At 71.8% G+C, this 56728-nt stretch carries 52 protein-coding genes and 1 pseudogene (2 of these 53 only partly in view); 24 read left to right on the forward strand and 29 right to left on the reverse strand.

What is annotated here, in order from left to right; genetic code table 11:
* Positions 1-50, reverse strand: the 5' portion of a protein-coding gene (cmtR, locus tag BLQ91_RS32000; RefSeq protein WP_090102931.1) for a Cd(II)/Pb(II)-sensing metalloregulatory transcriptional regulator CmtR. The gene continues 268 nt to the left of window position 1, outside the view; the window shows 50 of its 318 coding nt (coding positions 1-50); it begins with the start codon at positions 48-50; the stop codon falls past the left edge of the window.
* A 229-nt stretch (positions 51-279) separates the two neighbouring features.
* On the opposite strand from cmtR, the gene BLQ91_RS32005 reads away from it, so the two are divergent.
* Together BLQ91_RS32005 and BLQ91_RS32010 are read left to right on the forward strand one after the other, a co-directional pair.
* The gene (locus BLQ91_RS32005; RefSeq protein WP_090102933.1) at positions 280-864 is read left to right on the forward strand and encodes a class I SAM-dependent methyltransferase; all 585 of its coding nucleotides are present in this window, start codon (positions 280-282) and stop codon (positions 862-864) included.
* A 170-nt stretch (positions 865-1034) separates the two neighbouring features.
* Positions 1035-2399 carry an alpha-amylase gene (locus BLQ91_RS32010; RefSeq protein ID WP_090102936.1) on the forward strand — a complete coding sequence of 455 codons (1365 nt, stop codon included), beginning with the start codon at positions 1035-1037 and terminating at the stop codon, positions 2397-2399.
* A gap of 60 nt (positions 2400-2459) precedes the next feature.
* Here the strand turns inward: BLQ91_RS32010 and BLQ91_RS32015 are convergent, their stop codons facing one another.
* The 4 genes from BLQ91_RS32015 to BLQ91_RS32030 form a co-directional block, all read right to left on the reverse strand.
* Positions 2460-3593: a S1 family peptidase gene (locus BLQ91_RS32015; RefSeq protein WP_090103097.1), complete on the reverse strand. Its 1134-nt coding sequence runs from the start codon at positions 3591-3593 to the stop codon at positions 2460-2462.
* A 159-nt stretch (positions 3594-3752) separates the two neighbouring features.
* A complete protein-coding gene (locus BLQ91_RS32020) occupies positions 3753-4853 on the reverse strand; it encodes a zinc-binding dehydrogenase (protein WP_090102938.1) in 1101 nt (366 codons plus the stop codon).
* Positions 4850-5263 (reverse strand): acyl-CoA thioesterase, encoded by a 414-nt coding sequence (locus BLQ91_RS32025; protein WP_090102940.1) that lies wholly within the window; start codon positions 5261-5263, stop codon positions 4850-4852. Before BLQ91_RS32025 ends, BLQ91_RS32020 begins: the two co-directional genes overlap by 4 nt.
* A gap of 13 nt (positions 5264-5276) precedes the next feature.
* Positions 5277-7565 carry a LuxR family transcriptional regulator gene (locus tag BLQ91_RS32030; protein ID WP_090102942.1) on the reverse strand — a complete coding sequence of 763 codons (2289 nt, stop codon included), beginning with the start codon at positions 7563-7565 and terminating at the stop codon, positions 5277-5279.
* A gap of 271 nt (positions 7566-7836) precedes the next feature.
* On the opposite strand from BLQ91_RS32030, the gene bdeA reads away from it, so the two are divergent.
* Positions 7837-8688, forward strand: a complete 852-nt coding sequence (gene bdeA, locus BLQ91_RS32035; protein WP_218130479.1) for a bis(hydroxyethyl) terephthalate hydrolase — start codon at positions 7837-7839, stop codon at positions 8686-8688.
* A gap of 289 nt (positions 8689-8977) precedes the next feature.
* Here bdeA and BLQ91_RS32040 read toward each other — a convergent pair whose 3' ends face one another.
* The gene (locus tag BLQ91_RS32040; RefSeq protein WP_090103102.1) at positions 8978-10231 is read right to left on the reverse strand and encodes an FAD-dependent monooxygenase; all 1254 of its coding nucleotides are present in this window, start codon (positions 10229-10231) and stop codon (positions 8978-8980) included.
* Between the two features lie 55 nt (positions 10232-10286).
* Here BLQ91_RS32040 and BLQ91_RS32045 point away from each other — a divergent pair, with 55 nt between their 5' ends.
* The gene (locus BLQ91_RS32045; protein ID WP_090102944.1) at positions 10287-10853 is read left to right on the forward strand and encodes a TetR/AcrR family transcriptional regulator C-terminal domain-containing protein; all 567 of its coding nucleotides are present in this window, start codon (positions 10287-10289) and stop codon (positions 10851-10853) included.
* Between the two features lie 23 nt (positions 10854-10876).
* Here the strand turns inward: BLQ91_RS32045 and BLQ91_RS43030 are convergent, their stop codons facing one another.
* The 3 genes and pseudogenes from BLQ91_RS43030 to BLQ91_RS32055 all read right to left on the reverse strand — a co-directional run bounded on the left by BLQ91_RS43030 (position 10877) and on the right by BLQ91_RS32055 (position 13102).
* The gene (locus tag BLQ91_RS43030) at positions 10877-11086 is read right to left on the reverse strand and encodes a hypothetical protein (RefSeq protein ID WP_245733965.1); all 210 of its coding nucleotides are present in this window, start codon (positions 11084-11086) and stop codon (positions 10877-10879) included.
* Positions 11087-11100: 14 nt separating this feature from the next.
* A pseudogene (locus BLQ91_RS32050) lies at positions 11101-12111 on the reverse strand (MFS transporter); the annotation flags it as partial.
* A gap of 22 nt (positions 12112-12133) precedes the next feature.
* Positions 12134-13102, reverse strand: coding sequence for a helix-turn-helix transcriptional regulator (locus tag BLQ91_RS32055; protein ID WP_090102946.1), 969 nt, complete (start codon positions 13100-13102; stop codon positions 12134-12136).
* A gap of 98 nt (positions 13103-13200) precedes the next feature.
* Between BLQ91_RS32055 and BLQ91_RS32060 the strand changes: the two genes are divergently transcribed.
* From BLQ91_RS32060 to BLQ91_RS32075, 4 genes are all read left to right on the forward strand, one after another.
* Positions 13201-13596 carry a RidA family protein gene (locus tag BLQ91_RS32060; protein WP_090102948.1) on the forward strand — a complete coding sequence of 132 codons (396 nt, stop codon included), beginning with the start codon at positions 13201-13203 and terminating at the stop codon, positions 13594-13596.
* Between the two features lie 213 nt (positions 13597-13809).
* Positions 13810-15390 carry a hypothetical protein gene (locus BLQ91_RS32065; RefSeq protein ID WP_090102951.1) on the forward strand — a complete coding sequence of 527 codons (1581 nt, stop codon included), beginning with the start codon at positions 13810-13812 and terminating at the stop codon, positions 15388-15390.
* 118 nt (positions 15391-15508) lie between these two features.
* A complete protein-coding gene (locus BLQ91_RS32070; protein WP_090102952.1) occupies positions 15509-15772 on the forward strand; it encodes a GlsB/YeaQ/YmgE family stress response membrane protein in 264 nt (87 codons plus the stop codon).
* A gap of 479 nt (positions 15773-16251) precedes the next feature.
* Complete coding sequence (locus BLQ91_RS32075; protein ID WP_218130480.1) at positions 16252-18507, forward strand: NHL repeat-containing protein; 2256 nt, start codon at positions 16252-16254, stop codon at positions 18505-18507.
* Between the two features lie 227 nt (positions 18508-18734).
* On the opposite strand, the gene BLQ91_RS32080 is transcribed toward BLQ91_RS32075, so the two are convergent.
* Positions 18735-20876, reverse strand: coding sequence for a DEAD/DEAH box helicase (locus BLQ91_RS32080; protein WP_090102954.1), 2142 nt, complete (start codon positions 20874-20876; stop codon positions 18735-18737).
* Positions 20877-21061: 185 nt separating this feature from the next.
* Here BLQ91_RS32080 and BLQ91_RS32085 point away from each other — a divergent pair, with 185 nt between their 5' ends.
* On the forward strand, positions 21062-22246 hold the full coding sequence (locus BLQ91_RS32085) for a hypothetical protein (RefSeq protein WP_090102956.1): 1185 nt from the start codon (positions 21062-21064) through the stop codon (positions 22244-22246).
* A gap of 8 nt (positions 22247-22254) precedes the next feature.
* Here BLQ91_RS32085 and BLQ91_RS32090 read toward each other — a convergent pair whose 3' ends face one another.
* On the reverse strand, positions 22255-22821 hold the full coding sequence (locus BLQ91_RS32090; protein ID WP_090102958.1) for a TetR/AcrR family transcriptional regulator: 567 nt from the start codon (positions 22819-22821) through the stop codon (positions 22255-22257).
* Between the two features lie 89 nt (positions 22822-22910).
* Here BLQ91_RS32090 and BLQ91_RS32095 point away from each other — a divergent pair, with 89 nt between their 5' ends.
* Positions 22911-23861 (forward strand): ketopantoate reductase family protein, encoded by a 951-nt coding sequence (locus tag BLQ91_RS32095; protein ID WP_090102960.1) that lies wholly within the window; start codon positions 22911-22913, stop codon positions 23859-23861.
* Between the two features lie 112 nt (positions 23862-23973).
* Here BLQ91_RS32095 and BLQ91_RS32100 read toward each other — a convergent pair whose 3' ends face one another.
* Positions 23974-24771: a PaaX family transcriptional regulator gene (locus tag BLQ91_RS32100; RefSeq protein ID WP_245733967.1), complete on the reverse strand. Its 798-nt coding sequence runs from the start codon at positions 24769-24771 to the stop codon at positions 23974-23976.
* 91 nt (positions 24772-24862) lie between these two features.
* Here BLQ91_RS32100 and BLQ91_RS32105 point away from each other — a divergent pair, with 91 nt between their 5' ends.
* The 5 genes from BLQ91_RS32105 to BLQ91_RS32125 are packed head-to-tail and all read left to right on the forward strand — an operon-like array spanning position 24863 to position 29787.
* On the forward strand, positions 24863-25741 hold the full coding sequence (locus tag BLQ91_RS32105) for an SDR family NAD(P)-dependent oxidoreductase (protein WP_090102963.1): 879 nt from the start codon (positions 24863-24865) through the stop codon (positions 25739-25741).
* A gap of 11 nt (positions 25742-25752) precedes the next feature.
* Positions 25753-26628, forward strand: coding sequence for an amidohydrolase family protein (locus BLQ91_RS32110; RefSeq protein WP_090102965.1), 876 nt, complete (start codon positions 25753-25755; stop codon positions 26626-26628).
* Positions 26625-27086, forward strand: a complete 462-nt coding sequence (locus tag BLQ91_RS32115) for a MaoC family dehydratase (protein WP_090102967.1) — start codon at positions 26625-26627, stop codon at positions 27084-27086. The genes BLQ91_RS32110 and BLQ91_RS32115 overlap by 4 nt, the downstream gene beginning before the upstream one ends.
* A gap of 9 nt (positions 27087-27095) precedes the next feature.
* Positions 27096-28412 (forward strand): MFS transporter, encoded by a 1317-nt coding sequence (locus BLQ91_RS32120; RefSeq protein WP_090102969.1) that lies wholly within the window; start codon positions 27096-27098, stop codon positions 28410-28412.
* The gene (locus tag BLQ91_RS32125) at positions 28351-29787 is read left to right on the forward strand and encodes an acyl-CoA synthetase (protein WP_090102971.1); all 1437 of its coding nucleotides are present in this window, start codon (positions 28351-28353) and stop codon (positions 29785-29787) included. The genes BLQ91_RS32120 and BLQ91_RS32125 overlap by 62 nt, the downstream gene beginning before the upstream one ends.
* Here BLQ91_RS32125 and BLQ91_RS32130 read toward each other — a convergent pair.
* The gene (locus BLQ91_RS32130) at positions 29756-30403 is read right to left on the reverse strand and encodes a TetR/AcrR family transcriptional regulator (RefSeq protein WP_090102973.1); all 648 of its coding nucleotides are present in this window, start codon (positions 30401-30403) and stop codon (positions 29756-29758) included. The genes BLQ91_RS32125 and BLQ91_RS32130 overlap by 32 nt on opposite strands.
* Before the next feature lie 96 nt (positions 30404-30499).
* On the opposite strand from BLQ91_RS32130, the gene BLQ91_RS32135 reads away from it, so the two are divergent.
* On the forward strand, positions 30500-31270 hold the full coding sequence (locus BLQ91_RS32135; protein WP_090103104.1) for an SDR family NAD(P)-dependent oxidoreductase: 771 nt from the start codon (positions 30500-30502) through the stop codon (positions 31268-31270).
* Here BLQ91_RS32135 and BLQ91_RS43480 read toward each other — a convergent pair.
* Positions 31259-34096, reverse strand: a complete 2838-nt coding sequence (locus BLQ91_RS43480; RefSeq protein WP_281199708.1) for an ATP-binding protein — start codon at positions 34094-34096, stop codon at positions 31259-31261. The two genes, BLQ91_RS32135 and BLQ91_RS43480, sit on opposite strands and share 12 nt — an antisense overlap.
* A gap of 53 nt (positions 34097-34149) precedes the next feature.
* Between BLQ91_RS43480 and BLQ91_RS32145 the strand changes: the two genes are divergently transcribed.
* Positions 34150-35013, forward strand: coding sequence for an alpha/beta fold hydrolase (locus tag BLQ91_RS32145; RefSeq protein WP_090103105.1), 864 nt, complete (start codon positions 34150-34152; stop codon positions 35011-35013).
* A gap of 155 nt (positions 35014-35168) precedes the next feature.
* Here the strand turns inward: BLQ91_RS32145 and BLQ91_RS32155 are convergent, their stop codons facing one another.
* The 6 genes from BLQ91_RS32155 to BLQ91_RS32180 all read right to left on the reverse strand — a co-directional run bounded on the left by BLQ91_RS32155 (position 35169) and on the right by BLQ91_RS32180 (position 39956).
* Positions 35169-35534 (reverse strand): sunset domain-containing protein, encoded by a 366-nt coding sequence (locus BLQ91_RS32155; protein WP_090102977.1) that lies wholly within the window; start codon positions 35532-35534, stop codon positions 35169-35171.
* A gap of 9 nt (positions 35535-35543) precedes the next feature.
* Positions 35544-36509 carry a hypothetical protein gene (locus tag BLQ91_RS32160; RefSeq protein WP_143022910.1) on the reverse strand — a complete coding sequence of 322 codons (966 nt, stop codon included), beginning with the start codon at positions 36507-36509 and terminating at the stop codon, positions 35544-35546.
* A gap of 109 nt (positions 36510-36618) precedes the next feature.
* Complete coding sequence (locus BLQ91_RS32165; RefSeq protein WP_090102981.1) at positions 36619-37137, reverse strand: hypothetical protein; 519 nt, start codon at positions 37135-37137, stop codon at positions 36619-36621.
* Entirely contained in the window at positions 37130-38221 is a 1092-nt protein-coding gene (locus tag BLQ91_RS32170; RefSeq protein WP_090102983.1) for a hypothetical protein, read from the reverse strand. The genes BLQ91_RS32165 and BLQ91_RS32170 overlap by 8 nt, the downstream gene beginning before the upstream one ends.
* Before the next feature lie 17 nt (positions 38222-38238).
* The gene (locus BLQ91_RS32175) at positions 38239-38625 is read right to left on the reverse strand and encodes a FixH family protein (RefSeq protein ID WP_176960062.1); all 387 of its coding nucleotides are present in this window, start codon (positions 38623-38625) and stop codon (positions 38239-38241) included.
* Positions 38622-39956: a hypothetical protein gene (locus BLQ91_RS32180; RefSeq protein ID WP_245733968.1), complete on the reverse strand. Its 1335-nt coding sequence runs from the start codon at positions 39954-39956 to the stop codon at positions 38622-38624. The genes BLQ91_RS32175 and BLQ91_RS32180 overlap by 4 nt, the downstream gene beginning before the upstream one ends.
* Positions 39957-40091: 135 nt before the next feature.
* Here BLQ91_RS32180 and BLQ91_RS32185 point away from each other — a divergent pair, with 135 nt between their 5' ends.
* Together BLQ91_RS32185 and BLQ91_RS32190 are read left to right on the forward strand one after the other, a co-directional pair.
* Positions 40092-41231, forward strand: coding sequence for a sensor histidine kinase (locus BLQ91_RS32185; RefSeq protein WP_090102987.1), 1140 nt, complete (start codon positions 40092-40094; stop codon positions 41229-41231).
* Positions 41222-41881, forward strand: a complete 660-nt coding sequence (locus BLQ91_RS32190) for a response regulator (protein ID WP_090102988.1) — start codon at positions 41222-41224, stop codon at positions 41879-41881. The genes BLQ91_RS32185 and BLQ91_RS32190 overlap by 10 nt, the downstream gene beginning before the upstream one ends.
* 8 nt (positions 41882-41889) lie before the next feature.
* Here the strand turns inward: BLQ91_RS32190 and BLQ91_RS32195 are convergent, their stop codons facing one another.
* The 4 genes from BLQ91_RS32195 to BLQ91_RS32210 all read right to left on the reverse strand — a co-directional run bounded on the left by BLQ91_RS32195 (position 41890) and on the right by BLQ91_RS32210 (position 45341).
* Positions 41890-42525, reverse strand: a complete 636-nt coding sequence (locus tag BLQ91_RS32195) for a hypothetical protein (RefSeq protein WP_090102990.1) — start codon at positions 42523-42525, stop codon at positions 41890-41892.
* Between the two features lie 92 nt (positions 42526-42617).
* On the reverse strand, positions 42618-43262 hold the full coding sequence (locus BLQ91_RS32200) for a response regulator transcription factor (protein ID WP_090102993.1): 645 nt from the start codon (positions 43260-43262) through the stop codon (positions 42618-42620).
* Complete coding sequence (locus BLQ91_RS32205; protein ID WP_090102995.1) at positions 43247-44320, reverse strand: hypothetical protein; 1074 nt, start codon at positions 44318-44320, stop codon at positions 43247-43249. Before BLQ91_RS32205 ends, BLQ91_RS32200 begins: the two co-directional genes overlap by 16 nt.
* Positions 44313-45341, reverse strand: coding sequence for a sensor histidine kinase (locus BLQ91_RS32210; protein WP_245733971.1), 1029 nt, complete (start codon positions 45339-45341; stop codon positions 44313-44315). Before BLQ91_RS32210 ends, BLQ91_RS32205 begins: the two co-directional genes overlap by 8 nt.
* A 153-nt stretch (positions 45342-45494) precedes the next feature.
* On the opposite strand from BLQ91_RS32210, the gene BLQ91_RS32215 reads away from it, so the two are divergent.
* From BLQ91_RS32215 to BLQ91_RS32225, 3 genes are read left to right on the forward strand one after another with little or no spacing between them, the layout of a single operon-like run.
* Complete coding sequence (locus BLQ91_RS32215) at positions 45495-46094, forward strand: VanZ family protein (RefSeq protein WP_245733972.1); 600 nt, start codon at positions 45495-45497, stop codon at positions 46092-46094.
* Between the two features lie 9 nt (positions 46095-46103).
* Positions 46104-46763: a response regulator transcription factor gene (locus BLQ91_RS32220; protein ID WP_090102999.1), complete on the forward strand. Its 660-nt coding sequence runs from the start codon at positions 46104-46106 to the stop codon at positions 46761-46763.
* On the forward strand, positions 46756-47829 hold the full coding sequence (locus tag BLQ91_RS32225; RefSeq protein ID WP_090103001.1) for a sensor histidine kinase: 1074 nt from the start codon (positions 46756-46758) through the stop codon (positions 47827-47829). The genes BLQ91_RS32220 and BLQ91_RS32225 overlap by 8 nt, the downstream gene beginning before the upstream one ends.
* Here the strand turns inward: BLQ91_RS32225 and BLQ91_RS32230 are convergent.
* The 5 genes from BLQ91_RS32230 to BLQ91_RS32250 are packed head-to-tail and all read right to left on the reverse strand — an operon-like array spanning position 47807 to position 54365.
* Positions 47807-48406: a GrpB family protein gene (locus BLQ91_RS32230; protein ID WP_090103003.1), complete on the reverse strand. Its 600-nt coding sequence runs from the start codon at positions 48404-48406 to the stop codon at positions 47807-47809. The two genes, BLQ91_RS32225 and BLQ91_RS32230, sit on opposite strands and share 23 nt — an antisense overlap.
* 4 nt (positions 48407-48410) lie before the next feature.
* Positions 48411-50858: a non-ribosomal peptide synthetase gene (locus tag BLQ91_RS32235; protein WP_090103006.1), complete on the reverse strand. Its 2448-nt coding sequence runs from the start codon at positions 50856-50858 to the stop codon at positions 48411-48413.
* The gene (locus BLQ91_RS32240; protein ID WP_090103007.1) at positions 50855-51856 is read right to left on the reverse strand and encodes an ABC transporter ATP-binding protein; all 1002 of its coding nucleotides are present in this window, start codon (positions 51854-51856) and stop codon (positions 50855-50857) included. The genes BLQ91_RS32235 and BLQ91_RS32240 overlap by 4 nt, the downstream gene beginning before the upstream one ends.
* Entirely contained in the window at positions 51853-53298 is a 1446-nt protein-coding gene (locus tag BLQ91_RS32245) for an ABC transporter permease (protein ID WP_245733974.1), read from the reverse strand. Before BLQ91_RS32245 ends, BLQ91_RS32240 begins: the two co-directional genes overlap by 4 nt.
* 56 nt (positions 53299-53354) lie before the next feature.
* The gene (locus BLQ91_RS32250) at positions 53355-54365 is read right to left on the reverse strand and encodes an iron ABC transporter substrate-binding protein (protein ID WP_245733976.1); all 1011 of its coding nucleotides are present in this window, start codon (positions 54363-54365) and stop codon (positions 53355-53357) included.
* A 612-nt stretch (positions 54366-54977) separates the two neighbouring features.
* Here BLQ91_RS32250 and BLQ91_RS32255 point away from each other — a divergent pair.
* Positions 54978-56186 (forward strand): PP2C family protein-serine/threonine phosphatase, encoded by a 1209-nt coding sequence (locus BLQ91_RS32255; RefSeq protein WP_090103012.1) that lies wholly within the window; start codon positions 54978-54980, stop codon positions 56184-56186.
* A gap of 229 nt (positions 56187-56415) precedes the next feature.
* On the forward strand, positions 56416-56728 hold the 5' portion of the coding sequence (locus BLQ91_RS40620; RefSeq protein ID WP_176960063.1) for an ATP-binding protein. It continues 80 nt past the right edge of the window; 313 of the gene's 393 nt are visible here — the first part of the coding sequence; it begins with the start codon at positions 56416-56418; the stop codon falls past the right edge of the window.

Consider the following 56728-nt stretch of genomic DNA (forward strand, 5'->3'; position numbering starts at 1 on the left):
GCCCGCCCCAGCCGGGCGAGCGCCGCTTCTCGCGTCTCACAGGTCAGCACACATCAGACTGTACAGCGAAGGCTGAACAGTTCAGCGCGTGCGGTCCGTCGCGCAGCCGACCAGGAGTGTCAGCAGGACGGCTGCGAGCACGTGGTCACCGCTGAGCGCGCACACGCACGCCAGTGTGAACCAGATCACAAGCCTCATGAACCGAGGTTAGGGACCGTACGACGGACTCCGCATCTCATTTGGGCAAGTCTTGAGGTCCGCTTAGGCAAATGTGGAGGCATGACGATCCGGGAGTTCTGGGACCGGCACGCCGCGGCGTTCGACGACGAGCCGGACCACGGGCTGCGGGACCCGCGGGTGCGCGACGCCTGGGCCCGGCTGCTCCTGCCGCTGGTCCCCCCGTCCTCCCGCGTCGCGGACCTCGGGTGCGGCACCGGGAGCCTGTCCGTCCTGCTCGCCGAGGCCGGCCACGAGGTGCACGGCCTCGACCTGTCCGAGCGGATGCTGGACGTCGCGAGGGCCAAGGCGTCGAGCGCGGGCGTCACGATCGGCTTCGTCGCGGGCGACGCGGCACACCCACCGCACGCCCGGGGATCGTTCGGCGTCGTGCTCGCGCGGCACGTGCTGTGGGCGGTGCCGGACCCGGCCGCGGCACTGGCCGAGTGGGTGGCCCTGCTCGAGCCGGGCGGCGCGCTCGTGCTGGTCGAGGGACGGTGGTCGACCGGTGCCGGGCTGACCGCCGCCGAGGTCCGCGAACTGGTCGGCGGTGTGCGCGACGAGGCCGTGGTCACCCCGCTGACCGGTGAGGACCTGTGGGGCGGGCCGATCACGGACGAGCGCTACCTGCTCGTCAGCGCGCGGTAGGCGAGGCACGGCGCAGCGGCGTCGCCTTCACGCCGACGCGTCCGGCGTCGGCGGCGCAGGCCCGGCGCGTGCAGTAGGCCGAATTGCTCCGGAAAGTTCTTGCAACGCTTTGCGGAGTGTGCGCCGGGGTGCTACCACGATCAGAGAACCCCCTGCATCAAGGAGACAACGTGGTTTCCTCGGCTTCGCGCACCCTCCTGGCGGTGCTGCTGATCGTCGGACTGTCCACACCGGTGCAAAGTCTTGCGGCGCCACCGGGCGCCAAGGACGTCACCGTCACCCTGTTCCAATGGCCGTTCGCCCGAGTGGCGTCGGAGTGCACCAACGTCCTCGGGCCCAAGGGCTACGGCTACGTGGAGGTCTCGCCCGCCACCGAGCACGTCCAGGGTCCGCAGTGGTGGACCACCTACCAGCCCGTCAGCTACCGGATCGCCGGGCGCCTCGGCGACGAGACCGCCTTCCGGAACATGGTCACGGCCTGCCACAACGCGGGCGTCAAGGTCATCGCCGACGCGGTGATCAACCACATGAGCGCGGGCTCCGGCACCGGGACGGGCGGTACGGGCTACTCGAAGTACAACTACCCCGGCCTCTACAGCGACTGGGACTTCCACTCCTGCCGGTCGCCCATCACCAACTACCAGGACCGCTACAACGTCCAGAACTGCGAGCTCGTCGGTCTGTCCGACCTGGACACCGGCAGCGAGTACGTGCGCGGCGCGATCGCCGGGTACCTCAACCGGTTGATCGGCATGGGCGTCGACGGCTTCCGCGTCGACGCCGCCAAGCACATGCCGGCGGGCGACCTAGCCGCGATCAAGGGCAAGCTCAGCAACCCGGGCGTCTTCTGGGTCCACGAGGTCATCTACGGCGCGGGCGAGGCGGTGCAGCCCGGCGAGTACACCGGCTCCGGTGATGTCGACGAGTTCCGCTACGCCTACGACGTGAAACGGATCTTCACCAACGAGAACCTGGCGTACCTGCGGACGTTCGGGCAGTCGTGGGGCTTCCTGCCCAGCGGCCAGGCGCGGCCGTTCGTGGACAACTGGGACACCGAGCGCAACGGTTCCACGCTGACCTACAAGGACGGTTCCACCTACACGCTGGCGAACGTGTTCATGCTGGCGTGGAACTACGGCGCACCGCAGGTGTACTCGGGCTACGAGTTCAGCGACAAGGACGCCGGTCCGCCCGGCAACTCCGTCTGCTACAGCGGCTGGAAGTGCCAGCACGCCTGGACGCAGATCGCGAACATGGTCGCGTTCCGCAACACCGTCGCGGGCACCGACGTGAACAACTGGCAGGACAACGGGTACGACCTGATCGCGTTCGGCCGCGGCACCAAGGGTTTCGCCGCGATCAACCGCGAGACGTTCTCCGTGACGCGCACGTTCCAGACGGCCCTGCCGGCGGGGACGTACTGCAACGTCCAGGAGAACGGCTGCGTCCGCGTGACCGTCGACTCCTCCGGCCGGTTCACCACCACGCTCGGCGCCGGCACCGCGCTCGCGTTGCACGTCAACGCACGCGGCTGACCACCACCCGGGAACACCGGCTGTCCACCACCTCGCGTGGTGGACAGCCGGGCGTTCTCGTCAGGCCGTGTGCAGCCTCAGGCCGTACACGTTGAGGATCTCGTTGATCGGCTGGAACCACGTGCGGCCACCGCTGGAGCAGTTGCCGTAGCCGCCGGACGTGACGCCCTGGGCCTGGTCACCGGTGATGAACGAGCCACCGGAGTCGCCACCCTCGGCGCAGACGCTCGTGCCCGCCATCTGGTGCACGTCGCCCTGCGCGTAGCGGATCGTCTCGTTGCGGCTCTGGACCACGCCGCAGTGCCAGCGCGTCGTCGAGCCGGAGCGGCACACGGAGGTGCCGATCGGCGCCTCCCACGAACCGCGCACCAGCGCGTCGCTCACGGTGCCCCAGCCGAGCACGACCGGAACGGTCCACCAGCCGCCGCCGATGCGCACCCACGCGTAGTCGTTGCCGGGGAAGGAGGATCCGGCGAAGTTGCCCTGGTAGGAGCGGTCCCAGCCGTAGACGGCCTGACCGTTGCCACCGCAGTGGCCCGCGGTGACGTAGCCGCCGTGCACCGAGAAGCCGATGGAGCAGCGGACGTTGCCGGTGTAGTACGGGTCGCCGCCGACCGTGCCGGCCGCGAACGGCTGGGGCTGCTGCACGCCCTCGGTGCGCACGGTGATCGCGCCGAACTGGCGTGCCTTGTCCAGGAAGGACGCGACCTCGGCGGTCTGCTTGCCCGCCTCCACGTTCACGACGACGGTGCCGGTGCGCGGGTCCGGGTGCCAGCTCGCGACCGCGGCGGGCACGGAACCCGTCGCGGACAGCGCGTCGAGGCGGTTCTTGTGCGCCGCCATCGAGTTCGCCGACCGGCTGACGACGACCGAGTCCGCACCGGTGGCCTCGACCTTGTGCGCGGCGGCCTTGTCGGTGACGGCCACGACGAGGCGGCTCGTCTTCTCGTCGAACCAGCTGCCGGCCAGTGCGGCGCCGGCCTCGCTCTCGGCGCGCGAGGCGATGACCGACGCGCGCTGCTCCTTCTCCAGGCGCAGCCGCGCCTGGGCTTCGGTCAGCCCGAACGCCGAGCTCATCGCGGTGAGCAGGCCGGGTGACATCTCCTTCTCCGCCGCCTGGGCCGGAGCGGTGAACGTGGACCCGACCAGCACGAGGGCCAGCGCGGGCACGATTCTGGGCACGGTGAATCGCATGCTCTTCTCCTTGTCCGTGCAGGGATCGCTTCTCGCCCCGTTGCGGGAAGCGGCGAACATGAGAGCGCTCTCACCGTGGCGCAACCAAACCCGCCCGGTCAACACCTCGTCCCGGAACTTGTCCTGCCCGATTCGTGCCCGAACGGGTCGAACCGGGCACTACTGCATCACGACGACCTGCCGCACGGCGTCGCCGGACGCGAGCTTCGCGAACCCGTCGTTGATCTCGTCGAGCCGCAGCCTTCCCGAGAGCAGGCCGTCGACGGGCAGCCGTCCGGCGCGGTACAGGTCGACGAACCGGGGCACGTCCCGGCGCGGCACGCACGAGCCGAGGTAGCTGCCCTTGAGGGTGCGTTCCTCGGCGACGAGGTTGAGCGCGGGCAGGCTGACGGTGCGGTCGGGGTGCGGCAGGCCGACGGTGACCGTCGTGCCGCCGACGGCCGTGGCGGCGTAGGCCTGTTCGAGCACGGCCGCGACGCCGGTCGTGTCGATCACCTTGTCCGCTCCGCCGCCGGTCAGGTCCCGCACGTGGGTGACGGCGTCCGGACCGCCCGCCGCCTCGTGGGTGGCGCCGAGCGTCAGGGCGAGCTTGCGCTTGTGCTCGACGACGTCCACCGCGACGACCTGCGTGGCACCCGCCGTGACGGCCGCGAGGACCGCCGCCAGGCCGACGCCGCCGAGGCCGAACACGGCGACCCTGTCCCCCGGTTCCACGTCGGCGCTGTAGAACGCCGCCCCGGCTCCCGTCAGCACCGCGCAGCCGAACAGCGCGGCGATGTCGAGCGGCAGGTCCTCCGGCACGAGCGTGGCCGACCTGTCGGAGATCACGGTGTACTCGGCGAACCCGGACACGCCGAGGTGGTGGTTCGGGCGCGTTCCGTCCGGAAGGGTCCACCGCCGGCCGCCGCCGAGCAGCGTCCCGTCCCGGTTGGCGACGGCTCCGGGCTCGCACAACGCCTGCCGGCCCGAGGCGCAGCGGCGGCACGCCCCGCACGCGGGCACGAACGACAGCACCACGTGGTCGCCCGGCGCGAACTCGGCGCCGGGACCCGCCTCGACGACCTCGCCCGCCGCCTCGTGGCCGAGCACCATCGGCAACGGCCGGATCCGCGAGCCGTCGATCACCGACAGGTCGGAGTGGCACAGACCCGTGGCGTGCACGCGCACCAGCAGTTCACCGGGGCCGGGCGGGTCGAGCTCCAGGTCGACGACCTCCAGGGGCCCGCCGACCCCCGTCAGCACCGCGCCTCGCGTCTTCACGCCACCACCAGACCTTCCATCGCCGTGCGCAGCCGGTCGGGGATCTCCACCGGCTTGCGGGTCGTCCTGTCCACGAACACGTGCACGAAGTGGCCTTCCGCCACGACGTTCTCGCGGTCCTCGAAGAAGAAACCGACCTCGTAGCGCACGCTGGACCGGCCGAGGTGACCGACGCGCAGACCCGCGTCGAGCGCCTCCGGGAACGACACCGAGGCGCGGTAGTTGCAGTGCGACTCCACGCACAGGCCGATCTGCTGCCCCGCCTGGATGTCCAGCCCGGCGCCGATCAGCCACGTGTTGATCACGGTGTCCATGAAGGCGTAGTGGACGACGTTGTTCACGTGGCCGTAGACGTCGTTGTCCGCCCAGCGGGTCGGAATCCGCTGCCAGTGCCGGTAGTTCTCTCGCACACACCCTCCATCGTCAGTCGAGCCTCCTGGTGAGCTCGACCCTCGACCGCACGCCGAGCCGCGCGAAGATGTTGCGCAGGTGGTGCTCGACGGTGCGGTGGCTCAGGAACAGCCGCGCGGCGATCTCGCGGTTCGTGGCGCCCTCGGCGACCAGCCGGGCGATCTGCGCCTGCTGCGGCGTCAGGCCGGGGTGGTCCTTCGGTTCGCCGGTGGAGTCACCGGCGGCGCGCAGCTCGGCGCGGGCGCGTTCGACCCAGTGATCGGCTTGGTAGGACTGGAAGATGCGCACGGCGTCGCGCAGGTGTTCGCGCGCCGCCTTGGGCTTGCGGCTCCTGCGCAGCCGGTTGCCGTACAGCAGCTCGGTCTTGGCCAGCTCCATCGCGGTGCCGCTGGCGCGGTGCAGCCTGATCGCTTCCTCGAAGTGCTCGTCGGCCGTCCCGGCTTCCAGCAGCCCGCGGCAGCGGTGTGAGAGCGCGAGCCGGGCCGTGCTGCCGGTGACCCCAGCCCACCTCTCGAACGGCTGCAGCGCCTTGTCCCCCGTGGACTGCCTGCCGCACGCCACAGCGGCCTCGACGACGTGCGGCGCGGCCATGACCTTGATGCCCGCGTGGCCGGGGTGCAGCCGGAGCCGGTCCAGCGCGTCGGCGGGCCGGTCGCGGACGAGGTCGACGCACGCGAACGCCCAGGCGCCGAACGTGCCGGGTCTGGCGAGGCCTCGTTGCGTGATGTGCTCTGCGGCGGTGTCCATGCGGTGCAGCGCCGTGTCCGCGTCACCCCGCAACGCCGCGAGCAGCGCGAGGATCGTCAGATGGTCGACGACGGCGTTGTGCTGCCCGATGGCCGTCGCCGCGTGCACGCCCTCGGTCGCCGCGGTGAGCGCCGCCGCGTGCTGGTCCAGCAGCAACGCCGACAACGCCCGGTACACCAGCGCCCACGGCACCATCGCCGTGAACCCGCTCTCCCGCGCCGCCGTCACCGCGCTGGTCGCCATCTCGTTCGACCTCGTGGCGTCTCCCAGCACGTAGGCGGCCTGGCTGGCCCAGATCCGCGCCTGCGGTCCCGGCACCCGGTCGGCCAGCTCGATCACGCTGCGCAGCGCGGGCAACGCCTCGTCGTGGCGGCCGTCGAAGGTCGCGGACATGCCGACGAGGTGGTCGAGCGTCAGTCTCGTCGCCGGGGGTTCGTCGCCGCGCCGGATCTCCCGCGCGAAGTCCGCGATGGCCGTGTACCGGCGGTGGTCCCCGGCGATGCTGGCCGCCTCGCCCGCGAACCCCAGCGCCGCCACGGCGAGCAGCCGCCGCGAGCTCACCAGTGCCCTCGCGGCCCGGACCAGCCGGTCGGCGGCGACGTCCGGGAGGCTTTCGCCGAGGTCGATGCCGCCGACGACGAGGTCCATCAGCGCCCGCAGCTCCGGGGTGTGGGTGAGCCGGACCGCGGTGCGCAGGACGGCGCGCGAGCGGTGCGGCGCGCCGTGCGCCCAGTGGTCGGCGGCGGCTTTGAGCAGGTTGTGCGCCTTCTCCTCGGGGTCGGTGGTGAGCCGTGCGGCGCGGTCGTGGTCACGGGCGGCCGTCGCGAAGTCGCCGCACAGCCGTGCGTGCTCGGCGTGCGCGGTGAGGGCGTGCGCGAGTTGCGTGTCCTGGTTGGTGACGGCCTGGTGCCACGTGCGCCGCGGCCCCGGTGGCAGGGTCTCCGCCAGCTCGGCGTGCGCCGCGCGTTGCAACCGCAGCGGCACGTCCGCCCGCAGCGCCGTCCTGACCAGGCGGCGCGAGTCGAACAGCGGTCCCGCCTCGAGCACCGCGTCGAGGTCGAGCGTCGCGGCGTCGACCTCCTCGTCCACCGCGACCAGCGCGACGACGTGCTGGGCGCCGGCGGACAGCGCGTCGAACCGCGACCGCCACCTCAGCCGCAGCGAACTGTTCTCCGGCAGCACGGCCGGCGCCGGTTCGATGCCTCCGAGCTGCGCGGAGGTGAGCGAGCCCGCCAGCTCGACCAGCGCCAGGAGGTTGCCTCCCGCCAGGTCGGCGAGGTCTGCGGCCAGCGTGCTGGGCAGGCCGGGCACGAGGTCGTGCAGGACGCGCAGGCTCGTCTCGGTGTCCAGCGGGTCCAGCGTGACGCTCGGCAACCCCCGTGGCGGACCCTCTGTCGCGATGAGCAGCGCGGCCCTTGTACCTACTACGTCCTCGGCGAGCTGCATGAGGTCGTCATCGATCTCGTTGACGTCTATGCACAGCATCGCGTCGTAGGTGCTCTTCACCGCGTTGAGCAACGTTGTTTTGCCCGAACCGGCTTCACCGCGCAGCACAAGCACTCCGCCGCGTCCAACGCGCGCACGTTCCACCAACGCGTCTACTGCGACGCGTTGCCGCTCTCGACCACGCAGCACCGACCCAGTCTTACGGCGGTAACAGCTCCACCGGAAGGGGTAAGGGCCAAATTCACCTACCACCGTTAGTTTTGCCACTGAAGTTTTTTGCCGACACCGGTGGTTGCACCGATGCGCTGGGCCGGTCGGCGGCTGCAGGGTCGAGGTCGTTCCTCCTCTGTTCCCCCTGCCGAATGAGGTGTACATCGCCGTGCAACTCCGCACCCTGATCCCGATCGCACTGTCCCTGGTGCTCGTCACCGGCACCGCCGCCCAGGCCGCCGACAACCCGTACGAGCGCGGCCCGGCTCCCACCAACGCGAGCATCGAGGCGACGCGCGGCTCCTTCGCCGTGTCGGAGACCTCGGTGTCATCGCTGGTCAGCGGCTTCGGCGGCGGCACCATCTACTACCCGACCAGCACCGCCGCCGGCACGTTCGGCGCGGTGGTCATCTCCCCCGGCTACACCGGCACCCAGTCGAGCATCTCCTGGCTGGGGCCGCGCATCGCCTCACAGGGGTTCGTCGTCTTCACCATCGACACGAACTCGATCTACGACCAGCCCGACAGCCGGGCCTCCCAGCTCCTGGCCGCGCTCGACTACCTCACCCAGCAGAGCTCCGTCCGCACCCGCATCGACGCCACGCGCCTCGGCGTGATGGGCCACTCGATGGGCGGCGGCGGCACCCTGCGGGCGGCGAGCCAGCGCCCGGCCCTCCAGGCGGCGATCCCGCTGACCGGCTGGCACACCCAGAAGAGCTGGTCGACCGTGCGAGTCCCCACTCTCGTCATCGGCGCCGAGGACGACAGCATCGCCCCGGTCTCCTCGCACTCCGAACCCTTCTACACCTCGCTGCCGTCCACCTTGGACAAGGCGTACCTGGAGCTCAACAACGCCTCGCACTTCGCCCCGAACTCGTCCAACACCACGATCGCGAAGTACAGCATCTCGTGGCTCAAGCGGTTCATCGACAACGACACCCGGTACGAGCAGTTCCTGTGCCCGGCGCCGGGACGGAGCACGCTGATCGAGGAGTACCGGGACACGTGCCCGCACTCCTGATCCTGTGATCGCGGGTCGCGGCGTTGACCGAGCGCGGGGCGCCGCGACCCGACCCCGCATCACATTTCAAACGCGTTGAGCGATGCGCAGTTCCGCGAGAGAAGCGCACAACTCACGCGCACGTGACGTGTAGACGTCGTCGGTGCCGGCCAGTTTCCCGAGAACGCCGAGCGCCGACGACGTCAGCGCGCGCCGCCTGTCCTCGCTGCCGGTGCGGCGGCATCCACAGCGACCACGGCTTCGTCTTGAAGGTCCTCCTGCCGCGGAATCGCCTTCTCGCGACGCGCGGCTACCCGGCGAGATGCCCGTCCGGCCGCACGAGCCCCGCCGTGGTCTCCACGTGGCCACCGCCGCGCAGTCGTGAGAAGAGCGTGTCACCGCCGGGCAGCACCTGGTCGGGGACGCGGCGGCCCGTCGAGTACGCGACGTCGAGGCCGGACAACCGCTCAGCGAGCACCAGGGACATGTCCGGAGCGGACGCGATCAGCTCGCTCACCACGGCGCGCAGCGCCTGGCCCTCCGGCGTGTAGCCGGTCATCAGAGCGGTCTGCGCCCTGGTGTGCCGCAGGAGGTCGGCGCCGACCGGGTGGCGTTCCCCGTGGTAGGTGTCGAGCAGCGCGTCGTCCGCCCGACCGGTGGCGACGGCCGCGAGCTTCCAGCCGAGGTTGTGGGCGTCCTGGATGCCGACGTTCATGCCGACACCGCCGGTCGGGAAGTGCATGTGCGCGGCGTCGCCGGCCAGCAGGACGGTGCCGGCGCGGTAGGTGGCGGCCTGGCGGGTCGCGTTGCCGAAGCGCGACAGCCACCTCGGGTCGCGCAGGCCGAAGTCGGTGCCCGCGATCCGGGTCACGGTGGCGCGCAGCTCTTCGAGGGTGAGGTCGCCGGGCCACTCGGCGCGGTTCGTCACCGGGTCTCCCCCGACGATGCGGTGCAGGCCGCCGGGCAGCGCCACGACCATCAGACCGCCGTCGACGCCAGTCACGCCGGCGAAGCCGCGCTCGGGCGGGGCGTCGAGCACCACGTCGCCGAGCCAGCCCCACGTCGTGGCGTCGGTGCCGGGGAAGTCGATGCCCGCGGCCGCCCGCACGGTGCTGCGCGTCCCGTCGCACCCGACGACGTACCGTGCGGCGACGACCGAGCCGTCGGACAGTTCCACGCCGTTCCCGGTCAGGCCCACCACCTCGCAGCCCCGCCTCAGCACGACGCCCATCCGCAGAGCGCGGTCCTCGAGCAGCTCCTCGGTGCGGGCCTGCGGCAACGCGAGGGTGAACGGGAACGGCGTGTCCAGCGCCGAGAAGTCCATGCGGTCCGGCAAGCCGCCGAAGTGCCCGTTCGGGATGCGGATCCCCTCGGCGAGGAACGGTTCCGCGACACCGCGGCAGTCGAAGACCTCGATGGTGCGCGGGTGGATCGTGAGCGCCTTGGAGTTCGAGTCGCGCTCCTCGCGGGCCTCCAGGACCGTGACCGACGCACCGCCCAGCCGCAGTTCCCCCGCCAGCCACAACCCGGTCGGACCGGCACCCACCACGACGACGTCCTGCATCGAACCCACTCCCTTGGTCACTGACCAATACCGACGGGTCGAGTAGACTAGGTCAGTGACCAAGAGTCAAGCGGACGTCGTGCGGGCTGCGCTGGAGATCCTCGACGAGCGCGGCGCCGAGGCGGTGTCGATTCGGGCCATCGCGCAGAAGCTCGACGTGCGGATGAACACGGTGCTCTGGCACGTGAAGACCAAGGCACGGCTGGAAGAGCTGATGGCCGACGCGATCGTCGCCGGCGTCTCGCTCGACGGCCTGCCCGAGCACTGGCGCGACCGGGCGGCCGAGATCGCGCGCCGCTACCGGCAGGCCCTGCTCGCGCACCGCGACGGCGCGGCGGTCGTGGCGGGCACCTACGCGGCCGAACCGTCCACGTTGGACACGGCCGAGGCTCTCGTCGCCGCGTTGCTGGAGGGCGGGCTGTCCGCGCGTGACGCCGCGTGGACCTGTTGGAGCACCATCTACTTCGTCCTCGGACTCGCCCAGGAGGAGCAGGCGTTGCCGGCCGGGCAGGGCGACCTCGCGGTGGGCGAACGGCCCGCGCTGCGACGGGTTCTGCCGTTCCTCGCCGAGCAGTCGTTCGACGAGCGCTTCGAGTTCGGCGTCGCCAAGCTCCTGAGCTGATCACACCCTGGCGGCGGTGCTCCTCACGACGTGCGCGCCCTCCGCAGCACCGGCGACACCCAGGCCGCCGCGACCCCCAGCAGCAGCACGGCGAGGCAGACACCGAGTCCGGTGCGCGGGTCACCGGTCGCGACCGACACCCCGCCCGCGACCGCCGCGCCGAAGGGTTGCCCGAGTCCCAGGCCACCATCCTGGCGGTCGTGTTGACGCGCGACTGCAGCTCCTCCGGGCACACCTGCTGCCGGTAGGTGATGCCGTTGATCACCACGATCGCACCGGTGACACCCCAGTACACCGCCGCCGCGCACGTCAGCAGCCAGTGGCCGCCGACGAGCACCAGCACGCCGCCGAGCAGGGAGAGCGGCAACGCGGTCAGCGCGACCCGTGCGTTGCCCCAGCGCGCCGTGACCCGCGGCAGCAGCCTGGAGGCGATGATCGCGCCGAGGCCCCAGCAGCTGAACAGGGCGGCGAGCCGCGCGTCCCCTTCCGGCGCGACGCCGAGGACCTGGTCCGCGAACGGCACCAGCAACGCCACCCACGCGCCGCTCGCCACCGAGTGCGTGGCGCCGACGAGGGTCAGGACCCGGATGACCGGCTCGTGCCACAGGAACCGCAGGCCCTCGCGGACGTCCGCGGCGATCTGACCCGCGCCCCGGACCGGACGTGGCGTCGCCATGCTGCTCGTGATCGCACGCAACAACAACGCCGAGCCCACCGCCGTCAGCGCGTTCACCGCGAGCAACGCGGCCGGGGCGACGACCGCGATCAGCAGCCCCGTCAGCCCCGGCACCACGAGCTCGACGACCGTCGTGCGCCCGAAGAGCTTCGAGTAGGCGGCGGTGAGCCTCTCCCTGCCCACCAGCGCGGGCAGCGCGCCGAAGTTGGCGGCGTCGAAGAACACGAACGCGGTCTGCGTCGCGAACGCCACCACGACGACGTGCGGCGCAGTCAGCCCTCCTGCCAGCCACGCCAGCGGCACGCTCAGCAGCACGGCGGCGACCGCGAAGTCCATCGCGACCATCATCGCCCGCCGGTCGAGCCGGTCCGCGAGCGCGCCCGCCAGCAGCCCGAACACCAGGTACGGCAACGCTTCCGCCGCCGTGACGGCCGCCGTCCAGCCCGCGGACCCGGTCACCTGGTAGACGAGGACGGGCAGTGCGACCGCCGAGACCACGGCGCCGAGCACGGACAGCACCCGTGCCGACAGATACCGGCTGAAGTCGCGTTCGGACGCTTCCACCGTGTTCGTTTCCCCCACGACGACAGCCTAGGTCGCCCTCTCAGTCGCGGTACCGGCCGGCGAGCGCGGCGGCCCGCTCGTGCAGCTTCACGCGCAACCACTGCGGTTCCAGGGCTTCCGCGCCGGCCGAGAGCTGCCACAGCGCCCATTCGGCGTGCCGGGCGTCCTGGAACGAGACCTCCACGCACGACCAGCCGTCCGGCTCGACTTCCTCGGCCACGACGGCCACCGCGGTCGCCACCAGCTCGTCGCGCCGCGCGGGGTGGACCCGCAGCCGCACGACGACCATGTCGCCACCGGTCCGGAACCTGGTGCCGCGGTCCTGCCACGCCCGGCCCAGGTCCACCCGCTCCGGGCGCTGCGCGGGCTCGTCGAGCTCCTCCGCCGCGCTGATCCGGGAGAGCCGGTAGGTGCGGTCCTCGCCGGACCTCGTGGCCAGCAGGTAGCCCTGCTCCCGCACGGTGACCAGGCCGATCGGGTCGACCGTCCGCCAGTCCGGCTCCTGCTCCCCCACCGCGTAGAGGATGCGCAGCTTGTGCCCCGCGAACACCGCACGCCTGACCTCGGTCGCCACGGCGTCGGGCAGTTCCTCCGCGGACATGTGGCGCGAGAGCAGATCGGTCTCCGGGTCGACGAGCAGCCGTTCGGCAGCGCCGGCCGCGGTCCGCCGGTAGCTCTCCGGCAGCGCGTCGACGACCTTGAGCACGGCCGACGCGAGCGCCGACCCGAGCCCGAACACCTGCGCGCCCCGCCTCGAACCGGCGACCAGCAGGGCGAGCGCCTCGTCGTGGTTCAACCCGGTGAGCTCGGTCCGAAAACCCGGCAGGAGCGCGAAACCGCCGTGCCGTCCGCGTTCGGCGTAGACCGGCACACCGGCCGCGGACAACGCCTCGATGTCGCGCAACACCGTCCGCGTGGACACCTCGAGCTCACGGGCGAGTGCCGTGGCGGAGAGCTGACCGTGCCGGCGCAGCAACAGCACCAGGGAGACCAGCCGGTCGGCGCGCATGCGAAAACCCTACGGGAATACATGACACAGGATGTCGTGTATGGGTTGCGAGGCTGACGGCACCTGATTGAACGAGATCGAACGGAGCAGTCGTGGCAGTGGAACGAACGCCGGTCAACCCGTGGACGTGGTCGGCGGAACTGGGCTACCACCAGGGCGAGGTGGTCACCGGCCAGACCCGCACGCTGTACTGCGCCGGTCAGACGTCGATGAACGCCGACGGCAAGCCGGAACACGCGGGCGACATGGGGGCGCAGCTGGCGCTGAGCCTCGACAACCTGGAGGCCGTGCTGGCGCAGGCGGGCATGGCGCTCGGGAACCTGGTGCGACTCAACGTCTTCACCACCGACGTCGACCTGGTGTTCCGGCACTACGGCGTGCTGGCGGCGCGGCTCGGCGCGGCGCGGGTGGCGCCGCCGACCACGATGCTCGGCGTGACGCGGCTGGCGTTGCCGGACCTGATGGTCGAGCTGGAGGGAACCGCGGTCGCCTGACGCCCGGCGTGGCCGCGGTCGACCGCGACACCGGGCACGCTGACGCGAGAACGGAGGGGTGCCGGTCGACGGCCGGCACCCCCTTCCGGGAACCGCTGTGGCGGTGTCCACTTTCGAGTGATTGATCCTGGGGCGAGAAGACTCGCACCCGCAGCGGCTATCCCCCGTCCACTGGTTCGCGACCCGAACTCCCCTCCGGGGAGGTGAGGGGCGATGCTCGTCGACAGGGGCGCCTCGATGCGGATGATCAACGACAGTGCGCGTGGTCCGGTGGCAGCGCTGAAGCTCTTGTGCCTCGCCGTGGTGTCCTTGACGGTGACGAGCTGCACCTCCGGGCCGTTCGGGCTCACGCTCGGCGAGGCCACCGGTGCGGTGACCGCGGAAGTGGCCGCACCGTCCGAGAAGATCACCGTGCTGGACGCCCAGCCCGGTGCGGAGTCGGCGATCGCCATGAGCTCGGCCCTGTTCCGCAGCGCGCCTGTCGTGGTGGTCGTCGCGGAAACCGACCGCGCGGCGTCGACCGGCGCGAGTGGCGTCGCGGCACGGCTGGGAGTGCCGGTGCTCCAGCTCCCCCCGAACCGGTACGCCTCAGCCGTGCGCGACGAGGTGGGAAGGCTGTCGCCGCAGGCGGTGCTCGCCGTCGGTGCCGACGCGCGGCGCGAGGTCGAAGCGTGGCGGGGCCAGGCGAAAGTGATGGCGATCGACGCACCGCAGGACGGTGCCACGACGGCCCTCCCCTCCGATCTGCCCACCGTCGAGCCCGCCCGTCCCCTGGACGTGACGGTGCTGACGAACTCCGGCCGTGACGACGTCGCCGCGACCGCCACGGCCCGGGCCGCCGGCGCGCGGATCGTCCCGGTGCGGGGCACCGACCCGAGGAGCGACGCAGCCGCGATCGACGCGCTCCGCGCGGAGCGGTCGTCCGCACTCATGGCGCTCGGCGGGGACTTCGGTCCGCCGGACCGGTTGCGCAAGCGGGTCGACACGGCGATCAGCGGCGGACAGCTACCCGGCGGCGGACAGGTCCTCTTCCCCGGCAGGCTGCTGGTCTGCCTCTACGGCCACCCGGACGGGCCCGCGCTCGGCGCGCTCGGCGAGCAGGACCTCGACGGCGCCATCGCACGGGCCAAGAAGCTCGCGGCCGAGTACGACCCGCTCAGCGACGTCCCCGTCGTGCCCACGCTCGAGATCATCGTGACCGTCGCCCACGGCTTCCCCGGCCCGGACGGCGACTACTCGGGCGAGACCGACGTCGAAGCGCTGCGGCCGTGGGTGGACAAGGCCGGCAAAGAAGGGCTCTACGTGATCCTGGACCTGCAACCGGGCCGGGCACGGCTGGTGGACCAGGCCGAGCGGTACGCGCCGCTGCTCGAGATGCCCCACGTCGGCCTGGCCGTCGACCCGGAGTGGAAACTCGGACCGCACCAGGTGCCGCTGCAGCAGATCGGTGGGGTCGACGCCGCCGAGGTCAACGAGGTCTCGGCGTGGCTCGCCGACCTGACCGCCGCGAAGTCCCTGCCGCAGAAACTGCTCGTGGTGCACCAGTTCCAGCTGACGATGATCCGCGACGAGCACGCCCTCGACACGACCCGCGACGAGGTGCAGCTGCTGATCCACATGGACGGGCAGGGCACCACGGGCCAGAAGGTCTCCACCTGGGACTCCGTCGTCGGGGCCAGGCCGGGCGACCTGCCGATGGGCTGGAAGAACTTCTACGACGAGGACAAGCCGATGCTCACGCCGGAGCAGACCATGTCCTACAAGCCGAAACCGTCGATGGTCTCCTACCAGTAGCGCTGTCCCACGGCCGTTTCCGGGTCCGCCGAGCCGATCTCGGGGCACGGCGGTGGTTGGATGTCGATCAGTTCGGGTAGCCGGAGCGAGGAAGGCATTCGACTACCAGGAGGCTGACGTGATCGGGTTCATCGTCGCCGGCCTGATCATCGGCGCACTCGCCCGACTGATCAAGCCCGGCAAGCAGAACCTCGGCATCGTGGCGACGCTGCTGCTGGGGCTGGTCGGCTCCGTCATCGGCGGCACGATCGCCAACCTGCTCGGCACCGGAGACATCTTCGAGCTCAACGTGCTGGGCTTCATCATCGCCGTGATCGCGTCCGTGCTGCTCATCGGCGTCGCGGAGGCCGTTGCCGGCCGCAAGCGCACCAGCGTGCGCTGACCACAGAACGCGAAACGGGCCCGGCCACCACTCAGGTGGCCGGGCCCGTTTCGCGTTCCCCGGAGGTCGAGCTGCGCTTTCCGATCTCCGGGACGTGAGCGGCGCGATGACCGCAAGGCGTTGTGCGGCATCCTGTTCGTGCGTTACACCGGCCGAAGTCGCACCCGGCGAACGACGCCGCCTGTGCTGTCCTCATCGCGCCGGCCTGGAAATATGCGTCAGCCTGTGGAAGATGACCCGGATGACCCAATGCTCCACCCGATTGCCCGTAGGCCAAGTGGTCCAGTCACACTGCCCGTGGCACCCGCGCTGTGCCAGCAGGGCGACGCCGATCGGGGTTCGGCGGAATTTGCCGCAGAATTATTTATTACACGCCCACAGGCATCAAAACCGTCTCGTAACGCATTCTTCCGGCATTCGACTCCTTTCGATGTGTTCCGGATGCACGTCCGGATCGCCTCATCCCGAATGGAGCCGCCATGCACCACCCACGGCACCGCGTCAGACCAGCACTCGCGATCGCCACCACGTCGTTCCTGCTCGCCGCCCTGGCCGTACCGGCGTTCGCCGCACCCGTCCCCGGCACCGACGTCCTCTACACGCTCGACGGCGATTTCGACAACGGCGTCCTGCAGGACGTCAACCACAACGCCCCGAACAACAACCAGCTGCAACTCGACCGTTCAACTGTTTTCTTCCCGTACGTCAACGTCGCCGCGTCAGCGCGCGGCACGATGGTCCGCATCGACGTGAACACCGGCCAGATCGTCGGTGAGTGGGCCTCGGCGCCGAACGGCCGCGGGCGCAACCCCTCCCGCACGACCGTCGACAAGTTCGGCAGCACGTGGCTGTCCAACCGCGACGAGGGCGCGGGTGGACGCGGTTCGGTCACGCGCATCGCCGTCATCCAGGGCGGCACCCGCGTGAACACCGACGGCACGCCCAACGCGGCCGGCGACTACCTCAAGGGCCCGTTCGCCTACAACAAGTGCGTCGACCGGAACCAGGACGGGCTGATCGCCACCAGCCGCGGCCTCGGCGACATCCGCCCGTGGACGAACGCGGGTGGCGCGGACGACAACGGCGGTGTCACCACCGCCGCCGACGAATGCGTGATCAACTACTCGCGCGTCACGGGCAGCAACACGCGCACGGTCGCCGTCGACGCGCAGAACCGGTTGTGGACCGGCGGTCAGGACCTCGACCACGAACTGCTCGACGCGAACGGAGCGGCCACCGGCACCCAGTTCAACGTGGGCTGCGGCGGCTACGGAGGACTGATCGACAAGGCCGGGACGCTGTGGTCCGCGCGCAACTTCGGCCTGCTGCGCTACGACCCGGCCGCGCAGACCCACGCGTGCCTCAACAGCACCCACGGCGACTACGGCCTCGGCATGGACCCGGTCACCGGCGAGATCTGGCACACGAACCTCTCCGGCAACCGCGTCGCCAAGCTCGCGCCGGACGGCACGCTGCTCGGCGCGTTCAGCCACGGAAGCCAGTACGCGCAGGGCGTCGCGGTCGACAACGACGGCAACGTCTGGGTCGCCCACTCGCTGAACGGCGCGACGACGGTCGGCCACCTGCGCACCGACGGCACGTACGTCGGCAACGTCGCGCTGCCGGGAGGCGTCGGCCCGACCGGCGTCGCGATCGACAGCAACGGCAAGGTGTGGGTCACCAACATCAGCACCAACAACGCGCAGCGCATCGACCCGGACGCCGGTCCGGTCGGCGGCGGTGGCCACACCGTCGGCGCCGTCGACCTGACCGTCGACCTCGGCGCGGGCGCCGGTCCGTACAACTACAGCGACATGACCGGGTCGGTCCTGGGTGAGATCACCGCTCCGCAAGGCACGTGGAGCGTCGTGCAGGACGGCGGCACCAACGGCCGTCCGTGGGGCACGGTCACCTGGAACACCGAGGCGGAGGGCACCGTTCCGCAGGGCACGTCGATCGTCGTCGAGGCGAGGACGTCCGACACCGAGGCGGGCCTGGCCGGGGAGAGCTTCACCCCGGTGGCGAACGGCGTGCCGTTCACGAAGACCGGCCGCTACATCGAGGTGCGGGCGACCCTGACCGCGAACGCCGCCGGCGACAGCCCCGTGCTGTCCGACCTGCGGATCAAGTCGGCGCAACGCACCGGCGTGTTCTCCTGCCAGGCCACCGCGCTCGACCTGGCGGGCATCGTCTCGACGAGGGCGAACCCGCAGGACGTGCCGTGCGTGGACGACCACGAGACGCTCGCGAACGTCCAGCTGAACGCGGGCATCCTGACCGTGCGGGCCACGGCGCTCGACGCCAGGACCGACCAGTCGCCGGACGACCTCTCGGGCACCGCGCCCGCGACGACGGATCTCGCGACGGCACGGGCGCGCATCGAGCAGACGCGGGTGACCAGCGGCCTGCTCACCATCGAGATCGGCGTGATCGAGTCGAACGCGTCGGTCACCTGCGTGGCGGGACCCGGCGGGCTCGTCCCGCAGTTCGCGGGCTCGTCGACCATCGCGTCGCTGAAGATCAACGGCGTGTCGGTGGCCGTGGGCAGCGCTCCGCTGACGATCCCGCTGGTGATCGGGTCGTTGCGGCTCAACAGCACGACGACCACCGCGACCAGCGTGGTGCAGCGGGCCGTCGTGGTGGACACGCTGCTGACCGATCTGGTGATCGGTGAGGCGAAGGCCAACGTCGAGCCCAAGCCGGGTCACCCCGGCGGCTCGCCCTGCCGGGTCTGATCCCATCCGGAGCGGGCGGTTCCGGCCGCCCGCTCCCCGTCCCGCACCGGGCGGTGAGCTCGCGCCCGCTCGTGCCGCGAATCGCGCAACCGCTGCGGCTCAAGGGCTTTCGCGCTGGTGCCGAGCCGCCACGAAGCCCACCGCGAGTCCGAGAAGGCGATCTCCCCTCGACCGCCTCGGCCACCGCGGTCCGGGGTCCGGAACCGCGCGCCGCGAGAGCAGGCCGATCAGAGACCGAGGCGCTGCTGCTCGGCCTGCACGACGCGCTGCTCCACGGACATCGCCGAGTCGAGCGCACTCGCGTGTGAGTGCTTCGTGTCGCTTTCACGCGCGTAGTGGTCGAACAGCAGGGTCTTGTGGTCGCGGACCTCCTGCACGCGGACGTCCACGCTGTCCTTGACCAGCAACCGGTGCACGTGGACCTTGCGCACCTGGCCCATCCGGTGGCAGCGGGCGATCGCCTGGTCCTCCGTGCTCGGCTTCCACTGCGGCTCGGTGATGATCACCACGGAGGCCGCCTGGATGTTGAGGCCCACGCCGCCCGCCTCGATCTGGGCCGCCAGCACCGCGTGGCCTTCGCGTGCCGTGAACGCGTCCACCAGGTGCTGGCGGGCTTGCGCGGAGGTCGCGCCGGTGAGGGGGCCGAAGACCTCGACGTGGTCCGCCACCGCGTCCAGGACGTCGTGGAAGTACGAGAACACCACGACCTTCCAGCCGTTGTCGCGGGACTCCTCCACGATCTCCAGCAGGCGCTCCAGCTTCGCCGAGCCGAGGGGCGTGCCCGGGGTGAAGGCGGCGCGGCGCATCGCCATCAGGTTTCCCCGGCGCACCGCGTCGAGGTACGCGGCACGGTCCTGCTGCCCGAACTCGACCCAGTCCTCCACCTCCAGCAGCTCGGGCAGCTCTCCCAGCACGTCCTCCTGGTTGCGGCGCAGGTACACCGGTGCGACGACGCGGCGGAAGGCCTTGGCCCCCACCACGGCGTCGATGGTGCCGGTGCGGGCCGCGACGCCCGGCTGGAGGTAGGCGACCAGGGCGCGGAACTCCTCGACGCGGTTCTCCATCGGCGTGCCGGTGAGGAGCACCGCGCGCTCCGCTCGTTGCACGACCGAGTTGACCGCCTGTGAGCGCTGTGTGTCCGGGTTCTTCACGTAGTGCGCTTCGTCCACCACGACCAGCGCCGGGCGGAACCTCTTCGGCAGCACCAGTTTCGGCAACGTGCCGAACGTCGTCACGCCGACACCGCCCTGCTCCAGCCACTCGCTGACCGCGTCGTCTCGACCCGCGCCGTGCATGCGGTGCGGCACCAGGTCGCTGTGCCGCGCGATCTCGTTGACCCAGTTGACGACGACGCTCGCCGGGCAGACGACCAGGAACCCGCGGCGGCCGCCGGCGGCGAGGCTCGCCATCACGGCGATGGCCTCGATGGTCTTGCCCAGTCCCATCTCGTCACCGATGATCACGCGCTTGCGGGCCAGGGCGAACTTGGCGCCGAACACCTGGTAGCCGCGCAACGACACCTTCAGCAGGCTGGTGTCCAGTGTGGTCGCGTCGACCTCGTGCTCGATGTCCGCGGGGACGAAACCCTTGGCGGCACTGCGATCCGGGACCGCGCCCGCACCGCCGAGGTCGGCGAGGAGCGTGTTGTAGGCGGCGGCGTCGAGCTCGTAGTCGCGCCACAGCGCGCGGTGGTCCAGGTCCGGCACGCGCAGCTGGGTGCCCACGGCGCGCAAGGCCGCCACGTCACGGCTGGCCAGCAGAGCTTCGAGCCGGCCGAGCGAGTCGAGGGCGGCCTGGCGCTTGCCGCGCGACGAGAAGAACATGCGCAGCCGGCTCCAGGCACGGGAGGCGGCGCGCACGTCGGTGTCGACCCGGCCCAAGACGTCCGCGAGCGGCTCCACCAGCGGGCCGACGAGCTGGTTCGCCCTGCGCAGCTTGGACAGCAGCTGCAGCAGCTCGGTCTGGGCGCGGTCGGCGCGGTCGGGGTCCAGGCGGACGGTCGTGTCGCGCACGACGCCCTCGACGACGGCGCGAGCGACCCGCACGATCTGCTCGGCGGACTGCCTGCCGACGCCGGGCACACCGTCGAGCTGCTCCGGGCGCGCCCCGGCGACGTCGGCGACGGTCCGGTACCCGGCGGCCTGCAGCTTGCCCAGCCGCAGGTTCGCCCGCGCGTCCCGGAGCCTGTCCACCGGCATGGCGCGGAGCTTCTCGGCGACCAGCGAGTCGCGCACCTGCCGGTACCGCGCGGCGGCGAGCGCCAGCAGCCGGTCCGGTTCCGCGCGCACCCCTGCCGCCTCGGCGCGGAACGCCTCCGCGGCGGCCAGCACTGCGCGGGCGTGCTTGCCGACCTTCGACGAGTCGTCCACCCGTGTCCTTCCGTCAGGTGGTGCGAGAGTACCCAGGCCCGGCGTCCGCGCCAGGAGCGGGACGACGTGCTGCGAATCCTCTTTTCAGCGGTGCCGGGAGGAGGCGCGGCGGGCATAGAACAGGACTCGTCCACGGCCACGGGGAGGGGCGGTGCGATGACGGACGAGACCGCGGGGCGTGCGTCATGACGGTCCGGGTGGTGCTGGCGCTGCTCGCCGTCGCGGCCGCGTTCGCCGTGCTGATGGTGTTGCTGCACCTGGCGATCGCGACCTTCATGCGGGTGTGGCGACGGGCGCAGGCAAAGGGGTACACCGGTCCCTTCACGCCCGCCGCCCTGGCGTGCACCGTTCTCGCCGGGCTGCTGGGGTGGGCTTTCCTGGGCGCTGTCCTCATCCACCCCCGCGACGACGCGCTCGTCGGTCTGGTCGTGGTGCTCGGCATCGGGGCGACGCTGGGCGGGCTCGGGCTGGCCGTTCGCCTGCTGCCCGCCCGGCCCGTGCGGTCCGGCGCGCGGCAGCGGCCGCGCACTCCGTTCCGGGTGCTGGGCAACGTGGCGGTGGTGGTGCCGCTGCTGGTGATGGCGACGTTGCTGGTGAACGGCAAACCCGCGACGGTCGGCATCCAGCTGCTGCTCCCGATGGCGGTGCTGTCGGCACTGTGCCACTCGGCGGCGCGGCGAGCGGACGGCCTCGACGCGGCGGCGCCGGCCGACCCGCGCCCGGCGGTGGTGTGGATCCGCGGGTTCGGCAACGAACGCCGCCTGTTCGGCTTCCGGCGGCGCGACGAGGAGGAAGCGCGCGTCCGCCCGGAGCTCGCGAAGGTCTTCAGCCGCCGCCCAGACCCGATGTCGTTCGAGGAGTACTTCGCGCCGGCGATCGCCACGGCGCTCGGCCGCGGGTACGGCCTGGGCAACCCGCGCGACTACCTTCCGCCCGACGGCGTCGACCGCCACTACGCCACCGACGACGCGTGGCGCGAGCAGTTCGCCGCCCTGGTCGCCGGGGCGCGGTGCGTGGTCATGGCACCGGGCGACTGGCCGGAGCTGCGCTACGAGTTCGGGGTGATCAGGGATCTCGGGGCGCACCGCAGGCTTTTCGTGTTCACACCGCCGGCGGTCAGGGCCCGCCAGGTCCGGCGGGTCAACCGGCTCAAGGGGTTCCCGCACGAGAGCTGGGACGACTTCGCGGTGGCGCTGGGTGAGGACCGCGGTTACCGGCTCGGACCGGATCCGGGGCCCGGCGCCGTGGTGACGTTCGACGAGGACGGCAACTCCGTCGTGCTGGTGCGTGGTGCCGAAGAGCCCGCCGACTACGTGGCCGCTGTGGTTCGCCACCTCACCGAGGCCGGGGAGCCGGCGCCCGGGGCATGACCTCCCGGTCAGGACGACCGCAGGCCGTCGAGCACCACTGTGATGAGACCGTCCGCCTCCACTCTCCACTGAGGACGGTCGTGCGCCGCGCCGATGCCGTGCAACGCCATCATGACGGCCCCGCCGTCGACGTCGCGGCGCAGAGCGCCCTCCTGCACCGCGGCGTCCACGAGATCGAGAACGGCTCGTTCCAGCGCCTGGCTGCCTTCGGCCAGCGTGCCCGCGCGGGAGGCCATCAGCGTGGCCAGTGTCCGGGCGAGACCCCGGTGGGCGTCGAGGTAGTCGACGAAGCCGCGCAGGAAGGACGCCAGGGCCTCCACCGCGGGCAACGTGCTCCCGAGCTGCCGTGCGCAGTCGCACAGCGCGGCCACCTCCTCGCGGAAGACGGCCTCCGCCAGCTCCTCCCGCGTCGGGAAGTGGCGGTACAGGGTCCCGACACCCACGCCGGCCAGGCACGCGAAGTCGTCGAAGCGCAGGTCGAAGAAGCTGCCCGCGTCGAACATCTCCCTGGCTTTGTCAAGCAGGGCCTGCCTCTTGCGCTGGGCATCGGCTCGCAGCGGCTTGGCCGGGGTCACGCGGCACCTCCCGTTGACAAGTGGAGACGATCTCCATATTTTCGAAAGTGGAGACAATCTCCAGTTCAATCCTATCCCACAGGGTGCAGATGAAGATCCTCATGTTCGGCCGCGGCGCGATAGCGACCTTCTACGGCTGGGCCCTGCACGAGGCCGGGCACGACGTCGAGTTCTACGTCCGGCCGGGACGTGCGGCGGCCTACGGGAACTCCGTGGAGCTCGATCTGCTCGACACGCGCCGAAGCCTGCGAGGTCGCCGTGTCGTGCGGCAGTGGCCGGTGCGGCTGCGGGAGGAGCTCCCCGCGGACCACGACTTCGACCTGATCGTGCTGAGCCTTCCGCACCACCGGCTGGCGGAGGCCGCGGCGTTCCTGGCCCCGCGCGTCGGCAACGCCACCGTGCTGGTCTTCGGCAACCTCTGGTCCGATCCGCCGACGGCCGTCAGCCCGCTGCCCCTCGACCGGGTCGCCTGGGGCTTTCCCCAGGCCGGCGGCGGTTTCGGCGAGGACGGCGTGCTCCGCGGAGCGCTGCTGCCGACCGTCTTCTTCGGCACGCTCGGCACGCCCCCGACGCCCCGCGAACAGGCCGTGCGCCAGTTGTTCGGCCGAGCCGGATTCCGGCTGCTCGAACGACCGGACTTCACCAGCTGGCTGCGGATCCACTTCGTCTTCAACGCCGCCCTGCACTCGCAGGGGCTCAAGCACGGTTCGCTGGCCGGGCTGCTCGGCGCGAGGGACGCCCTGCGAGAGGCGCTGCTGGTCGGGCGGGAGCTGCTGCCCCTGCTCGAGGCGAGCGGCGTCGACCTGCGCAGCCACCGCGGCGGTGTGCTGCCGTTCCGGCTGCCCACCTGGCTGGTCGCGCCGTTGCTCTCCTGGGTGATCACCCACTTCCCTGCGGCGCGCGTCAACTTCGAGGCCCAGTCCGATCCCACCGCCGCCGAGCCGCGCGAGATCTGCCGCGACACCCTGGCCGAAGCCAGGCGGTGGGGTGTTCCGACACCACGACTGGAAGCGGCGGAACCGCACTTCGCCGTCCGGTGACCGGCTCGAGCCCGTGAACCGGCCGCGAACCCCCACGCCTCCGCTCACCGCCGAGCACCGTCCACGCGGACGTGGATCGACACCGGCAGCGCGAGGTAACCACCGGATCCGGCTACCCGGCGGGGATCTCGATCGACTCGATGGCGGCCTCGGCCAGCGGGGTCGCGGTCTTCACGTAGCGGGTGGCGAGCGACTGGAACAGCTGCTCGGCCTCGATGGCGGGCCAGTCGCCCGCCAGCAGTTCCGCGGGCAGGTGCGGGTCCTGGCGCACGAGGTCGAGCCAGTCGGCGTGCAGCAGCAACTGACGGGCCAGGTCGTCCGGGCCGGCCTCCGACGGGTCGCGCCACCTCGCCAGGAAGTCCTGGTACCGCGCGGCGATGGCGTCCGTGTCGAACGCCCGGCGCGCGAGGTCGGCCGCCTCGGTCGGTTTCGCGTGCTGGGCGGTGAAGACGGTAACGTTCTCGGCGAGGTCGAGGCTGTCGACCACCTCCGCCACGTCCCGCGTGCCCGGCGCGATCCACAGGCCGTTCTGCACCGGGCCGAACCCCGCCCACTGCAGGCGTGAGCGCAGGTCGTGCCGTTCGCCGCGCCGGCCTTCCGGCAGGGAGAAGCCGACCAGGGTCCAGGTGCCGTCCCAGTCCCGGTTCACCGCGCCCTTCTGCCAGATGCGGCGCTCGCCGTCGCGCAGGACGTCGGTCGCGCGCGGCGTGAGTCCGAAGTAGACCTTGCGACCGTTGCGGTGCTTGGTGAGCAGGCCGCGGGAGGTCATGCGGGTCAGCGTCGAGCGGACCGCCTCCTCCGAGACGTCCACGCGCCCGAACACGTCGATCACGCTGCCCGAGTAGACCGCGATGCCGCGGTCGAACACGTACAGGCCCAGGAAGTTGAGCATCAAGGACTGGGGCGTCACAGCGCTCACGATACATGTTGGGCAGCATCTAGACGAGCGTCATCAATGTGCCCTACTTTGGGTCGGGTTCCCCACGGAGAGGACTCGCCTGATGGTGCTGTCGGGAAAGGTCGCGATCGTCACCGGCGCGGGCCGCGGGCTCGGCCGGGCGTACGCGGAAGCGTTGGCGCGCAACGGGGCCAAGGTCGTGGTCAACGACGTCGACGACATCGCGCACGAGGTCGCGGCGAGCATCGGCGGGGCCGCGGTGGTCGCGCCGGTCGGGCCGGCCGAGACCGCCGACCGGCTCGTCGCGACCGCCGTCGAGGAGTTCGGGCGGCTCGACGTGCTGGTCGCCAACGCGGGCGTGCTGCGCGACCGCGTGCTGTGGAAGATGACCGACGACGACTTCGACACCGTCGTCGACGTGCACCTGCGCGGCACGTTCACCTGTGCCCGCGCCGCCGCCGTGCGGATGCGGGAGCAGGGCACCGGCGGCAGTCTCGTGCTGGTCTCCTCCCCCGCCGGGCAGCGCGGCAACTTCGGGCAGACCAACTACTCCGCCGCCAAGGCCGGGATCGCCGCGATGGCACGGACCTGGGCGCTGGAGCTGGCCCGCTCCGACATCGCCGTCAACGCCGTCGTCCCGGTGGCCGCCACGGAGATGACGCGGACGATCCCCGCGTTCGCGCCGCTGATCGAGGAGTCGGAACGGACGGGCGCGCCGCTGCCGGACTGGGTGCGCCGCGACGAGGGTCTCGGCACCGTCGAGGACGCCGCCGAGCTGATCGTCTACCTCGCCTCGGACGTGGCCAGGGGCGTGACGGGACAGGCGATCGGCATCGGGGGCGACCGGCTCGCGCTGTGGTCGCACCCCGCCGAGAAGCACGTCGAGTTCGCCACCGGCGGCTGGACGGCGGCCGCGATCGCCGAGCGGTTCGGCGAGTTCGAGCCCGAGACGTACGGCATCCCGCTGCCGGTGGCACCGTGAACGCGCCCGGGATGGACGTCGGCGAACTCGTCGCCATCGACGTCCACACCCACGCCGAGATCTCCCGCGACGGCCACAGCTCGCTCAGCCCCGACCTGCTGGAGGCGTCGGCGAAGTACTTCAAGGCCGCGCACCGCCAGCCGACGATCGCCGAGACCGCTCAGCTCTACCGGGAGCGGAAGATGGCCGCGGTGATCTTCACCGTCGACGCAGAGCACGCCACCGGACATCCGCGCATCTCCAACGAGGAGGTGGCCGCGTCCTGCGCCGAGCACGCCGACGTGCTGATCCCGTTCGCGAGCGTGGATCCGTGGAAGGGCCGCGCCGCCGTCCGGGAGGCGCGGCGGCTCGTGGAGGAGCACGGGGTGCGGGGCTTCAAGTTCCACCCCAGCCTGCAGGACTTCTCGCCGGACGACCGGATGGCCTACCCGCTCTACGAGGTGATCGAGGAGCTGGGTGTGCCCGCGCTCTTCCACAGCGGGCAGACCGGCATCGGCGCCGGCGTGCCCGGCGGCGGGGGCATCAGGCTCAAGCACTCCAACCCGATGCTCGTCGACGACGTCGCCGTCGACTTCCCGCACCTGCGGATCGTGCTCGCACATCCGTCGTTCCCGTGGCAGGACGAGGCACTCGCCGTGGCGACGCACAAGCCGTTCGTCCACATAGACCTCTCGGGCTGGTCGCCGAAGTACTTCCCGCCGCAGCTCGTGCGGTACGCGAACACGTTGCTGCAGGACAAGGTCCTCTTCGGCTCCGACCACCCGGTGATCACGCCGGACCGCTGGCTCGCGGACTTCGCGAAGCTGGACATCTCCGACGAGGTCCGGCCCAAGATCCTCAAGCACAACGCCGCCCGTCTGCTCGGACTGGTCAAGGAGGACTCATGAGCACCACCGTCGTGCACGGCCTCGAAGAGCTCAAAGCGCTGGCGGGCCGCGGCCTCGGCCACACCGACTGGCTGCAGGTCGACCAGAGCCGCGTCGACACGTTCGCCGCCGCGACCGACGACCACCAGTGGATCCACGTCGACCCGGAACGCGCCGCCGCCGGGCCGTTCGGCGGCACCATCGCGCACGGTTACCTGACGCTCGCGCTGCTCATCCCGCTGATGGGCGAGCTGCTCGAGGTCACGGGCGTGCGGATGAGCCTCAACTACGGCTTGGAGAAGGTCCGGTTCCCCGCCCCGGTGCCGGTCGGCTCCAAGATCCGCCTGCTCGGGCGCGTGGAGTCCGTCGAGGACGTGCCGGGCGACGGGGTGCAGCTCACCGTCGACTTCACCGTCGAGATCGAGGACTCCGAGAAGCCCGCCTGCGTCGCACGTGCCGTCTACCGCCACTACGCATGAGGTGAAGCCATGGCGACAACAACGCAGTTACGCCGTGCCGTTACGTCGAGCTTCCTCGGCAGCGTGATCGAGTACTACGACTTCCTGCTCTACGCCACCGCCTCCGCGATCGTCTTCAACAAGGTCTTCTTCTCCTCGCTGGACCCGCTGGTCGGCACGATCGCGAGCTTCGGCACGTTCGCCACCGGCTACCTCGCCCGCCCGCTCGGCGGTGTCCTCTTCGGACATTACGGCGACCTGCTGGGGCGCAAGAAGATGCTCGTGCTCACGATGTCCCTGATGGGTGTCGCGAGCTTCCTGATCGGCCTGCTGCCCACCTACGCGCAGGTCGGCTGGCTCGCACCGGCCGGGCTGGTGCTGCTGCGGGTCCTGCAGGGCATCTCCGTCGGCGGCGAGTGGGGTGGCGCGGTCCTCATGTCCGCCGAGCACGCCACGTCCCGGCGCGGCCTGTGGGCGAGCTTCACCAACGCCGGCGCGCCGTGCGGCATGGTGCTCTCCACGGCCGCGCTCACCGGAACCGCCGCCCTGGTGGGGGAACAGGCGTTCCTCGAGTGGGGCTGGCGGGTGCCGTTCCTGCTCAGCCTGGTGCTGCTGGGCATCGGCCTGTTCGTGCGGATGAAGGTCGAGGAGACGCCGGTCTTCAAGGCCGGGCGCGGGCGGAGCTCCCTGCCGCTGGCCGACGTGCTGCGCAACCACCCGCGCCTGCTGCTGCTCGGCGTCGGCGTCGGGCTCGCCGCCTTCGTCGCGCAGTCCACGCTCACGACCTTCGTGCTCGCGTACGGCGTCCAGGCGGGCAACAGCAGACAGGTCATTCTCAACGCGCTGACGCTGTCGTCCGCGCTGGCGGTGATCGGCATCATCGGCTGGTCGGCGGCGTCCGACCGGTTCGGGCGCAGGCCCGTGGTGCTGGCCGGCGCCGTGCTCATGGCGGTGTTCGGGTTCGCGCTGTTCCCGTTGGTGGACAACGGGTACGTGGTGATCGCGCTGGTGCTCGGCCAGGCCGTGGTCCACCCGATGATGTACGGCCCGCTCGCCGCGCTCTACAGCGAGCTGTTCAGCACCGGCAGCCGCTACACCGGGGCGTCGCTCGGCTACCAGCTCGCGGGCCTCGGCGCCGGGCTCGCCCCGCTGCTGTTCGCGCAGGTGCAGAAGTCCGCCGGCACGGGTGCCATCCCGTACATCCTGGCGGCGTTCTGCCTGCTCACGGTCGTGTGCACGCTGACGCTGCACGAGACGAGCCGGACCAGCCTGACAGGAGACGGGAATGCGGAACGCGGGACTGGGCAGCTGGCCACACCGCCGGGCGCGCATGGCGCCGAAGCGTGAGGCGTTCACCTACGACGGATCCTCGACCACGTACGGCGAGCTGGCCGTCCGCACGACTCGACTCGCGTGGCGGTTGAGGGAGCTCGGCGTGCGCCACGGTGACCGGGTCGCATACCTCGGCCCGAACCACCCGTCGTTCGCCGAGACCCTGTTCGCCACCCACCAGCTGGGCGCGGTCTTCGTGCCGCTGAACTTCCGCCTCACCCCGGCGGAGATCAACTACCAGCTGGCGGACAGCGGGGCCCACGTCCTGGTCCACGCGGCGAGCCACGCCACCGGACACCCGCGGGCCGTCTCGCTCGACACCTACGAGGAGTGGCTCGCCGGCGGCGCCGACGAGCCGCTGGACGAACCCGTGTCCATCGACGAACCCGCGCTGGTCCTCTACACCTCCGGCACCACCGGCAGGCCCAAGGGCGCGGTGCTGAGCCACGCCAACCTGCTGTGGAACACCTTCAACCTGATGATCGGCGTCGACATCGCCTCCGACGAGGTCGCCCTGGTCGCGGCGCCGCTGTTCCACGTCGCCGCGCTCACCCAGACGCTGCTGCCCACGTTCGTCAAGGGCGGGCACAGCGTGATCACGCCGGGCTGGGACGTGGCGACGTGCCTCGACCTGGTCGAGGAGCACGGCGTGACGTGGATGTTCGGCGTGTCCACGATGTTCGCGGACCTGGCCGCCTCACCGCGCTGGGAGAGCGCCGACCTGTCGTCGGTGCGCGTGCTGCTCTGCGGCGGCGCGGCGGTGCCGGACGCGGTGATCCGCGCCTACCAGGACCGCGGCCTGGTGTTCTGCCAGGGCTACGGCCTCACCGAGACCGCGCCCGGTGCCACGTTCCTGGAGGCGTCGGACAGCGTGCGGCGCGCGGGATCGGCGGGCACGTGCGTGTTCTTCGGTGACGTGCGGCTCTCGGACGTCGGCGAGATCGAGGTGCAGGGCCCGAACGTCACCCCCGGCTACTGGAACGACCCGGTCGCCACCGCGGCGGCGTTCACCGAGGACGGGTGGTTCCGCACCGGCGACCTCGGGCGGTTCGACGGCGGGCACCTCTACGTCGTCGACCGCCTGAAGGACATGTTCATCTCCGGCGGGGAGAACGTCTACCCGGCCGAGGTGGAGAACGCGATCACCTCGCACCCGGACGTGGCCGAGGTGGCCGTTGTCGGCGTGCCCGACCAGCGGTGGGGTGAGGTCGGGCGTGCGTTCGTCCGGCCTCGCGACGGCGCCGTGGTCGACGCGGCCGGGTTGCGGGACTTCCTGGCGCCGCGACTGGCGAAGTACAAGATCCCGGTGCACGTGGAGGTGGTGTCCGACCTGCCGCGCACCGGGTCCGGGAAGGTGCTCAAGCCCGCGTTGCGCCGGCTGCCCCTGTGACCGCCGGCGCCGTGACGGCGTGCCGGGCCAGCAGCGTCCGGACCGCCTCGTCCACCGAGGAGGCCAGCGCCTTCTCGGTGGGCGCCCAGTTCACCAGCAGCATGCGCGGCCAGAACGCGAAGTTCGAGATCATGCCGAGGAACTGGGTGGCCGCCTGCACCGGGTCCTCGACGTTGAGGGTGCCGGCCAGCGCCTCGGCCCTGAGGTAGTCGCGCACGGCGTCGAAGAACGGCAGCTTGCCGAGCTTGAACTGGGTCTGGCCGAGCTCGGGGAAGCGCGGCGCCTCGGCGATGACGATGCGGAACAGGTCGGCCATGCCCGGACGGGTCAGCAGCGCCACGTACCGGTTGCCCAGCGCCGTCAGCCCCGTCACCGGATCGCCGGGCTCGGGCGTGAGCGCACCCTCCTCGGTCCGCCAGTACTCGGTGACGATCGCGTCGAACAGCTCGGCCTTCGTCGGGAACTGCTTGAACAGCGTCGCCTTCGAGACCCCGGCCGCGTCGGCGATGCGCGCGAGCGACGTCTTGTCGTAGCCCGACTCCAGGAACAGGCCGGTGGCGGCGTCGACGATCGCGGTCCGCTTCTGCTCGGCCATGCGCTCGTGGTAGGTCGGCATGACGCCAGTATGCCATGAGGTGAGTCACTTGACTCACCGTCATCGTTCCGCCTAACGTTCCGAGGCGAGTCACTCAACTCACCAATGGAGGACGGAATGGGACGCTTCGACGGCAGGACGGTGTTCGTCACCGGCGCGACGAGCGGGATGGGCGCGAGCCACGTGCGGGGCTTCCACGCCGAGGGCGCGCAGGTCGTGATCGCCGCACGGAACCTCGCGGCAGCTGCCGCTTTCGCGGAGGAACTAGGTTCGCGGGCTTTCGCCGTGCGCCTCGACGTGACGGAGGAAGAGGCCTGGGCCGAGGCCGCCCGTGCCGCGGAGGAGCGGTTCGGGCCGGTGTCGGTGCTGGTCAACAACGCGGGCACGCAACACCCGGCAGCGCTGGTCGAGGACACCTCCCGCGAGGTCTGGGACCGGGTGCTGGCCGTGAACCTGACGGGGCAGTTCCTCGGCATCAAGCACCTCGCGCCGTCGTTGCGCCGGGCGGGCGGCGGGGCGATCGTGAACATCTCCTCGACGATGGGCAACACGGGGTCGCCGTTCTACGCGCCCTACGTCGCGAGCAAGTGGGCGTCGCGCGGACTGACCAGGACCGCGGCGCTGGAGCTCGGCCGCGACGGCATCCGGGTGAACTCGATCCACCCCGGGGTGGTGGCGACACCGCTGATCACCGAGCCGGTGGCGGACGGTCAGCCCGCGATCGGCGACGTCTACTCCCCCGCGCCGTTCGCCGTGCCGCGGCTGGGCGAGCCCGGCGAGGTCACCTCGCTGGTGCTCTACCTCGCTTCGGAGGAGGCGGCGTTCGCGACCGGGTCGGAGTTCGTGCTGGACGGCGGGCTGCTGCTCGGGCCGGCCCTAGCGGCGTAGCCGGTCGAGGTGGTCGCGGACCGGGCCGAACGTGAAGAGCCCGGTGCCCGCGGCGAGCTCGTGCTCCGCCGGGAGCAGCAGGTCGTGCGCACGTTCCCGGAGCTCGTCGTCCTCCAGGCGGATCGCCGCCATCGCCAGCAGGCACGCCCGCACCTCGCTGAGCAGATCCCGGGGTCCTGAGCCCAGCGCTCGCGCCGCCTTCGCCGCCTCGTCCGCGGGCAGCACCAGCGGGCGCACCCAGTCCCGGTGCGGACCCCAGTCGTCGTCCAGGTCCACCGCGGACGGGCCGTGCAGGCTCAGCAGGGCCAGCGGCAGCAGGCCGCGTTCCATGCCCCACATCCCCGTGCCCCGCACGCGTGCGGCGGCGGCCCGGTAGGCGCGGTCGGCTTCGGCCTTCCGGCCGGCTGCGGCCAGTTCCAGCCCCGCGTACCAGTCGGTGAAGACGCCGACGAGCGGCAGGTCGTGCCGTTCGGCCAGGTCGTCGGCGGCCTTCGCGTGCCGGCCGGCGGTGCCGAACTCGGCCAGGGCCGCGTGGGCCTGGACGAGGACCAGGTGGCCGAGGACCTCGTGGGTCACCGAGTGCTGTCCGACCTCGACGAGGTCGCGGCCGATGGCGGCGCGTTCGCGGGCGAGACCGGCGCGCTGGAACGTGTGCATGAAGCGGGCGTTGAGGGCGAACGCGCGGAGCCCGGGATCGCCGAGGGCTTTCGCGATGGCCTCGGCCTCCTCCGCTTCGGCGAGGCGGGCGCTGGTGCCCCGGTCCTCCATCGCGATGGTCGCGAGCAGGCGGGCCCGGGTGGCGGTGGGGCCGGGGAACGCCGCCAGCGTGCGTTCGGCGGCGGCGATGATCTCGGCGGAGTGGGCGGGGTCGTCGTTGGTGGTCCAGATGCCGGGGACGTCGAAGGAGCCGAGGACGTCCGCGACGGCCTGCGGGTCGGCGGCGGAGCTCCGCAACGCCGCCGAGCGCTGCTCCCGCGCCTCCACCAGGGCTCCGCTCACGGCCAACGCCCTGACCAGCCCGGTCACCAGGTCGAGCCGCACCCCGTCGGCCGCCGCGATCGCCGCCCGCCACAGCCGCACCGCCTCACGCGGTGACCTCGTTCCGGCCGCGGCCCCCGCCAGAGCCCTGACGGCCGCCGTTCCCCGTGCGCCCGCCAGCAGGTAGTGGTGCGCGAGCACGTGCACGTCGTCCGGCCGCAACGACTCGAGCGCCGACGCGACGGCGGCGTGCCAGCCCGCGCGCCTGGTCAGCGACACCTCCTCGTACACCGTGTCGCGCACCAACGCGTGCGTGAAGCGGAAGCGGCCTGGCGCGACCTCGACCACGAACCCCGCCTCCAGTGCGAGGTCCAGCGCGTCGAGCACGTCGGAGCCGGCCAGGGCGCTCAGCAGGTCCACCTCGACGTCACGCCCCAGCACCGACGCCTGGTGCAGCACCCGCCGCGCCTGCGCGGGCAACCGGCCGAGGCGGTGGCGCAGGACGTCCCGCACCCCCGCCGGAACGTCGCCGAGGTCGCCGCCCGAGGACACCAGCCGGACGAGTTCCTCGACGTAGAACGGGTTGCCGCCGCTGCGCGCGTGGATCGCCCGCGCGTCCGACGAGCCCACGAGCTCGCCGACCGCCTCCTCGGACAGCCCGGTGAGCTCGACGCGGACCGGGCCGAGGCGGGCCAGCGCCTCCAGCGGCACGGCGGTGCGCGACGTGGCGACGATCAGCACGCGGCCGGAGAGCCTGCGGCCGGTGAACGCGGCCAGCACCGCCAGCGTCTCGTCGTCCGCCTGGTGCAGGTCGTCCAGCACGACGACCACCGGCGCCGCCGCCTCCACGGCCGACACCACCGAGAGCCTCAGGTGGAAGCGGTCGGCGGAGGCGAGCCGCTCCCCCAGCCCCTCCACGACCTGCTGCCACGGCCACGCCACCGGGGCGTCCTCCGGGCAGCGCGCCCAGACCGCGGTCCAGCCGCGCCCGGCCAGGGCACCGGAGAAGGCCTCCGCCAGCGCGGTCTTGCCCACGCCGGCCTCGCCCGTCACCAGCGCGACGCCCAGTCCGGCGGCCGGCACCGCCGCCTCCAGCGCCGAGAGCTCCGCCGACCGTCCCACCAGCACGGGAGCGGAGATCATCAGGCCGGGCGCCTGGGTGAGGATGTCCGACTCCAGCGCGCGCAGCTCGGCCCCCGGGTCGACGCCCAGGGTCGACACGAGCGCGTGCCGGGCATCGCGCACCGCCTCCAGGGCGTCGCCCTGCCGTCCCTCGCGGTAGAGCGCCAGTGCCAGCAGGCTCCAGGCCTTCTCGCGCCACGGGTGGTCGGCGAGGTGGGCGCGCAGATCCGCCACCACCTCGGCGGACCGGCCGAGTGCCAGTGCGGCGGAAGCCCGGCGTTCGACCGCGACCAGCCGCAGCTCCTCCAGCCGGTCGATCTCCGCCCGCGCCCAGAACTCGTCGGCGAACTCGGCGTAGGCGGGACCGCGCCACAACGCCAGCGCACCGTCCAACGCGGACAGGTCACCACCGAGCATCTGCTCGAACCGCCAGGCGTCGACGTCCTCGGCGAGCAACGCGTACCCCGCGCCCTCGGTGACCAGCAGGGTGGACGGGGTCCGGGGTGGACGGTCGGGCTCCAGGGCCTTGCGCAGCGCGCCGACGAACGTCTGGACCGTCCCGACCGCCCCGTCCGGCGGGTCCTCCCACAGGTCGGCGACGAGCGTGCGCACCGGAACGACCCGGCGGCGGGCGACGAGCAGCCGCGCCAGCACGGCGCGCTGCTTGGGACCGCCGAGACGGGCGGACCCCGCGGTCAGGGGGCCGAGCACCCCGAACGTCACCACCCGCTGACTCCGGTGCTGATCGGTTGCTGATCGGGCGGCGGGAAGCTCCCGGCGTGAACCACACCGCATTCGACCACCAGCGGGTCCAGGTCGACGACGGCGTTGAGCTCAACGTCGCCACCACGGGCCACGGCAGCCCCGTCGTCCTGCTGCACGGCTTCCCGCAGACCCACCTCATGTGGCGGCACGTCGCCGCCGACCTGGCCGCCGACCACACCGTGATCATGCCCGACCTGCGGGGCTACGGCGACAGCGACAAGCCCGCCGACACCGGCCTCACCTACGCCAAGCGCACGATGGGCGCCGACGTGGTGAAGGTGGCCCAGGCGCTCGGCCACGACCGGTTCGCGCTCGCCGGCCACGACCGGGGCGCGCTCGTGGCGTTCCGCACCGGCCTCGACCACCCGCGGCACGTCACCCACCTCGCGTCCCTGGACGTCCTGCCGACCCTCGACATGTGGGACGTGATGCGCGGGACGTCCGCCGCCATCGGGTTCCACCTCTTCCTGATGGCCCAGCCACCCGGTCTCGCCGAACAGATGATCAGCGCCGTCCCGGACGTGTTCTTCGGCCACTTCCTCGACATCTGGAGCCGGCAGCCGTTCCCCGAGGACGTCCGCGCGGAGTACCTGCGCGCCTCGCGGGAGGCCGTCACCTCGATCGTCGCGGACTACCGGGCGTCGGCGACGGTCGACGTCGAGCACGACACCGCGGACAGGAACGCGGGCGCCCGGCTGGAGATGCCGGTCACCGTGCTGCAGCAGGACTGGGGCGCGGCGCTCGGCTTCGACGCACAGGAGCTCTGGCGGGCGTGGGCACCCGACCTCGACCACCGGACGGTCTCTTGTGGACACTTCATGGCCGAGGAGGCCCCCGAGGTGGTGTCCCAGGCGATCCGCGACCTGGTGAAGAGGTAGTTCCCCCGGCGCTTTCAGCCGGTGGGACGCGCGGGTGCCGGAGACGCGGGTGCCGGAGACGCGGGTGCCGGAGACGCGGGTGCCGGAGACGCGGGTGCCGGAGACGCGGGTGCCGGAGACGCGGAGACAGCCGCGGACCGGGCACCTGGCGTCACTCAGGCCTTGACGCGCCCCTTGGTCGTCCACATCCGGTAGCCGGCCGACAAGGCCTCCGCCTCCGACCCGAACGCCGTGTCGCCCTTCATCCGCCGGTAGTACGGCGAATCGGGCGTGTGGTAGACCATCGTCTTGGAGTTGCCCTTGACCGGCAACGACTTCCGCACCGGCTGCGCCTCGGCGACCGGCGCGGGCGGCCGCTCGTCGATCACCACCTGCTCCGGCGGGCGGGGTGCGGGCAGGGCGAGGCGGGGCTTCGGCGGGACCGGCCGCTGACGACCGCGCACCGACAGCCACGTCACCAGGGAGCCGACGCCGAACGACGCCGCGCACAGCAGGAACATCTGCGAGAACAACCAGAGCACGGGTAACTCCTAACGGACTGCGACGTCGACCTGGCGGGTGGCCGGGTCGTACTCGCCGTCGGGGGCGGGACGGGTCTCGATGGCGATCAACGCGGGCGACACGCCCTGGCCGACGAGGACGTCGCGGACCATCTCCCCGCGCTTCGCGGCCACCGCCTGGTCCGTGCCGTGGGCCACCAGGGTGATCGAGGCGCGCGGCGCCACGAGGAGCATGCGGCCGACTCGCTCGACCAGCACCGGGCCGTGGCCTTCCCACGCCGTGGTGCCCTGCACGAACCGGATCGCGCCGTTGCCGCTGACCATGCGGGAGATCGAGTCGTGCAGCGCCCCGACGTTGAGGTCGCCGACCGGCGCGGACGGCGCGATCTCGATGCGGTCGGTGAGCCGCAGGCCGTTCGCCGCCTGCGCGACGGCCTCGCGGACCGCCGTCGCACGGGCCTCGTCGGGCACGCGGGCGGCGACGGCGATCTGTCCCCTGTGGATGGTCGCGGTCACGTCCGACACCTTGGCGGACAGCGCGGCGGAGACCACGCGGCCGACGACGGCGGGCGGGATCGGCAGCGTGCCGCCGAAGCGCAGGGCCGCGGTGACACGGCGGTCCTCGGCCTGCACGGCCTTGATCAACGCGCGGCGTTCCACGCCGTCGGCGACCGCGCCGGAGACCAGGACCTCGGTGCCGCGCACCGCGACGAGCAGCTGCGCGGGTTCGGCCCGCCGGACCTCGGCCGAGCCGACGCCGGACACGTCCGAGACGACGGCGCGCACCGCGTCGGCCGAGCGCGGGGAGACCTCGCTGACGACGACCGTGCGGCCGTCGACCGCGACGACGCCGTGGTGGCCGGCCTTTTTCAGGGCTGCCCGCACGCCGGCGTGCAGCTCTCGTTCCATGCCACCGCCGTAGAGGAACACGCCGGTGGCGGCGAGCAGTGCGGGCACCAACAGCCCGCCGATCCAAACCGCGTGAGGCAAACGCACCGCGCAGGGGTACCGGAACGAAAGATCGCGAAGCCAGCTGCTTCAGCCTTTCGAGCCGAACCTCACCCGGTCAGGTGACGGGAGTCGCGCCCGCCACCCGTCGCCCCGTCTACTCCACGGTGGTCCGCGTCCGGCGCCACGCGATCACGATCAGTGCGATCAGACCGAACAGCGGGATCGTGCTGATGGCCCACGACAGGCCCATCGGCGGGCCGGGCTGCTCCATCACCTGCAGGTTCTTCAGCTCACCGGTGCCGGCGCCCGCGGGACCCTCGACGTCGAAGCGCAAGGTCCACGTGCCCGGCTCGGGCATGGCGTGGATGTCGAGGCCCCACACCTCCCGCTTGCGCGGATGGCGCGCCAGCGGGCCGTCGTCCTGCGCCACGCCGCTGTGCAGCATGGTCAGCGTGCCCTTCTTGCCCGCGATCCCGTCCTCGGGCGCGAACGTGAAGTCCAGCGACTGCATGGCTTTCACGGGCCAGGTGCTGAACCCGACGGTCAGGTCGTACGGCCCTGCCTGCACCTTCTCGGTGTGCACGACGTTCACGGGCTCGAAGGCGAGCGACGGGGTGGCGAGGCCGAGCAGCAACGCCACCGTGCCCGCGAGTCCCAGCAACGTTCTACGCATGGCGGTTCTCCTTGGCGGGGACGAGGTGGCGCAGCATGTGGCCGAACCGCCGGCCGAGCATCCCGGCCAGCGCGCCGAGCACCGCGCCCGCGACGACGGTCGCGATGTAGCGCTCGGTGTTCGGGAAGGGGCTGCCGTAGGTGAGCATGCGCTGCAGCGGCGCGCAGGCCGTGATGATCACGCCGCCGACCGCGCCGGAGACCCATGCGGGCAGCTTGTGCAGCAGTTCCACCGCGATCGCGACGAGGACGAGACTCATCGGGATCATGTTGGGCAGTCCGGGGATGCCGTCGGCGTAGTCGCGCAGCGGCAGGCCGGTGGCGTCCGCGTAGACCTCGGTCGCCCACGGCGAGAACCACCAGAACAACGCCTGGAGCGCGGCGACGACCACGGCGACGGTCAAGGCACCACCGCGCTGCTTCAGGACGTACGCGCCCATGAACAGGATCATCACCGAGAAGAACGCGCTGCCGGCGTTGACCGTGTTGACCGGACCGCCGGGCAACGCGCGCAGGCCGAGCACCGTGACCATGCTGAACGCGAGCAGCGTCGCCGCGGACGCCGCGACACCGTAGGTGCCCCAGCGCTGGTCCCGGGCGACGGCGAAGATCATGACCGCGCCGACCATCGTGATCGAGATCGACAGCAGCAGCCCGATGTGCGGCGGCGAGTCGATGACGGCGTCGAAGCCGTACAGGCCGTGCCACCACTGGTCCCACAAGCCGTAGACCAGGAACAGCGCGGCGCCGACGCCCGAGATCAGGTAGCCGACGGGCGCGGCGAACGTGCGGCCGAAGACGCCGACCGCGCGGCCGCCGACGATCGGGTCGACCTCCTTGGCGCGCTTGGTGTCCGCCGTCGTCATCAGGACGACGGCGAGGCTGGCCAGGCCCGAGATCGCGCTGCCCGCGTACAGGAACAGGTGCGGCATGGTGAAGAACGTGTCCGGCCCGACGTCGGAGTGCCACTGGATGTCCCAGGTCAGGCCGATGAGCGAGAGCAGGGTGCCGCCGAGCACGACGCTCGCCGGGACCAGCCCGCGCGGCACCGTCCTCGCCGGCGACGCTACCGCCGTGATGTCCACAGTCGTTTCCTCCCCCTTCAGATGAGCAGGAGCGGGATGACGACCCGCTCCGTGCCGAGTGAGACGGTGATCTCCCATTGCCCGGCCATGAACAGGTCCACCTCCGGGACCCGGTAGTGGCCGGGTGCCAGCGGCGCGGCGGTGATCGGCGCGAGCGCGTGGCCCATCCGCGGCATCGCCGGCTCGACCGTCACGTCGCCCTGGGCGGCGTTGCCGGACCGGTCGGTGACGCGCAGGTCGAACGAGTTGCTGCCGGACTTGGTGCTCGTGGGTGTGAGCACGAACCGGTACCGCCCGCTTTCGGCGAGGTGCGGCTGGGCCTCGACGCTGCGGGGCCACAGGACGACCAGCGCCGCCACGACGGCGACGACGGCGGCCAGGGTCACGAGGACCGAGCGCTTCACCTCGGCACCGCCTTGGCCGCGGGCACGTCGACGACCGTGGGAACCGTGACGACCGAGTAGTCCCGTTCGACCTGGATCCACACGAGGTACTTGCCCGGCAACGGGAACGAGTAGGTGAACGGCACGTCCGGCCCGTACGCGGCGACGCTCTCGTCGGGCTTGTCCGGCATGCCCGGGACCGGCGGGATCATCGAGTGCACGTGCGCCCAGACCGGGGCGTCCACGGGGCTCCCGGTGACCGGGCCGACGACGATCATGTGGCCGAGCATCCCCAGCCACGGCTGCAGGTCCCGTTCGCCGAACCTCGCCGTGATGGTGCTCGGCCTGCCCGCCTCGCGGATCTCGGCCGAGGTCTCGGCCTTGCCGTCGTTCGGGGTGGCCGGGGCGGTGCCCGCGACGGCGACGCTCGACCGCAGCAGCTGCACTCCCCCGCCTCGCCGGGCGATCTCCGCGGCGACGGCGTGCTCGCCCTGTTCCGGGTCGCGCAGGCGGGCCCGGTACTCGCCGGGTGCCGTGCGGATCGGGTGCAGGTGGCGCAGGTGCCCGGTCGGCGACACGACGACGAGGTGGACGAACGCGCTGTCGTGCACCAGCAGGTCGTCCACCGGCCGCCCCGACGACGCGTCGGTGAGGCCGAGTACGAGCTCGTTGCCCTCCATGCGCGGCAGCATGGTCACGGGCGGCCGCGAGAAGTCCGTTGTGGACGTTCGCTCGTACGGGTTCATCACGGTGTCGAACGTCGGGTCCAGCTGTGTTCCGGGCGCCGCCACCGGTGGAATGGCGGGCGCCAGCATCGCCGCCGTCACGCCGACCGCCACGGCGGCCACCACGCCCGCGGACGGAACCAGGGCGAGGCCGGGTCTTCCCAGCACCGCCAGCAGCAGGGCCGCGAGCAGCAACACCCCGGCCGCGATGAACCCGCCGTAGGTCGCGTTCTCCCACGGCGACGACACGAGTGCCGGCACGACGAACGGGATGGTCGCCTCGTCGACCGCCAGCTCCCACGGGCCGGGCCGGTCCACGTGCACCACGCCGGAGTGGAATCCCGGCGTGGCACCGAGGACGACCTTCGCCGTGCTGCTCGGCGCGCCCGCCGCGCGCAGCGTCAGCGTCAGCTCACCCGGCGGTGTCCCGGCGTGCGTCACCACGTCGACGTGCACGGGACCGGGCACCTCCGCGACCCGCCGGATGATCACCGTGAGGTCGCGGTCGCCGAGGCTCTGCGCGACGTGGAGGTCGGCGCCGGACTGGACGCCGTCGGCCAGCGCGGGGGCCGCGATCCCCAGGACCGCCCCCAGCACCAGCATCAAGATCACGACACGTCGTTTCATCGCGACCGAACGTAGCGATCATGGCCGGTGCGCCGCGTCACTGCCCAGTCGGAAGTCCCCTCCCCCGTGCGGGGGATCTCCGACCCCTGCTCAGCGGGAGGACCCCGGGGACGGCATGCGGCAGGATTGCGGCCGATGGATCTGATCAAGCTGCCCCTCAGGCACCAGTCGTGGCTGGTCGCCGCCGTGTGCATGGTCGTGGACGGCGGCTTCGTGCTGCTCGGCTGCGAACCGGTCCCGCCGATGCTCCTGGTGCTCGCGATGACCCTCGCCGTGGACGCGATGCTTGCCGGTCCCGCCCGGTTGTCGGGGTGGGTGGCGCTGGCGCAGGCGGTCGTTCCCGTGGTCGTGCTCGTCTTCGTGGACCGGGGGCTCGATGCCAACGAGGCGGGCCTGCTGATCGCCGGCTACCGCGCGGGGGCGTGGCTGCGCGGCACACCGGCGTGGGCGTCGCTGGGTGTGCTCTCGGCAGGTCTGATGGTCTGCATGTTCGCCACCGACCACGGCGTGCTGACCGCGGTGCTCGTCGCGGGCAAGGGCGCGGTGCTGCCGTGGCTCGTCGGCCGCTACACCACGGCCCGCCGCGCGTACCTCGCCGAGCTGGAGAAGCGGTCGGCGATGGCGGAGAAGGACGCGAAAGCCGCCGTCACCAAGGCGATCACCGAGGAACGCAGTGCGATAGCCCGCGACCTGCACGACGTGATCATCCACCACGTCAGCGCGATCGGCCTGCACGCGGGCGCCGCCCGGCTCGGCCTGCCGGAGGGCAACCCGCGGCTGACGAACTCGCTGCTGGCGGTGGAGACGTCCAGCCGCGCGGCGATGGTGGACCTGCGGCACCTGCTCGACCTGCTGCACGGCGACAAGTCCGAGGGTGCGCGGCAACCGGGGCTCGACAACCTCGACGAACTGCTCGACGGCGTCCGCGCGGCGGGCACCCCGGCCCGGCTCGAGGTGCGCGGGCACCGCCGCGACGTGCCGGAGTCGGTGGACGTCACGGTCTACCGGATCATCCAGGAGATGCTGACGAACGCCCTGCGCCACGGCGACGCGTCCGGCGTGACGGTGACGCTGGCGTACGAGCCGGACTCGCTCACCGTCTCGGCGGAGAACACGGCGGGCCGCGGCGACGACTCGGGCTCGGTGCGCCGCGGCCTCGTCGGCATCCGCAACCGCGCGGCCATGTTCGCGGGCACCACCCGGTCCGGTCTCGAACCGGACGGCCGGACCTGGCGCACCGTCGTCACGTTCCCCCTGGAGGCATCATGTCCCTGACGGTGCTGCTCGCCGACGACCACGCGATGCTGCGCTCCGGCATGCGCGCGATCTTCGACACGCAGCCCGACCTGGAGTGCGTGGCGGAGGTCGGTGACGGCCGCGCCGCCGTGGCCGAGGTCGCGCGGCTGCGCCCGGACGTGGCCGTGCTCGACATCCGCATGCCGAAGCTGGACGGCCTGGGCGCCACCGAGATGATCCTGGCCGACCCGGCGAACCGCACGAAGGTCCTGCTGCTCACCACCTACGACACCGACGAGTACGTCTACCGCGCGCTCAAGGCGGGTGCCAGCGGCTTCCTGCTGAAGTCGTTGCCGCCCGAGGAGCTGATCTCCGCCGTCCGCGTGGCGGCCCGCGGCGACGCGCTGATCGACCCGTCCGTGACGCAGCGCCTGATCGCCCGGTTCGCCGTCAGCCTGGCGCCCGCGCCGACGCCACCGGAGCTCGACCTGCTGACCGCACGCGAACGGGAGGTCCTGCAGCTGGTCGCGGCGGCCTGCAGCAACGCCGAGATCGCCGCGCTGCTGCACGTCGGCGACGAGACGGTGAAGACGCACGTCTCGCGGGTGCTCGCGAAGCTGGGGTTGCGGGACCGGGTGCACGCCGTGGCGTACGCGCACGTCAACGGGCTGGTGCAGACCCGCCGCTGACGCGCGGTTCAGCTCTCCCAGGTGATGGGCGTCTTGAGGTAGGCGTCGCCGCGGTTGTACTCGGCGGCGGCCACCTTCGAGCCGTCGGGCGCGGCGCTCAGCACACAGGTCTCGTAGGACGCGCCGGCCGTGCTGAACGTCTTCGGCGCGCTCTGGGAGTCGCAGTTCGGCGTGTCGCCGGAGATGATCACGCCGGTGCCCTTGCCGTCGGCGCCGACGCCGCGCAGCGAGACCGAGGTGTGGCTCAGGTCGCTGCCGCTCAGGTTCTCGACCTTGACCCTCAGGTAGAACGGCGTGATGTTCTTGGCCTTGTCGCCGAACTTCGCGAGGTCCTCCTTCGGCGCGGCCTCGATCGCGCTGACGGTGATCGCGATCGTGCCGGTCTTGCCGGCGGAGTCGTACGGGACGACGGCGCGGGCGCCGACCTTGAGCTTCGAGCCGGGGGCCGTGACGTCGCCGCCGGCGGGGACGTCCGGGGCCTGCGAGGACTTCGCGGTGCTCTTCTGGGTGCTGGTCGCGGCCGTGGAGGTCGTCGTGCCGGGGGCGGGAACCGCCTGGCCGCCCGTTTCGGAGCCGCAGGCCGACAGGAGCAGGCCCGCCGTCGCGACGGCGGCGGTGAGCAGGGGGCCTCGGGCGTGCGTCACTGCGGGACTCCTCGGACTGCGGAACCTGGGTTGCCCTGGAGGCTAGGCCGGATGCGGCAGTGGCGGTATCGGTCGTTCGCACCACACGCCGCTCAGAGGTCGTCGAGGCCGATCAGCCCGTCCTGGATGGCCCGCGCCACCAGCGCCGCCTTGGTGGGCGCCTGCCGGCCGATCGCCGCGTACTTCACCCTGATCCGCTCCAGGTGGGAGTTCACCGTGCTGAGCGTGATGTTGAGGCGTTGCGCCACGAACTCCTTCGACTCGGACTGGAACCACTCGACGAGCACCTCGGTCTCGCGCGGTGACAGCGCGGGCCTCGTCTCCGACCTGTCCCCCGCCAGCGCGCCCGCGAGCGCCGGAGGAGTGTAGGACTGCCCCTTCGCCGCCGCCTTGACCGCGCCGACGAGGTGGTCGGCGCCCTCGGCCTTGGTCAGGTAGCTGAGCGCCCCCAGCTCCAGGCACTGCAGCACTATCTCGTCGTCGGCGCGCATCGAGTAGACGACGACCTTGCGCCCGTCCTCGACGAGCTTGCGCAGTGCGGACGTGGCGGGTGCGACGCCGCCGAGGTGCAGGTCGAGGACGACGACGTCGGCCGTGGCACCGGGGCCGGTCCACGCCACCCCGGGGTCCTCGCCGCTCGCCACGAGTTCGACGTCCTCTGTGGACAGCCAGTGCGCGACCCCCGCGCGCACGACGGGGTGGTCGTCGACCACGACCGCCGTCACGTGGTCCGCCATCGCGCCTCGCTCCTCACCAGTCCACTGTGGACACTCGTCTCGACGGTGACCTGCACGGGTTCCCCACCGGCCTCCGGCACCTCCTGCTCCGGAACCTCTTGGGGCGCGTCGGCCACCACGGCCACCCGCACCTCGGTGGCCGTCCTCAGCACGCTCACCTTCGCACGTCCGCTCGCCACGGCCAGCGCGCGGGCCATCGGAGCGACCAGTTCGCGGCGCACCTCCGTCGGCACCGGGATGGCGGTGCCGCTGACGGCGAGCGAGACGACGACACCGCGTCGTTCGGCCACGTCCACACAGGCCGTCAACTCGTGCAGCAACGGGTCGGGCACGTCGTCGTTCTCCGCGAACAACCTGCGCAGCTGCACCGCCGCCACCGAGCACCGCAGGCGCGTCGCCCGGTCGGTGACGTCGACCTCCTCGTCGGCGAGGTCCGCGAGCAACGGCAGCAGCGCGCCCAGCTGCCCCTCGAACCCGGCCCTGAGGTCCTGTTCGCGTTGGAGGGCCAGGGCTTCGCGGGTGCGGGCGGCGTCGTGCTCGGCCGCGGCGCCGGCGGCGAGGCGGGCGTCGCGCAGGAGCACGCGCGTGATCACCAGGACGCCGAGCTGGAAGCTCGTGCCGCTGAGGATGACCACCCCGGCCGTGCCGACGTCGCCGTTGCCGGCGTGTGCGAACCACGCGACGCTGAAGCAGACGTGTGCGCCGAGCGCCGAGACGAGCACCACGGGCCGTTCGACCAGTACGAGGAGCAGGTACCAGCCCACGAGCCCGAACGCCCAGTCCGCCGGCTCGAACGACGCTGCGGGCGGAAGACCGGTCGTGGCCAGCACCGACGCGGTGAGGACCACCGCGCCGAGCCACGGCGGGACCTTCGCGCGGGCCGCTCCCACGTAGCCGGCGACGACTCCCAGCACGCCGGTGAGCAGGCCGTACGCGATCCACGCGGCGGGGCCGTGCGGGTGGCCGACCAGCGGCGGGAGGGTGAGGACCAGCTGGACGGCGAAGACGACGACCAGCAGGACGCGCCGGGTGGTGGCGAACACGGCGAGGTCAGCCATCGGCGGGCCACTCCAGCCGCGCCGTCGTGCCGCCGCCCGGCTCGGACTCGACCGCGGCCGTGCCGCCCACCGCCTCCATCCGCCCGACGACCGACCCGCGCACCCCGCGCCGGTGACCGGGCACCTCGCCGGGGGCGAACCCCCGGCCGTCGTCGGAGATCACGACGACCGCTCCGCTCCCGGCCCTCTCGACGGTCAGCCGGGCGCTCGCCGTGCCCGCGTGGCGTTCGACGTTGGTCAGCAGCTCGCGCGCGGCCCGCACGAACGCCAGCGCGACCCCGGCGGGCACCGGCACGACCCCGGCCTCCACCCGCACGTCGAGCGCGCTGTCCCGCGCCACCGCCGTGAGCGCGGCGCCGAGGTCGGCGGTGCCCTGCGCATGACCGCGCTCGGCCAGCACCACGAGGTCGCGGCGAGCCTGGGCGGCCACCACCCGCGGATCACCGCCGTGCACCGCCATCAGGAACGTCGCCGCGGCCGTGTCGTGCAGCAGGGCCAGGTACTCGCGTTCGCGGCGGCTCCGGTCCAGCGCGACGGCCGCCGCCCGGTTCTGCTCGGCCGCCCGCTCGCGCAGCACGTCGACCCGGCGGCTCGACCTGCGCAGCAGCTCGTAGGCCACCCGCGCGAGCACCGACTCCAGCACCGCCCGCACCAGCACGCCCGGCCCGGTCGTCACCACCTGCACGGCGAGCAGGGCCGCCGTCGCCGGCACCGTGACCTTCGGCGGCCACTGCCACTGCCAGGTGATCAGCGTCGTGGTGAGGACCGTCGGCACCCACTGGCCGGCGTCCGTGCCCAGCAGCAACGACAGCACCACGACCCGCAGGAACGCCACCGGCAGTGCCACGCGCGGCAGGCGGAAGTCCGCGATCGCGCTCAGGGCGACCACCGCGAACAGCGACCACCCCAGCGGCGAATGGAGCGAGAACGCGCCGAAGAGGCTGATCAGGACGACACCCACGCCGCGGACCGGACCCGCGAGGCGGGACACCGTCGCCAGCAGTCTCGCCTCCAGCAGCACGTCCCGCATTCTGCGTCAGGTGGGGGCGAGCCGCCCGGCCGCCCCCGGTCTCCGGGCCGTCGGCCGCATATCGTCCGCGTATCGAAAAACGCGTACGACCTCGCAACACGCCATCGGCTTCAGTGGACTCCCCGACGGAGAACTGGAGTGCACGTGCTCAACACCTGGCAGGAGTGGGTCGGTACGGAGACCGGGGTGGTGCTGTCCACGGCCCTGGCGTTACCGGTGGCTGCCCTGGTGGTTCCTCTCCTGGCTCTGCTGCGGCGGTCCAGAGGCGTCGCACGACCGTGGCGGATCTCGCTGGCCGACGTCGGACTCGTCTACGGAACGCTGCCGTGGGTGTGGCTGCTCCTGCTCCCCGGCGAGAACGCGGGCAGTCCCGGCAAGCTGAGCCTGGTGCCGCTGAACGACCTGTTCGACCTGGCTGCCAAGGGTGAGAGGTTCCAGATCATCGGCAACATGCTGGTGTTCGCCGCGCTCGGGTTCTTCGGCCCGCTGCGGTTCGCCGCGCTGCAGTCGGTGTGGCGGGTGCTGGCGCTCGCGGCGGGCTGCTCCGCGTTCCTGGAGATCACGCAGTTCGCCGCCCGGCTCGACCGGGTGTCCTCTGTGGACGACGTGCTGCTCAACGCCACCGGCGCCGCCCTGGCCGCGGTGCTCTCCTGGCCGTGGTGGCGCGCGAAGACCCCGAGTACACCGCAGCGGGCCGGCTCACGGCAGGCGGACGACGATGTGCGGGCGATCCGCGGTGCCTAGGCTGGCCGCATGCGCGTGCTGATCGTGGAGGACGAGCCGCACCTGGCCGAGGCCGTCCGGGACGGGCTGCGGCTGGAGGCGATCGCCGCGGACGTCGCCGGGGACGGGGACACGGCCCTGGAGCTGCTGTCCGTGCACTCCTACGACGTGGCGGTGCTCGACCGCGACATCCCGGGGCCGTCCGGGGACGAGGTGGCGCGGCGGATCGTGGCCTCGGGCAGCGGGATGCCGATCCTCATGCTCACGGCGGCGGACCGGATCGACGACAAGGCGTCCGGGTTCGGCCTGGGCGCCGACGACTACCTGACCAAGCCGTTCGAGCTGCGGGAGCTCGTGCTGCGGCTCAGGGCGCTGCACCGCAGGCGCGCCCACGCGCGGCCACCGGTGACCGAGATCGCCGGTCTGCGGCTCGACCCGTTCCGGCGGGAGGTGTTCCGCGACGGGCGGTACGTCGCGCTCACCCGCAAGCAGTTCGCGGTGCTCGAGGTCCTCGTCGGCGCGCAGGGCGGGGTGGTCAGCGCCGAGGAGCTGCTGGAGCGGGCTTGGGACGAGAACGCCGACCCGTTCACCAACGCCGTCCGCATCACCGTCTCGGCCCTGCGCAAGCGGCTCGGCGAACCGTGGCTCATCGCGACCGTGCCGGGCGTCGGGTACCGCATCGATGCCTAGGACCCCGGGGCTCAGCGCCCGGCTGAAGTTCACGCTCAGCTACGCGGGCATCGTCATCGTGTCCGGCGCCGTGCTGCTGGCCGTGGCGTGGTGGTACCTGCTGCGGTACGTACCGGACAACGACCAGGGGCTGCTCGGCATCAGCCCGAACCGCTACCTGCTCTCGCGCGTCTTCGGCAGGGCCGCGGCCTGGGCGATGCTGTTCCTGGTGGCGTTCGGCCTCGTCGGGGGGTGGCTGCTGGCCGGGCGCATGCTCGCACCGCTCACCCAGATCACGGACGCGGCGCGCAGGGCCGCCGGAGGGTCGCTGTCGCACCGGATCCGGTTGCCGGGCAGATCCGACGAGTTCCGCGAGCTCGCCGACGTCTTCGACACCATGCTGGAGAAGCTCGAGTCGCACGTCGGCGAGCAACGCAGGTTCGCCGCCAACGCCTCCCACGAGCTGCGCACCCCGCTCGCGATCTCGCAGTCGCTGCTCGACCTCGCCCGCCAGGACCCGTCGAAGGTCGACGCCGAGCTCCTCGACCGCCTCCACGCGGCGAGCCGGCGGGCGATCGACCTCACCGAGGCCCTGCTGCTGCTCAGCCGTGGCGAGCGAGGCGGCTTCCCCCGCGAGCCCGTCGACCTCTCCCTGGTCGCCGAGGAGGTCGCGGAGACGCTGCTGCCGTTCGCCGAACGACGGCGGGTCTCCCTCGACGTCACGGGCGACACGGCCCGGACCACCGGCTCGGCGGAGCTGCTGCAGCGCGTCGTCACGAACCTCGTGCAGAACGCGATCGTGCACAACCTGCCGTCCGGCGGCACCGTCACCGTCCACACCGAACAGCAGCACCAGGCGTGCGTACTGCGGGTGGAGAACACGGGCCGGTGCCTGCCCGCGGACGTCGTGCAGACGCTCGTCGAACCCTTCCAGCGCGGCGGCGAACGCATCCGCGCCGACGACCACGCCGGGGTCGGGCTCGGGCTGGCCATCGTGCACAGCGTCGTCCGCGCCCACGACGGCGCGCTGGACGTCGTCGCCCGCCCCGGGGGCGGGCTGCGCGTCACGATCCGGCTGCCCGCCTGACCGACCACTCCCGCAGCCGCGGCTGGACCTCGTCGAAGAACGCCGTCTTGGCGCGGGTGTAGTCGTCGTAGTCGGAGGCGCCGGCGTGCTCGTCGGCGAGCCTGCGCTTGACCTGCTCGTAGCGCCGCGTCTCCTCCGGGTGTGCGCGCAGCCAGTCGCGGAAGTCGACGACGAACCGCGCGAACGGCGAATCGGTGCGGCGGACGTGCAGGATCGCGCTCCCGGCCGGGATGTGGAAGAGACGCTTCTCGTACGCGTCCGGCTCGGCCTGGTCGCCCGGCCGCCCGGCGTCCCGGTGCACACCGGGCGAGTCGGGCCGCGAGCCGTGCGCCGGGACGAACGGCGTCGGCGCCAAGGCCTCGGCGAGCTCGGCGAGCGGTGGCAGGACGGGCATCCGCACCTGGAGGTCCACGATCGGCTTCGCGCCGAGACCGGGCACCGCTGTCGACCCGATGTGCTCGTGGACGAACCGCTCCGAGCCCGGAAGGGACGCGAGCGCCGTCCGCACCTCGGTCAGGAGACGTTCCGCGCGAGCGGGCCAGGCGGGGTCGTAGGAGGAGATGACGGCGGCAGGCATGCCGTCACCTTAGGACCACCACCGCATCCGCGGAGGGCTCGGAAGCCTTGCACGCTGGTGCACTCGGCCGCACGTGAGCGGCCAGGGCGCGGCGCGCCACTCCGGCCACGCGGACGACCACCAGCCACACCCCGCACCCGACGGCGGTGCAGACCACCCACACGATCGCCGCCGGCACCCGGGGCTGCAGAGGCGGGAACACCGCGTAGTGCGTCAGGTAGATCGCGAGCGACGCGCTCGCCAGCAGGCTCAGCGGGCTGAGCAGGCGGCGCGGCACCGGCAGGCGGGTCAGCGACAGGAGCAGGACCACACCGGAGATCACGACGATCTCGCGGGACAGCTCCTCCATGCGGCCGGGAACCATGACGACCAGGACCACCACGACGAGGCACTTCTGCCACAACGCGGGTGAGCGTTGCGCCAGCCATCCGAGTGCGATGAACCACGCCGCACCGAACGTGGTCATGTTGCGCACGAAGAAGTCGCCGTCGACGGTGAACCTGAGCACGAGCCCCGAAGCGAGCAGCACCAGGGCGAAGAGGTACGCGTGGCGCTGTTCCCACCTCCGCACGGCAGGTATCGCGAACACCAAGACGCACAGCGCAAGCACGTGCACGACGACTTCGACGAACCAGTACCCGGCGGCGCCCACGCGGGTGAAGTTGTTGACGAGCAGCACGTTGTCCAGCGTCACGTCATCGGTGACCGCCATCCGGTAGACGAGCCACAGCGACGTCGGGACCGCGATGAACGCCGTGGCCCGCAGGATCCGCAGCGGGTGAGCGGGCAGCAGGAACCGGGCGATGTTCCAGCCCGCCACCACCAGCAGCAGGTGGGCGCCGCCGAGGAGCTTGAAGAGGCCGACGTGCGAGCCGACGACGAGCAGGATCGACAGCGCGCGCAGCACGATCGTGGTGTCGATCATCGGGACGCGGGGGTGGGTGGCGCGGAGCTGTTCGAGCTGCGACACCGGCATCGACGGCCACGATGCCGGCAGATCGCCCAGCAGGCGTTGCAGCTGGACGGTCATCTGCACGTAGCGCAGTGAGTCGCCGCCCAACGAGGTGAACGTCGCCTCGTCGGGCACCGAACGCGCACCCAGGACGGAGGAGAACACCTCGCGCACGGAGGTCCACTCGCGTTCGGGCGGTGGCGCGACGGCCCGGTAGTCGACCTTCCCGCTGGGCAGCAGGGGGATCGCGGTCACGGGGTGTGCCCGGACAGCGGTCGCGGGCAGGCCGGTGAGGGCGCGGACCAGGCGTGCCGCGCGATCGGCGTCACCCAGCACGGCCAGGACCAGGCCGTCGTCGTCACCGGTGCAGGCGACGCGGAGGCCGTCGTCGGCGAGCGAGCGCTCGACCCGGTCGAGGTCGACCCGCAGGCCGAACGGCTTGACGAACCTGCTCTTGCGGCCGGTCACCGAGAACACCCCGCCCGCCTCGGTCCCGAGATCACCGGTCCGCAGCTCGAACGTGGTGCGGCCGCGGGCCAGGTCGGCGGCGGAGTCCGCGTAGCCGAGCATGACGTTGGGGCCGCTGAAGACGAGTTCGCCGTCGTCGATCCGCAGCGCTCCACCGGGAACCGGCACGCCGATCGCGGCCGGGTGTGCGGCGGCGAGCTCCGGTGGCAGGTAGGCCATGCGCGCGGTCGCCTCGGTCTGGCCGTACATCACGTAGAACCGCCAGCCCCGCTCGGAGCCCAGCGAGGCGTAGCGGACGACGTCGGCCGGGGCGAGCCGGCCACCGGCCTGCGTGACGTACCGCAGGCTCGGCAGGTCGAGGTCGGCGAAACCGATGCCGTCGAGCAGCCCGAAGGTGTGCGGTACCCCGTGCAGGCTGGTCACGCCGTGTTCTCGCACCAGGTCCCAGAACTCCGGCTCGATCACCGACCGGCTCGTGAGCACCAGTGCGGCGCCGCGCGCCAGGTTGCTGTTCACGACCGACAGCCCGTAGCAGTAGTGCAGCGGCAGCGACGTGATGGCGCGGTCGGTGGGCCGGACGTCCAGGCACTCGGCGATCGAGGCGGCGTTCGCGGCGAGGTTGTCCGCGCTCAGGCGCACGAGTTTCGGCGATCCGGTCGTCCCGGACGTCGACAGCAGCAGCGCCAGTTCGGGGTGCAGCTCATGGGCCGTGCCGGTGCGCCTTTCGGTCCAGGCGCCCGAGATCACGACGTCCGGGTCGTACGTCGCGGTGAGGGCGGGGACCTGGGCGGTGGAGGCGAGCACGACGGGGTGCCCGCCCCGCAGCGCCGCCAGGTAGACCACGAGCGACTCGACGTCGTTCTCCGCGGCCAGCAGCACCAGCCTCCGGGTCGTGCCGAGCCGTTCGGCGGCGGCCGCCACCCGCCGGTCCAGCTCGCGGTAGCTGAGCGAACCGGTCTCCGCCACGAGCGCGAGCCGGTCGCCGTGGGCGGCGAGGTGGTGTGCGAAACCGAGGTCCGCCGTGGCCGTCATGGCGTGTTCCCGAAGAACAACGCCGGTCCGTTCACCGACACCGAGACGGAGTCGCCTGCCCGCACCGCGATCTCGCCCTGCACCCGCGATCGCACAGCGGTGCCGTCGGCGAGGCGCAGCAGAACTGTGGCGTCGTGGCCGTGGAACAGCACGTCGTCCACAGTGGACGCGATGCCGTGCGGCCCGAGGACCAGCTGTTCCGGGCGCAGCAGCACGGTGCCCCGGCCTTCCCCGGACGTCGGCAAACTGCCGAGCGGGGTGTCCACGTGGCCGGAGCTCGCGACACCGGGGAACGTCACGGCCTCGCCCACGAACAGCGCGACCCCGAGGTCGGCGGGCGAGGAGTAGATCGTCTGCGGCCGCCCGAGCTGGGCCACCGCGCCGTCGCGCAGCACCGCGACGAGATCAGCCATGCCCAGCGCCTCTTCCTGGTCGTGCGTCACGAGCAGAGCCGTCGCCCCGGCCGCCTTCAGGGTCGCGCGCACATCAGCGCGCAGTTCCTCACGCAGACCGGCGTCCAACGCCGAGAACGGCTCGTCGAGCAGCACGACGCCGGGCCGTGGCGCGAGAGCACGGGCGAGCGCGACGCGTTGTGCCTGCCCGCCGGAGAGTTCGGAGGGCATCCGGTGCCCGAACCCGCTCAACCCGACGAGGTCGAGCAGTTCCTCGACCCGTGCGGCACGCTCACCGCGCCGCAACCCGAACCCGACGTTCCCCGCGACGCTCAGGTGCGGGAACAACGCGCCCTCCTGCGGCACGATCCCGATGCCGCGGCGCTCCGGCGGCACGCCGGCGTCCAGCCGCCGCTCCCCCAGCCACACCTCACCCGAGGAGATCGGGTGGAAGCCGGCGAGCACGCGCAGCAGCGTCGTCTTGCCGCACCCGGACGGCCCGAGCACGGCGAGCAGACCGCCTTCCGGGACCTCGAGGTCGACCTCGCGCAGCACCGGGTCACCGCCGTATCCCGCGACCAGCCGCTTCACCGTCAAGCCGCTCACCGCTCACCTCCCAGGAACCTGTCCAGCACGAGCGCGGGAATCGCCGCCACCACCAGCAACACCGCCGCGTACGGCGCCGCCGCGGCATACGCGGCGACCTCGGTGCGCGTCCACAGCTCCGTCGCCAGGGTGTCCACCCCGGTCGGGCGCAGCAGCAAGGTCGCCGGCAGCTCCTTGGCACAGGTCAGGAACACCAGCGCGGTGCCCGCCAGCACCCCTGGCGCGGCCAGCGGCACGGTCACCCGCAGTCCCGTCCGCCAGCGCCCGTGCCCGAGCGAGCGCGAGACGTCCTCGAGGACCGGCGGCGCATGCGCGACACCGGTGCGCACGGCTCCCACGGCCAACGGCAGGAACAGCACGGCGTAGGCGAACGCGAGCATCGGCACCGTCTGGTAGAGCGCCGGTGCGAAGCGGATCCCGAAGAACACCAGCGCCAGTCCGACCGTGATGCCGGGCAGCGCGTGTCCCGCGAACCCGGCCAGCTCGACCCCCCGCACGAGCCGCCCTCGGTGCCGCGCGGCAAGAATCCCGACCGGCAGCGCGAACAGCAGCGTGAGCAGAGCACCGAACGCCGAGACTGCGATGGTGTTCCCGGTCGTCTTCACGACGTCGGCGACGGAGAACGTCGACGTTCCCGCCACCAGCCACCACACCAGGCTGGCCACCGGCACGCCGAGCGTCAGCAGCACCAGCACGACGGACCCGGCCAGCGCGGGCACGCGGGCCCGTCCCAGGGGCGCGGTCGGGGGGTTGCGGCGGCCTCGGTGCGCGACCACGCCGCGCGCTCGTCGTTCGCCGATGGTCAACGCGACCGCGAGCACCACCAGGACCAGGCCGAGGATCGCCGCGGGTGTGCGGTCGAACGTCGCCCGGTAGCTGGTGTAGATGCCGAGCGTGAACGCCTCGTACCTCATCAGCGACACCGCGCCGAAGTCGCTCAGCACGTACAGCGCGACCAGCAGCCCGCCGGCGAGGGCCGCCGGCCGGACCTGCCGTGCCGTCACGGAGAAGAACACCTGCGTGCTCGTGCGGCCCAGCGACCGCGCGACCTCCTCCACGGCGGGGTCGGCGGTGCGCAACGCGGCGGCCACCGGCAGCAGCACGTACGGGTACGACACCAGCGTCAGCACGACGAACGCCCCGCCGAACCCGGTGAGGCCCGGCGCCACGGAGATCCAGGTGAACCCACCGACGTAGGACGGCACGGCCAGCGGCAACACCAGCAGCACCCCGAACGCCCGCCGTCCGGGCAGGTCCGACCGGGCCACGAGCCACGCGCCGAGCACACCCAGGACGAGGCACGCGGCCGTCACCGCCACGGCGAGCGACAGGCTGCGCAGTGCGAGCTCGGCGGTCCGGGTCCTCGCGAGAACGTCCCACACGACCCCTCCGCCGCGTTCGAACGAACGCACGGCCAGGTACGCCAGCGGCAGCACGGCCACCGCGGCGACGAGGAGTGACAGCGTGGTCAGAACAGGCGCGGCCCGGTGGCCGGGCCTCAGGACAACCCCGCTTCCTGCAACAGCTTCACCGTCTCCTGCAGCGACGACAGCTTGGAGAGGTCGATGTCCGGCGGCTGGAGGTCCGTGATCGGCGGCAACCGGTGCTTGCCCGGCCGCACCGCCGGGTTGGCCGGGTACTCCGCGGTCTGGTCGGCGAAGTGCCGCTGCGCCTGCTCGGACAGCAGGAACCGCACGGCCTTCTGCGCCGCCTCGCTCTGGTTGGAGCCCTGGACGACCGCCGCCCCCGCCACGTTGACCAGGGCGAGCGGGTCACCACCTCCGACCCGGTGCAGCTTCGCCTTCATGTTGGCCTCGCCGCCCTTCTCCGTGGCGGAGGCGTACCAGTAGTAGTGGTTGATCAGTCCGAACGGGAGCTGACCTTCGTCGACGGCCTTGAGGATGCTGATGTTGTTGTCGAACCGCTTGGGTTCGTTGGCCGCGAACTTCTCCAGCCAGTCCTTGGCGAAGTCCTCGCCCTTGAGCACCCGCACGGAGGTCACGAACGCCTGCCACGACCCGTTGGTCGGCGCGTAGCCGACCTTGCCCTTCCACTTCGGGTCGACGACGTCCTCGATCGCCTGCGGCAGCTCACCTTCGCCGACCACGCGGGGGTCGTAGGCGATCACGCGGGCACGGGCGCTCGTCGCGACCCACCGCTTGTCCTTCGCCCGGTAGCTCTCCGGCACCATGCCGAGCACGTCCGCCGGCAGCTCGGCCAGCCTGCCCTGCTCCCCCACGGCCCCGAGCGCGCCGGCGTCCTGGGAGAAGAACACGTCCGCCTCGGTGCCCTGCCCTTCCTCCAGCAGCTGCGCGGCCATTTCACCGCTGCCGCCGTAGCGGACTTCCACATCGATTCCGACGGCTTCTTCCAGCTGCTCCAGCAGCGCGCCGACCAATTGTTCGTTGCGACCCGAATAAATGATCAGGTCGTTCGCGGAACTGCAGGCGGTCACCGTCGACGCCAGCAGCGCCGCCACCAGTGTCACGGTCCGTGCTCGACGCCTCACCAGCGGTCCTCCTCGGCCATCCCCAGGTCAACAGGGGCGCCGACAAGGTAAAGCTAACCTAAGGCGCCAATCAAGACGCAGTTGCCGTTACGTCGTGCGACGATGGACACATCACCTGTTCGGCTCCGCTCGTGCGTACCCGGAAGTGGTCGCGAGATGGCGTTCGAGTGCGTGAGGAATTTTCGTGACACTTCCAAACAATTGCCACACACCCTCTCCCAGCGCATCCTCGGCGGGCACCGAATAACGGGCTTCGTGCGGATGTGGGCGCGCCGCTCCTCACTCGTCGCCTGCACCTGGCACAGGTTGCTGCCGGGTCATCGTGCTCGTGCCGTCGCACAGGCCGCAGTGTTCGCACTCCATCTGAAGCAGCATTGAGCACCTCGTGCCCGACGGGCCTTTGTCATCACAACGGGCGAACTGCTGAGTTGCCCTCGATCACCAGTCTGCTTGCTGTGCTTCGAAGCTCCTGCCGGCAGCGGAGTGATGGGCCGGCGACATGCGGCACCCGTGCGCAGGGTGCTCGCCCGGCCACGGATGCAGTCACCCGTGGGAAGGTGATGGACGCAGGACGTAGTGTCACGCAGACATGCGGCTTGGAGGGGAGGCGTAATGGCGGAGCTCGGAGGTTCGTCGATCCGCCTGCAGGCTCTCAACGCCGTTACGGACTGGACTCTCAAGCAGCTTGACCTGGACAAGCTCCTGGAGGTCCTGCTGGAGCGCGCCCGTGAGCTGCTCGCGGTCGACACCGTCACCGTCCTGCTGGCGGACCGCAGCGGCACGCAGTTGGTCGCCAGGGCCACCTCGGGCTTGGAAGAGGAAGTGTTCCAGGGGGTGCGCGTCCCCGTCGGCAAGGGCTTCGCCGGCGGCGTGGCCCATCGCCGCGAGCCCGTGCAGATCGAGCACATCGACGAGTCGACGGTGGTCAACCCGTTGTTGTGGGAGCACGGCCTGCGGGTGCTGCTCGGTGTGCCGATGATCGCCGAGGGCGAACTGACCGGAGTCGTGCACGTCGGCAGCACCACGCCCCGCAGGTTCACCGACGAGGAGGTCGAGGCGCTGCAACTGGTGGCCGACCGTCTCGCGGTCGCCGTTTACATGGACCGCAGCCGATCCGAACGCGCCGCGGCCTCGATGCTGCAGGAGAGTCTGCTGCCGTCGAACCTACCGAGCCCCGAAGGCTGGGAACCGGCAGCCCGCTACGTCCCCGGCACGGACAGCGGCGTCGGTGGCGACTGGTACGACGTGTTCGAACTGCCCGGTGGACGCATCGGAGTGGTCATCGGCGATGTCGCCGGGAACGGGCTGCGGGCCGCCGTCGTGATGGGGCGGCTCAGGAGCGCGTTGCGCGCCTACGCGATGGACTACCCCGACCCCGCGGACGTGCTCGGCAAGCTCGACCGCAAGGCCAGTCACTTCGAGACCGGCACCATGGCCACCGTCGCCTACGCGGTCATCGACACGGCGACCCACCGCATGCGCATCGCCGTGGCCGGCCACCTGCCTCCGCTTCTCGCGGCACCGGGTGGCGAAGCCCGCTTCCTCCCCGTGCACATCGGTCCGCCCATCGGGTTCGACCTCGGGATCACGGGCCGCCGCAGCATCGACGTGGAAGTGCCGCCGGGAGCCCTGCTGGTCCTCTACACCGACGGTCTCGTCGAACGCCGCGGTGAAGACCTCGACATCGGCCTGGAACGACTGCGCCGTGCTGTCGCCCCGATCGGTCCGGAGGCGGCGTGCGTCCGGATCATGGCCACGATGGTCGGCGATCAACCGGCGACCGACGACATCGCACTGGTAGCGATCCACCACGGAGGCTGACGGTGCCGTAGTGCACCCGATGACGATCGGCGATGTGCTCGACTGCATCGGAGCGGATTCCCGCAGCGCGTTCGCTGCTGCACGCTCCGCAGCAAAGCGGGGAATGGCGGTGCTGACTGATGTGCATCGCTCCCACGACACCTGGGTACGAGATAGATCGCCCGTACATGTTCCACCCCTTCCGGAGGGATCCATGCCAGGCTCTGCCGAGGGGCGTCCGGAGTTCATCTTGAACGTCGACTTGACCGGGGGTGCGGCACCACCGCTGCGCGACCTGCGGCACTCGGTACGAAGAGCACTGTCCCATCTGCACGCTGACTGCGTGGGGGACGCCGAACTGCTCGTGACGGAGCTGATCAGCAACGCCTACGACCACGGCCGGCCGCCCATCAGCTTCCGCATGTGCGAGCTGCCCGGCTCGGCACTGCGCATCGACGTCGAAGACGGCGACCGGGCGAACCTCCCTCGCCTGGGGGTGTCACGGCTGGGCGGCGGACGAGGTCGAGGCTTGGTACTGGTGAAGGAGCTGTCCCGGAGGTGGG

The sequence above is a fragment of the Lentzea jiangxiensis genome (assembly GCF_900104175.1).
In the GTDB taxonomy this organism is placed as follows: domain Bacteria; phylum Actinomycetota; class Actinomycetes; order Mycobacteriales; family Pseudonocardiaceae; genus Lentzea; species Lentzea jiangxiensis.

Excerpts from the sequence above, each read along its gene's own strand:
- BLQ91_RS32005 (WP_090102933.1), top strand. The coding sequence starts at position 280 with ATGACGATCCGGGAGTTCTGGGACCGGCACGCCGCGGCGTTCGACGAC.
- BLQ91_RS32015 (WP_090103097.1), bottom strand. The coding sequence starts at position 3,593 with ATGCGATTCACCGTGCCCAGAATCGTGCCCGCGCTGGCCCTCGTGCTG.
- BLQ91_RS32040 (WP_090103102.1), bottom strand. The coding sequence starts at position 10,231 with ATGCAGGACGTCGTCGTGGTGGGTGCCGGTCCGACCGGGTTGTGGCTG.
- BLQ91_RS32055 (WP_090102946.1), bottom strand. The coding sequence starts at position 13,102 with ATGCGCGCCGACCGGCTGGTCTCCCTGGTGCTGTTGCTGCGCCGGCAC.
- BLQ91_RS32065 (WP_090102951.1), top strand. The coding sequence starts at position 13,810 with ATGCTCGTCGACAGGGGCGCCTCGATGCGGATGATCAACGACAGTGCG.
- BLQ91_RS32075 (WP_218130480.1), top strand. The coding sequence starts at position 16,252 with ATGCACCACCCACGGCACCGCGTCAGACCAGCACTCGCGATCGCCACC.
- BLQ91_RS32085 (WP_090102956.1), top strand. The coding sequence starts at position 21,062 with ATGACGGTCCGGGTGGTGCTGGCGCTGCTCGCCGTCGCGGCCGCGTTC.
- BLQ91_RS32095 (WP_090102960.1), top strand. The coding sequence starts at position 22,911 with ATGAAGATCCTCATGTTCGGCCGCGGCGCGATAGCGACCTTCTACGGC.
- BLQ91_RS32105 (WP_090102963.1), top strand. The coding sequence starts at position 24,863 with ATGGTGCTGTCGGGAAAGGTCGCGATCGTCACCGGCGCGGGCCGCGGG.
- BLQ91_RS32110 (WP_090102965.1), top strand. The coding sequence starts at position 25,753 with ATGGACGTCGGCGAACTCGTCGCCATCGACGTCCACACCCACGCCGAG.
- BLQ91_RS32115 (WP_090102967.1), top strand. The coding sequence starts at position 26,625 with ATGAGCACCACCGTCGTGCACGGCCTCGAAGAGCTCAAAGCGCTGGCG.
- BLQ91_RS32120 (WP_090102969.1), top strand. The coding sequence starts at position 27,096 with ATGGCGACAACAACGCAGTTACGCCGTGCCGTTACGTCGAGCTTCCTC.
- BLQ91_RS32125 (WP_090102971.1), top strand. The coding sequence starts at position 28,351 with ATGCGGAACGCGGGACTGGGCAGCTGGCCACACCGCCGGGCGCGCATG.
- BLQ91_RS32130 (WP_090102973.1), bottom strand. The coding sequence starts at position 30,403 with ATGCCGACCTACCACGAGCGCATGGCCGAGCAGAAGCGGACCGCGATC.
- BLQ91_RS32135 (WP_090103104.1), top strand. The coding sequence starts at position 30,500 with ATGGGACGCTTCGACGGCAGGACGGTGTTCGTCACCGGCGCGACGAGC.
- BLQ91_RS32165 (WP_090102981.1), bottom strand. The coding sequence starts at position 37,137 with ATGCGTAGAACGTTGCTGGGACTCGCGGGCACGGTGGCGTTGCTGCTC.
- BLQ91_RS32180 (WP_245733968.1), bottom strand. The coding sequence starts at position 39,956 with ATGAAACGACGTGTCGTGATCTTGATGCTGGTGCTGGGGGCGGTCCTG.
- BLQ91_RS32185 (WP_090102987.1), top strand. The coding sequence starts at position 40,092 with ATGGATCTGATCAAGCTGCCCCTCAGGCACCAGTCGTGGCTGGTCGCC.
- BLQ91_RS32190 (WP_090102988.1), top strand. The coding sequence starts at position 41,222 with ATGTCCCTGACGGTGCTGCTCGCCGACGACCACGCGATGCTGCGCTCC.
- BLQ91_RS32200 (WP_090102993.1), bottom strand. The coding sequence starts at position 43,262 with ATGGCGGACCACGTGACGGCGGTCGTGGTCGACGACCACCCCGTCGTG.
- BLQ91_RS32205 (WP_090102995.1), bottom strand. The coding sequence starts at position 44,320 with ATGGCTGACCTCGCCGTGTTCGCCACCACCCGGCGCGTCCTGCTGGTC.
- BLQ91_RS32220 (WP_090102999.1), top strand. The coding sequence starts at position 46,104 with ATGCGCGTGCTGATCGTGGAGGACGAGCCGCACCTGGCCGAGGCCGTC.
- BLQ91_RS32225 (WP_090103001.1), top strand. The coding sequence starts at position 46,756 with ATGCCTAGGACCCCGGGGCTCAGCGCCCGGCTGAAGTTCACGCTCAGC.
- BLQ91_RS32230 (WP_090103003.1), bottom strand. The coding sequence starts at position 48,406 with ATGCCTGCCGCCGTCATCTCCTCCTACGACCCCGCCTGGCCCGCTCGC.
- BLQ91_RS32235 (WP_090103006.1), bottom strand. The coding sequence starts at position 50,858 with ATGACGGCCACGGCGGACCTCGGTTTCGCACACCACCTCGCCGCCCAC.
- BLQ91_RS32255 (WP_090103012.1), top strand. The coding sequence starts at position 54,978 with ATGGCGGAGCTCGGAGGTTCGTCGATCCGCCTGCAGGCTCTCAACGCC.